Annotated in this window: 42 protein-coding genes (1 of these 42 running past the window's edge); 25 read left to right on the forward strand and 17 right to left on the reverse strand. The window is 61.0% G+C overall.

Annotated elements, in window-relative coordinates; genetic code table 11:
* Positions 1-389 precede the first annotated feature (389 nt).
* Entirely contained in the window at positions 390-2,999 is a 2,610-nt protein-coding gene (gene acnB, locus HF257_RS29385; RefSeq protein WP_185706316.1) for a bifunctional aconitate hydratase 2/2-methylisocitrate dehydratase, read from the forward strand.
* Between the two features lie 48 nt (positions 3,000-3,047).
* Here the strand turns inward: acnB and HF257_RS29390 are convergent, their stop codons facing one another.
* The 10 genes from HF257_RS29390 to HF257_RS29435 all read right to left on the reverse strand — a co-directional run bounded on the left by HF257_RS29390 (position 3,048) and on the right by HF257_RS29435 (position 15,679).
* Entirely contained in the window at positions 3,048-4,691 is a 1,644-nt protein-coding gene (locus tag HF257_RS29390) for a SulP family inorganic anion transporter (protein ID WP_198913520.1), read from the reverse strand.
* Positions 4,681-5,298, reverse strand: a complete 618-nt coding sequence (locus HF257_RS29395) for a ParB-like protein (protein WP_185705600.1) — start codon at positions 5,296-5,298, stop codon at positions 4,681-4,683. The genes HF257_RS29390 and HF257_RS29395 overlap by 11 nt, the downstream gene beginning before the upstream one ends.
* Before the next feature lie 596 nt (positions 5,299-5,894).
* Positions 5,895-7,172 (reverse strand): serine/threonine transporter, encoded by a 1,278-nt coding sequence (locus tag HF257_RS29400; RefSeq protein ID WP_185705598.1) that lies wholly within the window; start codon positions 7,170-7,172, stop codon positions 5,895-5,897.
* Between the two features lie 208 nt (positions 7,173-7,380).
* Positions 7,381-8,028 carry a transcriptional regulator BetI gene (gene betI / locus HF257_RS29405; RefSeq protein WP_185705596.1) on the reverse strand — a complete coding sequence of 216 codons (648 nt, stop codon included), beginning with the start codon at positions 8,026-8,028 and terminating at the stop codon, positions 7,381-7,383.
* A 34-nt stretch (positions 8,029-8,062) separates the two neighbouring features.
* Positions 8,063-9,037, reverse strand: coding sequence for a helix-turn-helix domain-containing protein (locus tag HF257_RS29410; RefSeq protein WP_185705594.1), 975 nt, complete (start codon positions 9,035-9,037; stop codon positions 8,063-8,065).
* Positions 9,038-9,217: 180 nt separating this feature from the next.
* Positions 9,218-10,663 (reverse strand): purine-cytosine permease family protein, encoded by a 1,446-nt coding sequence (locus HF257_RS29415; protein ID WP_185705592.1) that lies wholly within the window; start codon positions 10,661-10,663, stop codon positions 9,218-9,220.
* 58 nt (positions 10,664-10,721) lie between these two features.
* A complete protein-coding gene (locus HF257_RS29420) occupies positions 10,722-11,906 on the reverse strand; it encodes an iron-containing alcohol dehydrogenase (RefSeq protein ID WP_185705590.1) in 1,185 nt (394 codons plus the stop codon).
* Between the two features lie 10 nt (positions 11,907-11,916).
* The gene (locus tag HF257_RS29425; protein WP_408635754.1) at positions 11,917-13,413 is read right to left on the reverse strand and encodes an aldehyde dehydrogenase family protein; all 1,497 of its coding nucleotides are present in this window, start codon (positions 13,411-13,413) and stop codon (positions 11,917-11,919) included.
* Between the two features lie 139 nt (positions 13,414-13,552).
* Positions 13,553-14,527, reverse strand: a complete 975-nt coding sequence (locus HF257_RS29430; RefSeq protein ID WP_185705588.1) for a PDR/VanB family oxidoreductase — start codon at positions 14,525-14,527, stop codon at positions 13,553-13,555.
* 30 nt (positions 14,528-14,557) lie between these two features.
* A complete protein-coding gene (locus HF257_RS29435) occupies positions 14,558-15,679 on the reverse strand; it encodes an aromatic ring-hydroxylating oxygenase subunit alpha (RefSeq protein WP_185705586.1) in 1,122 nt (373 codons plus the stop codon).
* 285 nt (positions 15,680-15,964) lie between these two features.
* On the opposite strand from HF257_RS29435, the gene choX reads away from it, so the two are divergent.
* Both choX and HF257_RS29445 read left to right on the forward strand, forming a co-directional pair.
* A complete protein-coding gene (gene choX, locus HF257_RS29440; RefSeq protein ID WP_185705584.1) occupies positions 15,965-16,882 on the forward strand; it encodes a choline ABC transporter substrate-binding protein in 918 nt (305 codons plus the stop codon).
* 53 nt (positions 16,883-16,935) lie between these two features.
* Positions 16,936-18,102, forward strand: coding sequence for a gamma-butyrobetaine dioxygenase (locus tag HF257_RS29445; RefSeq protein WP_185705581.1), 1,167 nt, complete (start codon positions 16,936-16,938; stop codon positions 18,100-18,102).
* 157 nt (positions 18,103-18,259) lie between these two features.
* Here HF257_RS29445 and HF257_RS29450 read toward each other — a convergent pair whose 3' ends face one another.
* The 3 genes from HF257_RS29450 to HF257_RS29460 all read right to left on the reverse strand — a co-directional run bounded on the left by HF257_RS29450 (position 18,260) and on the right by HF257_RS29460 (position 21,079).
* The gene (locus tag HF257_RS29450) at positions 18,260-19,861 is read right to left on the reverse strand and encodes an ABC transporter substrate-binding protein (RefSeq protein ID WP_233100302.1); all 1,602 of its coding nucleotides are present in this window, start codon (positions 19,859-19,861) and stop codon (positions 18,260-18,262) included.
* 268 nt (positions 19,862-20,129) lie between these two features.
* The gene (locus HF257_RS29455; protein WP_185705577.1) at positions 20,130-20,435 is read right to left on the reverse strand and encodes a DUF6482 family protein; all 306 of its coding nucleotides are present in this window, start codon (positions 20,433-20,435) and stop codon (positions 20,130-20,132) included.
* 101 nt (positions 20,436-20,536) lie between these two features.
* On the reverse strand, positions 20,537-21,079 hold the full coding sequence (locus HF257_RS29460; protein ID WP_185705575.1) for a DUF3833 domain-containing protein: 543 nt from the start codon (positions 21,077-21,079) through the stop codon (positions 20,537-20,539).
* A gap of 151 nt (positions 21,080-21,230) precedes the next feature.
* On the opposite strand from HF257_RS29460, the gene HF257_RS29465 reads away from it, so the two are divergent.
* The 5 genes from HF257_RS29465 (at position 21,231) to HF257_RS29485 (ending at position 25,569) form a co-directional block, all read left to right on the forward strand.
* Positions 21,231-21,824, forward strand: a complete 594-nt coding sequence (locus HF257_RS29465) for a TetR/AcrR family transcriptional regulator (RefSeq protein ID WP_185705573.1) — start codon at positions 21,231-21,233, stop codon at positions 21,822-21,824.
* A 184-nt stretch (positions 21,825-22,008) separates the two neighbouring features.
* The gene (locus tag HF257_RS29470) at positions 22,009-22,536 is read left to right on the forward strand and encodes a cysteine hydrolase family protein (RefSeq protein ID WP_185705571.1); all 528 of its coding nucleotides are present in this window, start codon (positions 22,009-22,011) and stop codon (positions 22,534-22,536) included.
* A 92-nt stretch (positions 22,537-22,628) separates the two neighbouring features.
* Complete coding sequence (locus tag HF257_RS29475; protein ID WP_185705569.1) at positions 22,629-23,582, forward strand: 2-hydroxyacid dehydrogenase; 954 nt, start codon at positions 22,629-22,631, stop codon at positions 23,580-23,582.
* A gap of 129 nt (positions 23,583-23,711) precedes the next feature.
* Complete coding sequence (locus HF257_RS29480; protein WP_185705567.1) at positions 23,712-24,779, forward strand: phosphotransferase family protein; 1,068 nt, start codon at positions 23,712-23,714, stop codon at positions 24,777-24,779.
* A 22-nt stretch (positions 24,780-24,801) separates the two neighbouring features.
* On the forward strand, positions 24,802-25,569 hold the full coding sequence (locus HF257_RS29485) for an SDR family oxidoreductase (protein WP_185705565.1): 768 nt from the start codon (positions 24,802-24,804) through the stop codon (positions 25,567-25,569).
* A gap of 36 nt (positions 25,570-25,605) precedes the next feature.
* Here HF257_RS29485 and HF257_RS29490 read toward each other — a convergent pair whose 3' ends face one another.
* Complete coding sequence (locus HF257_RS29490) at positions 25,606-27,342, reverse strand: hypothetical protein (protein ID WP_185705563.1); 1,737 nt, start codon at positions 27,340-27,342, stop codon at positions 25,606-25,608.
* Entirely contained in the window at positions 27,339-30,650 is a 3,312-nt protein-coding gene (locus HF257_RS29495) for a calcium-binding protein (protein ID WP_233081300.1), read from the reverse strand. Before HF257_RS29495 ends, HF257_RS29490 begins: the two co-directional genes overlap by 4 nt.
* Positions 30,651-30,804: 154 nt before the next feature.
* On the opposite strand from HF257_RS29495, the gene pdxR reads away from it, so the two are divergent.
* Entirely contained in the window at positions 30,805-32,238 is a 1,434-nt protein-coding gene (gene pdxR / locus HF257_RS29500) for a MocR-like pyridoxine biosynthesis transcription factor PdxR (RefSeq protein ID WP_185705559.1), read from the forward strand.
* 84 nt (positions 32,239-32,322) lie between these two features.
* Positions 32,323-32,724: a cupin domain-containing protein gene (locus tag HF257_RS29505; protein ID WP_185705557.1), complete on the forward strand. Its 402-nt coding sequence runs from the start codon at positions 32,323-32,325 to the stop codon at positions 32,722-32,724.
* Positions 32,725-32,859: 135 nt separating this feature from the next.
* Here the strand turns inward: HF257_RS29505 and HF257_RS29510 are convergent, their stop codons facing one another.
* On the reverse strand, positions 32,860-33,489 hold the full coding sequence (locus HF257_RS29510; protein WP_185705555.1) for a DNA-3-methyladenine glycosylase I: 630 nt from the start codon (positions 33,487-33,489) through the stop codon (positions 32,860-32,862).
* Between the two features lie 216 nt (positions 33,490-33,705).
* Here HF257_RS29510 and HF257_RS29515 point away from each other — a divergent pair, with 216 nt between their 5' ends.
* The 6 genes from HF257_RS29515 (at position 33,706) to HF257_RS29540 (ending at position 40,646) form a co-directional block, all read left to right on the forward strand.
* Positions 33,706-35,031 carry a C4-dicarboxylate transporter DctA gene (locus HF257_RS29515; RefSeq protein ID WP_185706310.1) on the forward strand — a complete coding sequence of 442 codons (1,326 nt, stop codon included), beginning with the start codon at positions 33,706-33,708 and terminating at the stop codon, positions 35,029-35,031.
* 171 nt (positions 35,032-35,202) lie between these two features.
* On the forward strand, positions 35,203-35,904 hold the full coding sequence (locus HF257_RS29520) for a FadR/GntR family transcriptional regulator (RefSeq protein ID WP_185705553.1): 702 nt from the start codon (positions 35,203-35,205) through the stop codon (positions 35,902-35,904).
* 17 nt (positions 35,905-35,921) lie between these two features.
* On the forward strand, positions 35,922-36,608 hold the full coding sequence (locus HF257_RS29525) for a GntR family transcriptional regulator (RefSeq protein WP_185705551.1): 687 nt from the start codon (positions 35,922-35,924) through the stop codon (positions 36,606-36,608).
* A gap of 72 nt (positions 36,609-36,680) precedes the next feature.
* Positions 36,681-37,217: a sigma-70 family RNA polymerase sigma factor gene (locus HF257_RS29530; protein ID WP_185705549.1), complete on the forward strand. Its 537-nt coding sequence runs from the start codon at positions 36,681-36,683 to the stop codon at positions 37,215-37,217.
* The gene (locus tag HF257_RS29535; RefSeq protein WP_185705547.1) at positions 37,214-38,143 is read left to right on the forward strand and encodes a FecR domain-containing protein; all 930 of its coding nucleotides are present in this window, start codon (positions 37,214-37,216) and stop codon (positions 38,141-38,143) included. Before HF257_RS29530 ends, HF257_RS29535 begins: the two co-directional genes overlap by 4 nt.
* 94 nt (positions 38,144-38,237) lie before the next feature.
* Positions 38,238-40,646 (forward strand): TonB-dependent siderophore receptor, encoded by a 2,409-nt coding sequence (locus tag HF257_RS29540; RefSeq protein WP_185705545.1) that lies wholly within the window; start codon positions 38,238-38,240, stop codon positions 40,644-40,646.
* A gap of 213 nt (positions 40,647-40,859) precedes the next feature.
* Here the strand turns inward: HF257_RS29540 and HF257_RS29545 are convergent, their stop codons facing one another.
* Complete coding sequence (locus HF257_RS29545; RefSeq protein ID WP_185705543.1) at positions 40,860-45,719, reverse strand: NAD-glutamate dehydrogenase; 4,860 nt, start codon at positions 45,717-45,719, stop codon at positions 40,860-40,862.
* Positions 45,720-46,199: 480 nt separating this feature from the next.
* Here HF257_RS29545 and HF257_RS29550 point away from each other — a divergent pair, with 480 nt between their 5' ends.
* The 9 genes from HF257_RS29550 to HF257_RS29590 form a co-directional block, all read left to right on the forward strand.
* Positions 46,200-46,553 carry a hypothetical protein gene (locus tag HF257_RS29550; RefSeq protein ID WP_185705541.1) on the forward strand — a complete coding sequence of 118 codons (354 nt, stop codon included), beginning with the start codon at positions 46,200-46,202 and terminating at the stop codon, positions 46,551-46,553.
* Positions 46,554-46,887: 334 nt separating this feature from the next.
* Positions 46,888-47,847, forward strand: coding sequence for an AAA family ATPase (locus tag HF257_RS29555; RefSeq protein ID WP_017739127.1), 960 nt, complete (start codon positions 46,888-46,890; stop codon positions 47,845-47,847).
* A 5-nt stretch (positions 47,848-47,852) separates the two neighbouring features.
* Positions 47,853-48,785, forward strand: coding sequence for a DUF58 domain-containing protein (locus HF257_RS29560; RefSeq protein ID WP_185705539.1), 933 nt, complete (start codon positions 47,853-47,855; stop codon positions 48,783-48,785).
* Positions 48,782-49,276 carry a DUF4381 domain-containing protein gene (locus HF257_RS29565; RefSeq protein WP_058424110.1) on the forward strand — a complete coding sequence of 165 codons (495 nt, stop codon included), beginning with the start codon at positions 48,782-48,784 and terminating at the stop codon, positions 49,274-49,276. Before HF257_RS29560 ends, HF257_RS29565 begins: the two co-directional genes overlap by 4 nt.
* Complete coding sequence (locus HF257_RS29570; protein ID WP_185705537.1) at positions 49,269-50,357, forward strand: vWA domain-containing protein; 1,089 nt, start codon at positions 49,269-49,271, stop codon at positions 50,355-50,357. Before HF257_RS29565 ends, HF257_RS29570 begins: the two co-directional genes overlap by 8 nt.
* The gene (locus HF257_RS29575; RefSeq protein WP_185705535.1) at positions 50,354-52,099 is read left to right on the forward strand and encodes a tetratricopeptide repeat protein; all 1,746 of its coding nucleotides are present in this window, start codon (positions 50,354-50,356) and stop codon (positions 52,097-52,099) included. The genes HF257_RS29570 and HF257_RS29575 overlap by 4 nt, the downstream gene beginning before the upstream one ends.
* Positions 52,096-53,736, forward strand: a complete 1,641-nt coding sequence (locus HF257_RS29580; RefSeq protein WP_185705533.1) for a BatD family protein — start codon at positions 52,096-52,098, stop codon at positions 53,734-53,736. The genes HF257_RS29575 and HF257_RS29580 overlap by 4 nt, the downstream gene beginning before the upstream one ends.
* A 337-nt stretch (positions 53,737-54,073) precedes the next feature.
* Positions 54,074-55,315 carry an exonuclease SbcCD subunit D C-terminal domain-containing protein gene (locus tag HF257_RS29585; RefSeq protein ID WP_185705531.1) on the forward strand — a complete coding sequence of 414 codons (1,242 nt, stop codon included), beginning with the start codon at positions 54,074-54,076 and terminating at the stop codon, positions 55,313-55,315.
* Positions 55,312-57,671 carry the 5' portion of an AAA family ATPase gene (locus tag HF257_RS29590; RefSeq protein ID WP_185705529.1) on the forward strand. It continues 1,279 nt past the right edge of the window, so only the first 2,360 of its 3,639 coding nucleotides appear in the window; it begins with the start codon at positions 55,312-55,314; the stop codon falls past the right edge of the window. Before HF257_RS29585 ends, HF257_RS29590 begins: the two co-directional genes overlap by 4 nt.

Raw genomic sequence — 57,671 nt, forward strand, 5'->3', positions numbered from 1 at the left:
GACACGCAAATCAGCGAAACAATGCGCCATGTTAGCCCTTTGTCTAACCTTCATCACCCTGCAAACTTGGTTAGGCAACTTACCTTTAGAAATTTTTTGCCGTAGAATCATCCGGCCTTGTAAGGCGCCAATAATCCGCTGGAAGCTGTTTTCAAAGCGTCACGAGCACAGTCGTTCCTTCAGAACGGTGTTGGCGAAGGTGTTGACCCGGTAGGTCAAAACCCTCGCCAACCCTCATCAGCTCCGTTCTGCAGGCGTAAAACTTTGAAAGCAGCTTCTGTGAGGAATGCCGGCAGCGCTGGCTTTGCGGCCCAAAAAGCCCCCGAGCGCATGCGTGCCGTTCATTTCTGGATGAGCGTCCCGTGGGACCACTGATGAGGGTAATAACTGTGCTTGAAGCCTACCGCAAACATATCGAAGAGCGTGCAGCCCTGGGTATCGTTCCCCAGCCGCTTAACGCCGAACAAACCGCAGGCCTGGTCGAGCTGCTGAAAAATCCTCCGGCTGGCGAAGAAGAATTCCTCGTTGACCTGATCACCAACCGCATTCCACCAGGCGTTGACGAAGCTGCCTACGTCAAGGCCGGTTTCCTGTCTGCCCTGGCCAAGGGCGAAGCCACTTCCCCCCTGATCGACAAAAAACGCGCTGTTGAACTGCTCGGCACCATGCAAGGCGGCTACAACATCGTGACCCTGGTCGAGTTGCTGGACGACGCCGAGCTGGCACCGGTTGCCGCTGCTCAGCTCAAGCACACCCTGCTGATGTTCGATGCGTTCCACGACGTGGCTGAAAAAGCCAAGAACGGCAACGAACACGCCAAAGCCGTGATCCAGTCCTGGGCTGACGGCGAGTGGTTCAAGAACCGCCCTACCCTGGCCGACAAGATCAGCCTGCGCGTATTCAAGGTCACCGGCGAAACCAACACCGACGACCTCTCCCCTGCACCGGATGCCTGGTCCCGTCCTGACATCCCGCTGCACGCCCTGGCCATGCTGAAAATGGCTCGCGAAGGCATCGTGCCGGACGAGCAAGGCAAGACCGGCCCGATGAAGCAGATCGAAGAGATGCGCGGCCAAGGCTTCCCGATCGCCTACGTCGGTGACGTGGTCGGTACCGGTTCGTCCCGTAAGTCGGCGACCAACTCCGTACTGTGGTTCTTCGGCGACGACGTTCCGTACGTGCCGAACAAGCGCGCTGGCGGCTTCTGCTTCGGCAGCAAGATCGCTCCAATCTTCTACAACACCATGGAAGATGCTGGCGCACTGCCAATCGAATTCGACGTCACCAACATGAACATGGGCGACGTGATCGACCTGTACCCGCATGCTGGCAAAGTCTGCAAACACGGCACCGACGAAGTCCTGACCACCTTCGAAATGAAGACCCCGGTCCTGTTGGACGAAGTTCGTGCTGGCGGCCGTATCCCGCTGATCATCGGTCGCGGCCTGACCGACAAGGCCCGTGCCGAACTGGGCCTGGGCCCTACCGACCTGTTCAAGCTGCCAGAAGCACCTGTCGACACCGGCAAGGGCTACACCCTGGCGCAGAAAATGGTTGGCAAGGCGTGCGGCCTGCCAGAAGGCAAAGGCGTTCGTCCAGGCACCTACTGCGAGCCTAAGATGACCACCGTGGGCTCCCAGGACACCACCGGTCCTATGACCCGTGATGAACTGAAAGACCTGGCGTGCCTGGGCTTCTCGACCGACCTGGTAATGCAGTCCTTCTGCCACACCGCGGCGTATCCAAAGCCGATCGACGTGACCACCCACCACACCCTGCCTGACTTCATCATGACCCGTGGCGGTGTATCGCTGCGTCCAGGCGACGGCATCATCCACAGCTGGCTGAACCGCATGCTGCTGCCGGACACCGTCGGTACCGGTGGTGACTCCCACACCCGTTTCCCGATGGGCATCTCGTTCCCGGCCGGTTCTGGCCTGGTCGCGTTCGCCGCAGCCACTGGCGTAATGCCACTGGACATGCCGGAATCGATCCTGGTGCGCTTCAAAGGCAAGATGAAACCTGGCATCACCCTGCGTGACCTGGTTCATGCCATTCCTTACTACGCGATCCAGTCGGGTCTGCTGACCGTAGAGAAGAAAGGCAAGAAGAACGCCTTCTCCGGCCGCATCCTGGAAATCGAAGGCCTGAACGACCTGACGCTGGAGCAAGCTTTCGAGCTGTCCGACGCCTCGGCTGAACGTTCGGCTGCCGGTTGCACCATCAAGCTGTCGGAAGCGTCCGTTACCGAGTACCTGAACTCCAATATCACCCTGCTGCGCTGGATGATCGGTGAAGGCTACGGCGACGCGCGCACCCTGGAACGTCGCGCCCAAGCGATGGAAGCCTGGGTTGCCAACCCTGAACTGATGGTTGCCGATGCCGACGCGGAATACGCCGAAATCATCGAGATCGACCTGTCGGAAATCAACGAGCCAATCCTCTGCGCACCGAACGACCCAGACGACGCTCGTCTGCTGTCGAGCGTTGCTGGCGAGAAGATCGACGAAGTGTTCATCGGTTCGTGCATGACCAACATTGGTCACTTCCGCGCTGCCGGTAAGCTGCTGGAACAGGTCAAGGGTCAGCTGCCAACCCGTCTGTGGCTGTCGCCGCCGACCAAAATGGACGCTCACCAACTGACCGAAGAAGGCTACTACGGCATCTACGGCAAGGCTGGCGCGCGCATGGAAATGCCGGGCTGCTCGCTGTGCATGGGTAACCAGGCACGTGTAGAGCCGAACTCGACTGTTGTGTCGACTTCGACCCGTAACTTCCCGAACCGTCTGGGTGACGGCGCGAACGTCTACCTGGCCTCGGCCGAGTTGGCGGCAGTCGCTTCCACTCTGGGTCGCCTGCCGACTGTCGAAGAGTACATGGGTTATGCAGCGAAACTGGACACCATGGCCAGTGACGTCTACCGCTACCTGAACTTCGACCAGATCGCCGAGTTCCGCAAAATCGCAGCAAGCGCCAACATCCCGGTGATTCAAGCCTAAGGTGTTGATGTAACGAACGCCGCGTATCGCAAGGTACGCGGCGTTTTTTTATGCCTGGGATTTGGCCAACTGCACCGCGCCGTCCACGCTCAAGGCACTGAGCAGCACCTGCGGGGCCTGCGCCTCGGGCAACGCCTGCAATACCTCAAGGGCCGCATGCCGCACACGGGCCAGCACCAGGCGCTTGCCCTCCCCGCGCACTTGGGCAAAAAACGCGGCCAGCGCTTCGATGCTGGTGCCATCCAGGTCGGGTGACTCTTCCAGACTTAACACCACCGCATCCACCGGCGACTGGCGCATCAGCCGCAAGGCCGCACCGAGGATGCGTTCGGCATTCGCAAAAAACAGTGCCTCGCTGGGCCGCACGATCAGCACACCGGGCACGTCGACCGTATCGGCATGATGCTGGCGATCAACAAAGTCATGGCTGTCGCCCAAACGGCCAAGCACCTGGATATCCGCAGAAGACATCTGGCGCAGCATCAACAGCACGCTGATGGCCACCGCCAACAACAAACCGTCCAACACACCCAACACCAACACTGCCGCTACCGCGCAGATCACCAGCAAGCGGTCACGCCGCCACAGGAAGTAGCGACCCAGGGGCTGCAGGCTCAGGCCGCGCCCCAGCGCGTAGATGACAATGGCGGCGAGTACCGGCTCCGGGGTCAGTGCGACATACGGCAATACCGTCAATACGATCACCAGCACCACCAGTGCTGCCACGATACCGGCCAACCGCGAGCCCGCACCGGCCGCCTCATTGGCCGACGTCGCCGAATACCCGGCACCGGCCGGCATGCCGTGGAACAGCCCAGAGACAAGGTTGGCCGCACCCAATGCCAGCAGGTCACGATTAGACGACACACGGTCGCCGTGCTTGAGCGCGAACGAGCTGATCGAGCCGTAGGACTCCGCATACAGGATCATCACCAGAGCAAACGCCAACTCACCCAGGCGCAACCAGTCGGCGAACGGCAACACGGGGAAATGCCCAAGCTCCAGGCGCAGGTCGATTATGCCGATCAAAACCACGCCATGGGCCTCCAGGTTCAGGTACTGCCCGCCGACAATCCCCAGCAATACCACTAGCAGCCCGCCCGGCAAACGCGGTATGCGCGCGCACAGCCACAACACCGCCAACGCAGCAGCGGCCACCAGCGCGGCGGGCCAGTTCCAGTGCGGTAACTGTTCGAGCAATTGCGGCAGGAAGCGGATCAGGTTGTTGTCGGCCAGGTGCACGCCCACCACACTGGCCAGTTGCTTGAGAATGATCGTCAGCGCCAGGCCAAAGGCAAACCCACGCAACACCGGCTTGGCGATGAACGAGGTGACGCCACCCAACTTGAAGAGTCCGGCCAACAGGAAAAACACGCCGGTGACCAACACCAACCCGAAGGCCAGCGACAGCCTCAGCGACGGGTCGTCCCCTGCCAGGCTGGCGGTTGCAGCGGCCAACACCGCCGCCGAGGACGACGTGGCCGAGACAATTGCAAACCGGCTGGTGCCGAACAGGCCGTAACACACGAGCCCCGCAAACAAGGCAATCACCCCGGCCTGGGGCGGCAGTGCGGCAATGCTGGAATACGCCACCGCCTCCGGCAGCAGCAGACCGGCAATCGAAAGCCCGGCGAGTAGGTCCTGGGTGCGGTTGGGTGGCGGAATGACCGAGGGAATGGATTCAGTTTTCAATCGGCCCAACCCATCCCGGTAAATAACGCGCTTCCTGGCTGCGTGCCATTGTCATGGCCTTGCCCAGCAGCCTTGCGTTTGGCTGGCTGACAACGTCGCTGCCGATACGGCTGCGGAAAAAATCCGCCCAGAGAAACTCACTGAACGGCGTCGCATCCTTGGCGTAACCGCCGGCAGTACGCAAAAGGCCCGCCAAGCTACGGTAAGGATCGTCCTGCAGGTCGGTGATTTTACGGGGAATCGCCTCGTAGGTACGCCGCAACCCACGCGCGTCATAGGGATGCACCCACTGATTGAACGCCATGACATTCCAGAACGTGCTGCGCTCGACAAACGACAAATCCTTGAGCATCAACAGCGACACGCTCTTGACCTCTTCCTGCAGCAACGCCAGGCCAAAGTGATGGTGATCGGTAATGTAATAGCGCTCGTCAGGCCCCAATACGCAAGGAAACCAGTGCTTATCCAGCGCAGCGGCGCGCTCCTTGCGCTTGAGCTTGGTCCAGGCCTCACGCTTGATGGCCACTTCAGCCATGCCGACCGTCAGTTGAGTGGGGTGCAGTTTTTCCAGCTTGCCAGTCACCAGCTGCGGACGGGGCCGAGCCATAGATACCTCCAAAAAGAGCAGCAGTCAGCCGACAAGCTTAGCCCTCATTACAGCGCAGGTATCGACATAACTTCTGGCCTCGGCAGAGCCTACCGAAAACGGAGGCTTCTGCTCTGCTCTGCTCTGGCTCTGCTCTGGCTCTGGCTCTGCTCTGGCTCTGGCTCTGGCTTTTGATCTTGATCTGAGGCGCCCCGTTAAACACGCTGGCCGGAATTCGACATGGATTTGGGGGGTAAACCGGCAGGGATGCCGGTTTAGCCGCCCCGCGCCATGGATGGCGCGTGGCGGCGGCCCCCCAAATCCATGTCGGATTACGCGCACACCGAGCCTAGGCGAGGTGCCGAGTGTTGGGGCAAGAGCCCTTTTGCTTACTTTTGGGGCTCTTTTCCAAAAGTGAGCCGCTGTAAGAGCGGAACCCTAAGTAGTCGTAACCGCAGCAATGGATATGTACTCCGACCAAAAAGCTCCAGCGCCATACAGATAGCTATCGCAGGCAAGCCAGCTCCCACAGTTTGAATTGATTTACACCCATGCTGCGCGCACAAAAAAGGCCGACTCGCTGTACGCGAATCGGCCTCCATCGTTACCGCCCGTTATCAGGACAACAGCGAATAAATCAACGCAGTAATCGCCACCAGCCCCACCGCCGTGACAAACACATTGGACGCCTGCCCCCGGTACTTGGCCATCGCCGGAACCTTACGGATCGCATACATCGGCATCAGGAACAGAATCGACGCGATCACCGGGCCACCCAGGGTCTCAATCATGCCGAGGATGCTCGGGTTCAGCGTGGCAATGATCCAGCACACCACCAGCATGAACGCAGCAGTCATACGGTCCAGGGTCTTCGGCGCCGGGCGGCGCCCCGTCTTGACCACCAGGCCCTTGAGGCCTTCGCTGGCGCCGATGTAATGGCCGAGGAACGACTTGGCAATCGCCACAAACGCAATCAACGGCGCGGCAAACGCGATGGTCGGGTTGTCGAAGTGGTTGGCCAGGTACGACAGGATCGACAGGTTCTGCGCCTTCGCTTCCGCCAGTTGTGCCGGCGACAGGGTCAGCACGCAGCTGAACACGAAGAACAGCACCATCACCACCATCAGCAGGTGCGCACGCGACAGGATCTGCGAGCTGCGCTCATCGGCGTGGGCGCCGTACTGGCGCTTCTGGTCAACGGCAAAGGCCGAGATGATCGGCGAATGGTTGAACGAGAACACCATCACCGGAATCGCCAGCCACAGGGTGCTGAGCAATGCGGACGGCTCAGGGACCACGCTGGCGGTGCTGAGGATACCGCCGTTCCAATGCGGGATCAGGTACACGGCCAGGAACAGCAAGGCGACGATGAACGGGTACACCATCAGGCTCATGGCCTTGACGATCACCTGCTCACCGCAACGCACCACGGCCAGCAGGCCAAGGATCAGCACAAACGCCAGGATCGCGCGTGGCGGCGGCATGATGTGCAGTTGGTGTTCCATGAAGCTGCTGACCGTGTTGGTCAGGGCCACGCTGTAGATCAGCAGGATCGGGAAGATCGCGAAGAAGTACAGCAAGGTGATCAGCGCGCCAGCCTTGATGCCGAAGTGCTCTTCGACCACGTCGGTGATGTCGGAGCCTTCACGACCGGAAAGGACGAAGCGGGTCAGGCCGCGGTGAGCGAAGAACGTCATCGGGAAGGCCAGTACCGCCAGGATCAGCAGCGGCCAGAAGCCACCCAAGCCTGCGTTGATCGGCAGGAACAAAGTACCGGCGCCGATAGCGGTGCCAAACAGGCCAAGCATCCAGGTGGTGTCCTGGCGGCTCCAGCTTGTGAGAGTTGCAGGTGTCGTTGCATAGCGTTCGTCGACGCTATTGGCCTGATCATTCATCCGGTCGGATCTCCGCATTTACACGGCCGGGACGAGTCAGAAAAACCTGACAGGCAGCGCCCCAGCCATAGAAGGGGCGCGATTGTCCGGGATTCTTGTGAATAAGCAAAGACTTAGCTGAGGAACGGTTTATCGGAACAGTTGTCCTGGCAGGCCCCGAGGCGGCGAAATCCTATTGATTTCGCGCGATTGCAGGCCGTGCCGGCCGTCAGGATTGAAGCGGCTCTGCACTCTTCACGAACATCTGGGCGGTCGTGATACAGCACTTCTCGGCCTTTTTTGGACTGAAGGCTTTATGGTCCAGGGCCCACTCCAACCAGAAACCATCGATTAGCGCGGTAATGGTCAGGGCGGCGCCCTTGGCGTCGATTTGCGTGCGGTTTTGCTGGGCGATGGCCTTGAACACCGACTCCAACTCCTTGCGGTAATCGGCGTAGAGCTTTTTGTTCAGTGCGCGAAGCTGCTCGGAGGACACCGCTGCGCCCCAGAAGCCCAACCAGGTGGTGAGGATGAACTCGTTGAAAATCTGCCCGCGAAACGACGAACGAATAATCGCCAGCAAGCGGTCTTCTGGGGTGCCACCCTGGGCTTCCAGGTATTTGCGGGTTTCTTCGCGCAGTTGGTCGGTCAACTCCTGGTAGGTCGACAGCATCAACTCTTCCTTGCTGGAAAAGTGATGCCCGATCAGGCCGATCGACACTCCAGCCTGCGCGCAGATCCGCTCCAGGGTGCTACCACTGTGGCCGTAGCGGGTGATGCATTGCATCGTCGCCTCGATAATCGCCTTGCGGCGCATTTCGGGCTCGATACGGGTGCGGCGTTTCTTGACGGCAATCCCTTCTGACTCAGTGCTCATACATCAACCTGTGTTTACGCAACATTAATCGCCATCAAACGGCGGCAAGGACCATGACAATCTGCTCAAGGTGCAGCCGGGCCTTGAGGCGGACCGGCACGGGCGCAGCGGTTTTGTGTCGCAACTGGGCCACTTGCTCGTGCACCTTCAACGGCGACGCCACGATAGACGCCAATAGCGGCGCGCCAGGTTGCAGCAGTGTGCTCACGTTGGACCCGATCAGGTCGTCAATCGCGTACCCGCTCAACTGCGTGAACGCCGGGTTCACCGTCAGCCAACGTCCATCAACATCGATAAACGCCATGGCTTCGTCCGCCAGCTCAAACACCATGCGCAACCGGTCTTCACTGTGGCGCACAGCGTCTTCGGCGACCTTGCGAGCCGTGGTGTCCATGCTGATGCCGATCATTTTAAGGGCGCGACCGGCGTCGTCCAGCAACGGCGTGGCCCGCGATGAGATCCAGCGCACCTCGCCTTCTGGGGTCAGCATGCGAAAGTCGGTGTCACAGGGTTGCCCGCTGCCGATGGACCGCTCGAACACCGCCTGCAAGGCCGGCACTTCGTCGGGCGGAATATGGCTCCAGAAGTCTTCGTTGTGCTTGACGGGCCAGCCGTAGACGGCCTGCACGTTGCTTGAATAGGTGACCTCGTCGGTCAGCAGGTTCCACTCCCAGGTCACGATGCGTGCGTTTTCCTGGGCGAGCTTCATGCGCGCCTCGCTCTCCATGATCTGGGCGGTGTGCTTGCGGCGCATCTCGGTCATGGGCAGCGCTTGCGGCGGGCTGTGTTGCACGTCTTGCTGGGCCTGTGCGCCATAGCGCAGCCAGATCCAGTTGACGTCCAACAGCCCGGACAATTTGCGCAGGTTGTCGTAGTCGATTTCCCCCCCACGGGTCCACTTATGGACAGCCGTGCGCGACACGCCGAGCGCTCCCGCGACGGCTTGCAGCGTCAACTTCTTGTGTTCCAGAAGCTCCTTGAGGCGAAACGCGAAACTGTCTTCACTCATCGAGCCATCCTAAAAATCCATTCCTTGGCGTCCATCAACGACGAGGATCAAGGCCAGGGCTTTAAACGAGGCGTCAATTTAGCAACTTTTTGCGCGATGAGTGGCAGGAAATCAGCGGGAGACGGGTTTACAAGGGCGCACTCACCGCCCATTGCAGGCGGTGAGGCGTGAGCCTGTGCTTCAGCCGGCTTGCAGGCCGCTTTCCAGGTCCTTGTCCAGCACCTCGATGCGCGACAGCTCCTGCGCGATGTTCTGCGAGCGGCACAACCGACCGTAGACCAGCGCCGACACCACCAGCCCTACCAACATGCTGATGTCCGCACCGCCCAGCAGCGTGGTGACATAGCCGGTGTACAAGCCGGTGCTGGAGAACGGCAGCATCGCCACGAACCCCGCCACATAGGCGCCAATCCCGCGCCAGTTCCAGCGGCCATAGATGCCGTTGGGCTTGAAGATCTCGGTAATCGAGAATTTGCCGTGGCGCACCTTGTAGAAATCCACCAGGTTAATCGCGGTCCAGGGTGTAAACAGGTACAGCAGGATCGCGAGGAAGTCGCCGAAGTCCTTCACGAAGTTATCCGATGCCGTCATCGCGATGGCAATCGCAGTACCGCCCACCAGTAGCATCGAAACGATGCGTTTGAACAGGGTTGAGGTCTGGCTTTTGATCGTGTCGGCAATGCTCAACAGGGTGATGGATGCGCCGTAGAAGTTCTGTGCGGCACTGGTGACCAGGCTGAGCACGGCGAGGATCAACAGAAACTCGCCAAAGCCGCTGAACAGCAGGTTGCCGAGCATCACCAGGCCTTTGGCCAGGTTCTGGCCTGGGCTCAACGCTGCGGCCAGGGCGCCGATCAACATCATCCACACGCCGCCAATCATGGCGCCCAGGTAGGTCCACCAGAACGAAGATTTCACGCTGACATTCGCCGGCAGGTATCGCGAATAGTCAGAGACATAAATCGCCCAGCTCAGTTGATAGGCAGCAGCCACAAAAAACTGCGCCAGGAACGGCGTGGCCTTGAACCCGGAAACGCTCAACTGCTCAGCCGGCAATTTGACCAGGAACACCAGGCCGACGGTGAACACCAGCATCACGCCAATCAATACAAACGCGAGCACCCGCTGCACCTTGTGGAAGGTGTTGTAGCCGGCAATTGCCATGACAATCGCCAGCAACGAAAAGGCGATGGCCGAGCCATGTTCCGGCGCGTCGAACAGTTCGTGCAGGGTTTGTCCCACCAGCAATTGGTTGAACGCGTTGTAGCCCACATACGTGGCGATCGCCACCGCATACACCAGCAGCGCACCGAAATAACCGAATTGCGGGCGCGACTGGATCAGTTGCGGCAGGCCCATCTGCGGGCCTTGAGTGGAGTGCCCAGCCATGAACAGCGTGCCGAACGCACACCCGAGGAAAATCGCTACCGCCGACCAGAACAGGTTGGCACCCATGCCAACGCCGATGATGCCGACAGCCAGCGTGGTGAGGTGAGCTTCGCCGCAAAACCAGATCGGCCACAAGTGCCAGGCCTTGCCATGGCGCTCGGCGAGCGGCACGTAATCGATGGAGCGGGTTTCCAGGTTCAGGCGTCCCTTGGACGCGACTTGGGGAGAGGCAGACATGTGAGTTGCACCTTTTTTTATTGGTTTGGTTGCACGGCAAAGCGGTACAGCGGGTCAATCAGTCGCGGGCCTTGTCGATCGCCTGGGCCAGCAGTTGCTCAAGTTGCTCAACGGAGCTGTCGCGGGGGTTGGTCAAGCGTGCGGGATCGCCCATGGACTTGCGCGCGATCACGCCGATGTCGGCGTGCTGCACACCCAGGGCCGAGAGGGATTTGGGGATATTGAGGTGGTCGAGCTTGGCGCAGATGGCGGTGTAGAACGTTTCGAAACCGGCGTCTGGCAGACCGAGAGCCTGGGCCACGGGGGTCAGGCGTGGGCTGATGTCGGTCTGGTTGAACCGCAGCACCACCGGCAGGATGATCGCGTTGGTCAAGCCATGATGGGTGTTATAGGTCGCGCCGACCATGTGGCTGAGGGCATGCACCAACCCCAGCCCCTTGAGAAAGCCCACGCCGGCCAGGCATGAACCGATCAGCATCTTGCCGCGAGCTTCAAGGTTCTGCCCCTGGGCGACGGCGGTGTCGATCGAAGTCCAGAGCAGGCTCAGGGCTTGAAGCGCCGCGCCGTCGCTGAGGGGGTTGAAGCTGGGCACAAAGTAGGCTTCCAGGGCATGGATAATTGCATCGCAGCCGGTCCACGCAGTCAGGTTGGCGGGCAGGCTTTGGGTCAGTTCCGGGTCGAGGATCACCGCCGAAGGCCGCGCCCGAGGATGCCAGACACAGCCCTTGATGCCGCGAGCGGTGTCGGTGAGCATCGCGGTGCTTTCGGTTTCGGCGCCAGTGCCGGCGGTGGTCGGAATGGTGATCACCGGCGGGAAATCGGCGCTGCCAAAACCGATGGGCACGGGCTGGTCGAAATCGAATGCCCACAGGTCGCAACGCTGCTGCTGGGCAATCAACGCCACGGCTTTGCCACCGTCCAGGCCGCTGCCGCCACCCAACGCAATAACGCCGTCGGCGCGCCACTCGCGGAACGCGGCGGCACCGGCGATAACCGAGGTGTCCGTGGGGTTGGGCTCGATGCCACCGTACAGGCCGCATGCCAGGCCAGCGTCGGTCAGGCTGCGCTGCATCTCACCGACAAAGGGCAGGTTCAACGAGCCTTGGTCGGTGATGATAATCGGCCGGGAAATGTTGAATTCGCGGCAAAGCTCGACCAGTTGCCGACGGGCGCCAGGGCCATATTCCATTGGCAGGGGAACGGTCCACTTCTGTGGGTTCAACGCTGAAAGAGTGTTTTGCACGGGACTCACCTTAACCGCAACGCGTGATGGTTGATTTCAACTCGGTGTACTTGCCGAGCGCGTGGGCGGAGTTATCCCGGCCATTGCCGGACTCCTTGAACCCGCCAAACGGGAAGTTCATGTCCACCAGTTCGTCATAACAGTTGACCCACACCGTGCCGGCCTTGAGTTGGCGGGTGGCGGTATGAATAGTCTTCAGGTCGGACGACCAAATGGCCGCCGCCAGCCCGTATTCGGTGCTGTTGGCGATCGCGATCGATTCTTCGAGGGTGTCGAACAGCATCACCACCAGCACCGGGCCGAAGATCTCTTCAGTGGCGATGCGTGCCGATGCGTCTTCGGCGAGAAAGATCGTCGGTTCCAGGTAAGCGCCCTCCCCGACCACCGACAACGGGTTGCCGCCCTTGAGCAGCTGCGCTTCCTGCCGGCCCAACGCGATGTACTGGCAGACCCGCTCGAACTGCGCGCGATCAATGATGGCGCCGGTCACGCTGTCGGGGTCCAACGGATGGCCAGGCTGATAAGCATCGGTGGCATCGAGTAGCAGCGGGATCAACCGGTCGGCTATCGAGCGTTGCACCAGCAGCCGTGAACCGGCGCTGCACACCTGGCCCATGTTGGCGAAAATCGCGGCGGCGGCGGAGCGTGCGGCCTGGCCGATGTCCGCACAGTCGGCCATGACGATATTCGCCGACTTGCCTCCCAGCTCCAGCCAGACACGCTTGAGGTTGGAGGTAGCGGCATTCCTGGCGATATCCCGACCGACCGCCCCGGAACCGGTGAACGCGATGCAGTCGACATCGCCATGCAGGCTCAGCGCCCGGCCTGTCGCGCCGTCGCCACCCAACACATTGAATACGCCTGCAGGCACCCCGGCCTCCAGGGCCAACCCGGCGATACGCAGCGCGCTGAGCGGGGTCTTTTCCGACGGTTTTAGCACCACGCTGTTACCCGCGGCCAACGCGGGGGCGAACTTCCAGGCGGCCATCAACAGGGGGTAATTCCACGGCACCACCGCCGCCACCACACCGAGAGGTTGACAGGTCACGGTGCCAAAAAAGCCAGGCTCAGTGGCGGGCACTTCGCCGTGGACCTTGTCGATCAGTTCAGCAAACCAGCGCAGGCAATAAATCGTCCCTGGGAGGTCACCGCCGGTGGTGTCGGCGATAGGCTTGCCGCTGTCCAGAGACTCAAGCAAGGCCAGCTCGTCGCTATGGGTTTCCAGCAAGCTCGCCCATTTCAGCAGCACGGCTTTGCGATCACGCGCCGCCAGGCCCGACCAGACGCCGGCCTCAAAACTGCGCCTTGCCGCCGCTACGGCTTTGTCGACATCGGCGCTGGCACACAGCGCAACCTGCGCCAGCGGCTCACCGTCAATCGGGCTGTAGGAACCGAAGGTCGCCCCGTCATCGGCGTGCGCGTAGGCCCCATCAATAAACGCCCGGCCCTCAAGGCGCAGGTCTTTGGCTTTCTGGAGCCAATAGGTTGTGTCTTTCAAAACTGGCACTGCAACACCTCATCTTGTTCTTGTCAGGCTGTGGCAATCCTAGGCCATACTGAAATTTCATTCAATAACAAACAGATCACTATTGAAATTAAATTCAATAAAAAGCCCGCTTTCGCGGGCTCGATCAACACCGATGCAGCTACAGGTCCAACACCAACGATGCGCCTCGCGCACGGGACACACAGATCATCAGGGTTTTTTGCGCGGCTTTTTCCTCGTCACTCAGGTATTGGTCCAGATGCTCCGCCTCACCCTGCAGAATCTGCGTTTCACAGGTGCCGCACACGCCCTCCCGACACAGACATTCCACGGTCGCGGCCTTGGCGCTTTCGATGGCCTGCAAGATGCTCATGCCCTCCTCCACCCACAACTCGCGACCGGAGCGCGCCAGGGTGACGCTGAACGCACCGCTGTTTGCAGGCGTCGTCGCAGCAAACTGCTCCCAATGCACGCGGCTGTCCGCTACACCCAACTGCCGGGCGGTGTCGATGACCGCATCGATCAACGGCCGGGGGCCGCACACATACAAGTGCGCAGCGTCGTCCAGCCCGGCGATCAACGCGTGGATGTCGAGCGTTTGGCCTTGGCTGTCGATGTACAGCCGCGTGCGTTCGGCGTGGGGACCGGCCATCAACTCAGGGTGAAATGCACCGTGTTCGGGGCTGCGGAACGCGTAGTGCAGTTGGTAATCCGCCCCGCTCGCACGCAATTCGGGGAGCTGCGCCAGGAACGGCGTGATGCCAATCCCGCCGGCGATCAGCACATGCCGCGCCGCGCTTGGGTCAATGGCAAACAGGTTGTTGGGGCTGGAAAGGGTCAGCACCGTGCCGACCTCGACCTGGCGATGCATGAACGCCGAACCGCCTTTGGACGGGTCTTCAAGGCGCACGGCAATCTGGTAATGGCGCGTGTCCGCCGGGTCGCTCAGCAGCGAATAGGCATTGCTGTGCTGACGCCCGTCAGCCTCCTGCATTTGCACAATCACGTGGCTGCCGCCGGTAAACGCCGGCAGCGCCTGGCCGTCTTCACGGGCCAGGGTAAAACGCTTGATCAGCGGCGTCTGTTGCTCAACCCCGAGCACCTTCACCTTGAACCATTGGTATTTGTCAGCCATCACTCACCTCACTTGCAGGGTTACCGTTGCTCAGTCGCTGTGCTGGGTACGGGCGATGATGTTGTGGAAGTGCGCGATGCCATGCTCGCTCAGGCCGCTACGGGCCTTGTCGGTCATGATCCGGCCCTGGCCGCGATAACCACGGGACTTCAGGCCGCGCTGCACGCTCTCCACCAGCCGCAGGTCTTCGGGGCGAAACACGTCGCGGTACCACTCGATCAGCGCTTGCTGCTCGGGGGTGATGTCTTTGTTCAGGAAGTACACGTCGTAATGCTGCAGGGTGGTGTTGGCGTCCACCGGGAACTCGTAGATCACCGTCATGAAGTTGCCGCCCGGTGGCATGTTGAACATGCTGCAGGGCCAGATCCAATAGCCGGAATACTTCGCCGCATCGCCCGTGTCGTCGAACTGGAACGAGCGCTCGGAGGATTTCGCCCGCCCAAACTGCAATGACCAATTCTGGAACAACGTATGGGTGTATTGGCTGACATCCACCGAATCGGAGAACCCCGGATGCGCCGGCGCGCAGTGGTAGCACTCCTGGTAGTTGTCAACGATGGACTTCCAGTTTGCCGCCGTTTCACTCACAAACCGCGCCGCCAGGTGCAGGTCGTCAATCACCGGGCAGGCCTCGCGCATACTGGTTTCCAGTCCCGGCAGTTGCGCTTCGACGGTACCGGCGGCGTTGTCCATATTGATGAAGATGAACCCCGCGTACTCCTCGACCCGCAGTTGCACCAGGCTGGAGTTGTCTTTGTCGAAGTCGGCGACGCTTTCGCAATTGCGCGCGTGGGCCAGTTCGCCGTCGAGCTTGAACGCCCAGGCATGGTACGGGCAGGTGATGACATTTTTCGCCTTGCCGCTGCCGGTCAGCAATTGGTGGCCACGGTGTGGGCACACGTTATAGAAGGCCCGCAGCACTGCGTCGCGGCCGCGCACGACAATGATGCTTTCGCCGACAATTTCCCGGGTGATGTAGGCGTTGCTCTCGGCCACCTCGCTGCGATGACCGATACAGATCCAGCTCTTGGCGAAGATCGCCTCTTTCTCCTGCTCAAACACCTGTGGTTGCGTGTAATACGCAGCCGGCAGCGTGTGAGCGCGTTCGACATCGGCACAAAAATCGGCAGGCAATTTCAGGAAGGTGTTCACGATCGGCGGTCTCTTGGGTTATTGTTGTTAACCATTGGTTTACGAAAAACCTCTGGTTAACAAAATAATCTCGGAAACCTGCGAGAAAAGCAATGGCTGGGATCCACGCAACTACTGAAAATTATTTCACTAGTGTTATTGAAATCTATTTCAGTAGGGATTATGTTCGCCTCAACTCGCAGCTATGCGCAGTGTCTTGCCCTATTACGTGTTGCTGACAATAAAAACAAAGCTCCGGATAACCGTTAACAAGCATCTGCCCAATCAAGCCTGGAGGAATGAACAATGCGCACCGTGCCCCGCTACCTGAGTGTGTTTACCCTGATGTTGTGTTCCGGCTCACTGCTAGCAGCCCCGGACAGCGCCTGCAAGCAGATCAGAATGGGCGTCGCCAACTGGACGGATGTGATGGCCACCAGTGCCATCGCCAAGCAATTGCTGAGTGAAATGGGCTACGACGTGAAGCAAACCTTCGCCTCGGAAAGCATCATCCTCACCGGTCTCAAGGACAAGAAACTCGACGTGTTCCTCGGCTACTGGGACCCGTTGATGAACGCCGAAATCCAATCCCTGAAAGACAACCAGCAGATCACCGTCTCCGCCGCGCCCAACCTGACCCATGCAAACGCCACCCTGGCCGTGCCGAAATACTTGTTTGACCAGGGCCTGAAAACGTTCGCCGACATCGCCCGCTTCAAGGATGCCCTGGGCGGCAAGATCTACGGTATCGAGGCCGGCTCGGCGACCAACCAGCAATTGCAGGCCTTGATCGACACCGATCAATTCGGTTTGAAGGGCTTTCGCATCGTTGAATCCAGCGAGGCCGGCATGCTTGCCGAGTTGCAACGCGCGGTGAACCGCAAGACCCCAATCGTGTTCTTCGGCTGGGCGCCGCACCCGATGAATGTGAACTTCGACATTCAATACCTCACCGGCAGCAACGACACCCTCGGCCCACAGGAAGGCGCGGCCCAGGTGTGGACCGTCACCACGCCGGCGTTCGGCCCGCGCTGCCCCAACGTCCAGCGCTTGCTGGATCAACTGACCTTCACCACCGCCAGCGAAAGCGCAATGATGGTGTCGATCCTGGCGGGGCAAAAACCCCAGGACATGGCCCGCGAGTGGCTGAAAAACCACCCCGACGATCACCAGCGCTGGACGGCCGGTGTCACCACCTACAACGGCGAACCCTACACGCCCTGAGACCTCAATCGAACGCCCCCGCTGCACCACACTTCATTGTTGAGGAGATAGCCATGAGTTCGATTGCCGATTATCGCGTGTACCCCCTGATCAGCTCGCTGGAGACGGTCGAGTGCCTGGAAGACCAGGTGCACGTCAAATGGGCGGACCAGCGCCTGAGCCCCTTTCACTACCTGTGGCTGCGGGACAACTGCCCGTGCTCGGAGTGCGTGTATGGCGTCACTCGAGAGCAAGTCTTCGAAATTGCCGACGTACCGGAAAACCTGCGCCCCCACAGCGCCGAAATCGACCCCGAGGGCCTGCTGCTGATCAACTGGGAAGACGGCCACCGCAGCCGTTTTGAACCCGGCTGGCTGCGCGCCCATGCCTATGACGATGCCTCGCGCCAGGAACAGCTCGAGCGCCGCGGGCAAAAACACTATTGGCACCATGACCTCGACCTGCCGGTGTTCGACTACCAAGGCGTGATGGAGGAACCCGAGATATTGCTGCAATGGTTGCTGGCGCTGCGCGATATCGGCCTGACCCAAGTGCGTAACGTGCCCACCGACCCCGAGTCGCTGATTGCGCTGGCCAAACGTATTTCGTTTATCCGCGAAAGCAATTTTGGTGTGCTATTCAACGTCAAGCCCAAGGCGGATGCCGACAGCAACGCCTACACCCCGTTTAACCTGCCCTTGCACACCGACCTGCCAACCCGTGAGTTGCAGCCTGGGTTGCAATTTCTGCACTGCCTGATCAACCAGGCCAGCGGCGGCGACAGCTTGTTTGTCGATGGTTTCAGCGTGGCCAGGGCACTGCAGGAAGAGGACCCGGCAGCGTTCCGCCACCTGTGCGAAATCCCGGTGGAATTTCGCAACAAGGACCGCAACAGCGACTACCGCTGCCTGGCACCGATCATTGCGCTGGACGCACGCGGGGAAATAGCCGAAGTCCGTATGGCGAACTTTCTGCGCGGCCCGTTCACCACCGCACCACAGTTGATGCCCGCGCTCTACCATGCCTATCGACGCTTTATCGAACTGAGCCGCGAACCGCGCTTTCAGTTTCGCCGGCGCTTGAATGAGGGTGAACTGTGGTGTTTCGACAACCGCCGCAGCCTGCACGCCCGCGATGCTTTCGACCCGACTTCGGGCGTGCGGCATTTGCAGGGGTGCTATGTGGACAGGGATGAGCTGTTGTCGCGTATTTTGGTGTTGGAGCGTCAGCGTATGCTTTAACAGAATGGAGTTGTGGCCTTATGACTGCTCGCACCCAGGGGTGATTCTCGCTGTAGGTCGTGAAAGCGTCATGCGAAGGACGACGCACACGCAAACCGCAGTGGTGCAATGGTTTATAACTACCAAGTCTTTTCGCAGGGGCACCACACAAGCAGCCTCAAGCCTGGGCAGCGATACTTGCTTTGCTTTGGAACATGGCGGTGTCGGCTTTGAAAATCAGATCATCCAGACCTTCGCCATCTTTCGGATACCACGCCACCCCTAGGCTGGCGCTGACCTTGATCTGGCTGTTTTTCCATGGAATGGGCAGGTCAACGGCCTTGCAGATATCCTGGGTGATGCGCTGGATATCGCTTCTATGATGCGCGCCGTCGAGCAGCACTACGAATTCGTCACCGCCCATGCGCGCGGCTATTTCGAACTCGCGAATATTGGATTTGATGGCCGTGGCCACATGGATCAGGATGGCATCGCCTGCCTGGTGGCCAAAACGATCATTGATCTGCTTGAAGTGATTTAAGTCGATATAGCACAGGGCCAGATGTTCTCCACGGCTCTTTGCGGCCAGCAGCTTCTGACTCGCAAAGGGAATAAAACTATTTCGATTGGGTAAGCCAGTCAGGCTGTCATAGAAGGCCAGCTTGTGTACTTCCTCTTCAGCCAGTTTGCGTAACTTGATCTCGTTGCGCAGATGGCGCTGGGCATTTAACAGAACCAGAGCGAACATAAGGACAAGCGCACAGCCAATACTGATCAGCACAATGGTCTTGCGCAGCCGCTCGACGAGCTGTGGCGGGTTTGGATCGTAAATGAAGTTTTCCAGACCGGCGATATTGTCAACCATACCCAGCTCGAGAAAAGTTTCAGCCATTCGTTGCCAACGCCCTGGGTTCATATGACCGATCTCTATCAGGTCAGATACCACCAGCGGACGCATGGCTTGAGCTTCGAATTGCAAGTGCGCGCGACTTTTCTCCACCGAATACTGATTGAGCAGCAGGTCTATGATTTGCTCGGGGTTATCCATCGCGTAACGCCAGCCGCGCAAGGTAGCGCGGCGGAAGGCCTCTACCCGCTGTGGATTTTCGTCAATCTCGGCCTGGCTGGTGAACAGGATGTCACTGTAGAAGTCGATCCCATAAGTGACGGGCGAGATGATGTTGTAATCCACGCCCCGCTCTTGCAGGTAGAAGGGTTCGTTGGTCAGGTACGAGTTGAACGCCGCCACCTTACCGCTGGCCAGATCCCCAATTTGAAAATTGCTGGGTAGCAGTTGTAGTTTTTCGAGGGGTATACCCTCGCTACGGAACATCGCCAGAAAATCAGCATCGGTCTGTGCATCCATCAGCATCAACGGCTTGCTGATCAGGTCGTGCACAGTGCGAATACCTTGGTCTGTGCGAGCCACGAGCACGGAAGGTGAATGCTGAAAAATCACCGCCAGCGCTACCAAGGGCTTTCCATGCAGACGTGCGTAGAGCAATTCACTGTTGGCTTCGCCGTATTGGGCACGCCCAGAGAGCACTTCTTCGACCGGTGTGACGTTGGGACCACCTTCGTGCAAGCGCACGTCCAGTCCTTCTTCGCGGTAATAGCCCTTTGCGATGGCGGCATAGTAGCCCGCGAACTGGAACTGATGTTTCCAACGTAGCTGTACATCAATCACCTGCTCGGCGCCATTCTGTTGAGCGCCAGGAACCGCCCACGCAGCCTGACCCCAGACCAGCAAAAAACACAGCAGTCGGCGCAGCCAAACCAAGAGAAGTTTCTCCGACGGTCCTGGCGTGTTAGAACAGCAACAGAGGCTAGGCATGGTGATAGTCCGTGAATCGCGCTTATCGTTGAGCGTGCAAGGCACGGCGGTTCATTCTGACATCACTCATGCGGGGCCAGCAATCGCGCGCCACGATAACCAAAGCGGCCGTTGTCCTCGCTTGCGGCGTAGATGGTGTTTGGTTCCCTACTACAGGCAGCTACCGGCCAGAACCGGTCGAAAGGCAATTCGATGAGGCTCGGCGTTGTCCGATTCATAATGGCGGGGTAAGCGAAAACGGAGTGCGCAGCTCTTCGACAGGCCCTGAGTCCCGGCCGCACATTTCGTCGTGCGCGCATTGCTGTACCAGCACGCAAGGAAATGCCGGGACGGTCTGCAGCAAGTCACGCAGGTGCGTGATCGAACGCAGGTGCATCGGTTTAGCCGCATGATCAAGCAATGTGAATTGGCCGTGATCCAGGCGGATTCGTGCCAGGTAGAAACCACCTTCGAGTGACAGCAGCTCCAGCTCGCGGACTTCACTGTTGGCCGCATGTTCGGTGAGGGTCTGAAGGTTCATGCTCACTCCTTGCCTACCAGGGTAGGCGTTCTCCATCGTAGGCAAAGAAATGGCCGCTGTCGGCCGACGTCTACGGGTCAATCAAGGTCAGTAACCGCGGCTCATTGGCTCGCTCCGACGCCCTGGCGACGGAAGAACAATGTCACCTGACCGACCTCTACCCCCAATTTGGACATGCTGGTGCGGTTGATCAACGTGTCCTCGTCCATCAAATACATCCAGTCGTCCATGCTCATTTCGTAGGTCGAGCCGTCGACCGGCAGGTTCAGGCGATAACGCCAGCGCAAGGTGTTTCCCGCGACTTGGCCCTTGGCGACACCCACCACATCACCCGCGCGACCGCTCCAGCGCCCATCGCCCTCTGGCGTGAGGACCCAGACGCGGCGTTGGCGGGTGCCGTCGCTGTACAGGAACTGCTCGTCGAGAATCAGGTTGTTGCCCTCGCGCCGGCTGACAATGTTGACCTCGAAACGCTTGGCAACCTCACCGCTGCGTTTCTGAAACATGCCCCACGCTTTGACGGGCTGGCTGAAAAAACGCTCCAGGTTCAATGCCGGTTGCTGATCCGCATAACGGTTCACATCCACACTGCCGCAGCTTGAGACGCTGAGTACCAGTGTCAATAACAGTAGAAATCTGGTCATTGCCTTACTCCCTGAAGCACAGTGGTGGAGTGAGTTAAGTGTCGAAATAAAGCGCTCAGTCACAATACATTCCCCTAAAAATCTATTTCAGGATCGTGACTGATCCTGTAGTTTTCAAACCGTGCCCGCCGTTCATCCAGAGTACCCTGTCATGCCCCGCGTCTCCCGCAAACAAGCCGAACTCAACCGCGAAATCATCGTCGACGCCGCCACCCATTTGTTTCGTGAGCGCGGCCTGCACGGCATCAGCCTATCCGACGTCATGGCCGCTGCCGGCCTGACTCACGGTGGGTTCTACGGCCACTTCGCGTCCAAGGAAGCGCTGGCGACCGAGGCTTGCCAGCAAGCATTCGAACACGCGAACCAGGGCTGGCAGGAGAAAATCAGCCGCAGCGACGATCAACCCGCCGCCCGCCAGGCCGTGTTGGGCCCCTATTTGTCCGCCGCGCATCGTGACAACCCCGGTGATGGTTGCCCGGTGTCGGCCTTTGCCCCGGACATGTGCCACGAACCCGCCGATACCGCGTTGCAACAGGCCTTTATTGACGGCGTCGAAGCGTCGCTGGCAGTGTTTGCCCAGCTTCAGGATGACGACCGCCAGGCCATGCTGGCCAAGTACGCGATGATGGTCGGCGCCGTTACCCTTGCACGTGCGACAAGAGGCAGTGCCTTGTCAGACGAATTCCTAGAGGCTGTACGAAACACCCTAGTCCCCGTTGACAGCCCCGTGCCTGTCCCAGCATGATCGGGCCATGAACCTTATTCAGATGCACCTCACCCGTACCACCACCACGACCGCTTCCGGCGGGTCGCGCGGTGGCTGTGGGTGCTTGAGCTAAACACCTGACAGATTCAACCCAAGGCCCCGCCAGCAATGGACGGGGCCTTTTTTATTGCTCCGCCACCTGGCAATCACAAGGAGCAACACCATGGCTGACGCCCTGCTGATCATTGACATGCAAGCTGGCCTGTTCGATGGCCCGGAAAAGCCCTACGCGCGCGAGCGTTTGTTGGACACTATCAATCAGCTGATTCAGCGTGCTCGCAGCGCCAACGCCCCAATCTTCGTCGCCCGCCATACCGGCCCGGCGGGCTCGCCAATTGCGCCAGGCAGCCCTTTATGGCAGCTGTGGCCTGCGTTGGATGTGGACGAATCCCACGATCACCTGTTCAACAAGACCCGCCCGAGTTGCTTCCTGGGCACCGACCTTGAGCAGCAATTGAACGCCGCACAGATCAATGAATTGGTCATCGTGGGGATGAAAACCCAATTCTGCATCGACACCACTTGCCGGGTAGCTGTGGAACGGGGGTTTTCAGTGGTGCTGCCAGAAGACGGCCATACCTGCATGGATACCCCGGCATTGCCGGCCCAGGCGATCATTGAGCACCATAACGCGACGTTGGCGGGAGCATTTGTGAAGCGGGTTCGCGCCGAACAGGTCGATTTCCTGTGATCTCGACGCACAAATTTCATGCTTGAAGCAGACGATCCGTATGACAAATCACGCATACTGATCGTCTCAAACCCCTCAGGAAGAGCCTTCCGATGTCCACCACTGTTCTGGTCCTGGTTGAAACCATCAACGAATACCTGCAAATCATCGAAAGCAATGACTTTCACGTGATTCTGGCGCCGACGCCTGCCGAACGTGCCCAGGCCATCAAGGCCCACGGCGGGCAGATCAAGGCGGTGCTGACCCGTGGCCCGCTGGGTTTGTACGCTGAGGAAATCGCTGCGCTGCCGTTACTGGAGATCATCTGTGTGATCGGCGCGGGCTATGAACATGTGGACCTGCAAGCCGCCAGCAACCGTGGGATCGTGGTCACCAATGGTGCGGGGGTCAACGCGCCGTCGGTGGCCGATCACGCCATGGCCTTGTTGCTGTCGTTGGTGCGCGGCATTCCACAAACCGACGCCGCCGTGCGCCGCAGCGAATGGCCGAAAGTCATGCGCCCGTCCCTGGGCGGCAAGCAATTGGGCATCCTTGGCCTTGGCGCCGTGGGCCTGGAGATTGCCAAGCGCGCCGCCCTGGGGTTTGGCATGGAGGTGAGTTATCACAACCGCCAGCCGCGCGATGATGTGGATTACACCTACTGCGCCACGGCTGTGGAGTTGGCACGCAACTCGGATTTCCTGATCCTGGCTACGCCCGGCGGCGCCAGCACCCGCCACCTGATCGACCGCCACGCCCTCGATGCACTGGGGCCCAATGGCTTCTTGGTCAACATCGGTCGTGGCAGCGTGGTGGTTACCGACGACCTGGTAGCCGCCCTTGAACAGCGCCGTATCGGCGGCGCGGCACTGGACGTATTCGACGATGAACCCAAGGTGCCCGACGCGCTCAAGCGCTTGAGCAACACGGTGCTGACCTCCCACGTGGCAGGCCTGTCACCGGAAGCCGCCCACGACACCGTGCAACGTGTGGCCGACAACCTGGTGGAGTATTTTGCCGGTCGCCCGGTACTCACACCGGTTGCCCTGCCCCCGCCCGCAAAATGACCGATCAGGCACGCTGATCATCATCCAACACGCTAACCTATTAAGCCGCCCCGACCTTGTCGCTGGGCGGTTGTGCGCATTAGATTAGGAAATAGTCCAAGGCCTTTAAAATAAGCAGAAGGGATAAGCATGGCGCTGAATGACCAATCGACCCAGATTCGCCCAGGTGAAGAACTTGATGCCAGCCTGATCGATCCCTACCTCAAGGCCCATATCCCGGGCCTGAGCGGCACGCCCACCATCAGCCAGTTCCCCGGCGGCGCGTCGAACCTGACCTACCTGCTGGAATACCCCGGCCAAGAGTTCGTACTGCGCCGTCCACCGTTTGGCCACAAGGCCAAGTCCGCCCATGACATGGGCCGCGAATACCGCATTCTCAACAAGCTTAAAGACGGCTTTCCGTACTGCCCCAAGGCGTACGTGCATTGCACCGACGAGTCGGTGATCGGTGCCGAGTTCTATGTGATGGAGCGCGTCAACGGCATCATCCTGCGCTCTGACCTGCCAGCCGAACTGGGGCTGGACGCTGCCAAGACCGAAGCGCTGTGCAAGAGTTTTATCGACAAGTTCGTCGAGCTGCACCAAGTGGACTACACCGCGTGCGGCCTGGCGGATCTGGGCAAGCCTGAAGGTTATGTGGAGCGCCAGATCCGTGGCTGGAGCGACCGCTACGAAAAAGCCCTGACCCCCGATGCCCCAAGCTGGGAAACGGTACGCACCTGGCTCCACGACAAGATGCCCGCCGACCACCCGACGTCGAGCATCGTGCACAACGACTACCGCTTCGATAACGTGATCCTCGACCCGCACAACCCGATGCAGATCATCGGCGTGCTGGACTGGGAGCTGACCACCCTCGGCGACCCGTTGATGGACCTGGGCAACACCCTCGCCTATTGGATCGAAGCAGCGGACCCAGCACCGGTGCAACTGATGCGTCGCCAGCCGAGCAACGCCCCTGGCATGCTCACTCGCCGTCAGTTCGTCGACTACTACGCCGAGCGCTCAGGCATCCAGATCGACAACTTCGACTTCTACTACACCTATGGCCTGTTCCGCCTGGCCGGCATCGTGCAGCAGATCTACTACCGCTTCTTCCATGGCCAGACCCAGGACAAACGCTTTGCGCAGTTCATCCACATGAACAAGCTGCTGGAGCAGATGAGCCTGCAAGTCATCGGCAAGTCCGCGCTCTGATCGACAACAACAAGGAACCCTCATGTCCAAGACCAACCTGTTCGACCTCGACGGCAAGATTGCCTTTGTTTCAGGCGCCAGCCGTGGCATCGGCGAAGCCATCGCCAAGTTGCTGGCTCAGCAAGGCGCCCACGTGATCGTCTCCAGCCGCAAGCTTGAGGGTTGCCAGCACGTGGCCGATGCGATCATCGCCGACGGCGGCAAGGCCACGGCCGTTGCCTGCCACATCGGTGAAATGGAGCAGATCACCCAAGTGTTCGCCGGGATTCGCGAACAGTTCGGTCGCCTGGATATCCTGGTCAACAATGCCGCCACCAACCCGCAGTTCTGCAACGTGCTGGACACCGACCTCGGGGCGTTCCAGAAGACCGTTGACGTGAACATCCGCGGCTACTTCTTCATGTCAGTGGAAGCCGGCAAGCTGATGCGCGAAAACGGTGGTGGCAGCATCATCAACGTGGCGTCGATCAACGGTATTTCCCCTGGCGTGTTCCAGGGCATCTACTCGGTGACCAAGGCCGCCGTGATCAACATGACCAAGGTGTTCGCCAAGGAATGCGCTGCCTTTGGTATTCGTTGCAACGCCCTGCTGCCAGGCCTGACCGACACCAAATTCGCCTCGGCGCTGGTGAAAAACGATTCGATCCTGAAAATGGCCCTGGCGCAAATCCCGCTCAAGCGCGTCGCCGAGCCGAGCGAGATGGCTGGCGCGGTGCTGTTTCTGGCCAGTGATGCGTCGAGCTACACCACGGGTGTGTCGCTGAATGTGGATGGGGGTTTCCTCTCCTGACTTGAAACTGCCGCCCCTCACAAGGGGCGGCACGCTCTACATACGCACCGGCCTCATATCGATCAAAAACAACAACAGCCGTCCCTCGGGCGTGGTCGCGCCGATCACCTTGAACAGTCGATTATCCCGCATGGCCTGCCGCACCAAACTACCCGCATCGCTGCGTCCAGCTTCAGTGCCCAACGTGTAGTTGATCCAACCATCTTCCATCTGGAAGTCCGGGTTCACCCGCGCCATGTTCACATTGGAAAAACGGCCACCGCTGGCTGTTGAGACGTGCTTGACCTCCAGCAGATACACCGCATTGGTCGGCCCCTGGAACACCAGATCAAAACCGTTCTGGCCCTGGTTGTAGGTGCCGCCCGGGATGATCCGATAACCTTCACTGGCGAGGAAATCCCGATACATCTGCTCATTCTTTGCCCCTCGCGCCAAGTTGGCATTTCTGTCCAGCGCACGCCATTCATTGAGCAGCACATCCTGCTCAGGTGTCCGCAAACGTGCCGGATAATGAAGCTGATCATTGGCTACCACCGCATTGATGTTGAACCCACCTTCCCGGGTGGAACTCACCAGCCCCATACCCTGTAATGCATCGAACCGGGGGAGCCCAACGGGCAGCGCCTGGGCGTTGGCCTCGGCGGTAACAGCGGCACGCAAAGCGTCGTAGGGGTAGCCATGCTCCCAGATGTGCGTATCGATCAGTCGCCCCTGCTCCAACGCCGGCGCGCTCCTGATGGATGAGGTATTGAAGGCAATAAGCTGGCGCGCGTACTGCCGCAGGTAGCAGTAGGTCTTTCGATTGCTTTGCGACATGACCCCGACGGCCATAGAGCCACCGTCTGGGGTATAGCCGTGCAGGCGCCGCGCATCACGAATGATGTCGGTGATAGCGTCGAGCCGCAGTTCCGGGACCCATGCGCCTGTTCGGCTACCGGTCTCGATAGGGATATCCGGCAATCCGGCACTCGTGTCAGCGCACACCGTTCGCATTCTCCTCGCCGGGTCGATACCAATTCGACACACCGAACCTTGAAGCAGTAGGTAGGTCCCCAAGATTTCGCCATGGATCTGGATCATTGCGTCTTCTTCGATTTTCCCGCAGATCTTCCGATCACCCTGCGCATCGATTCTCTCAACGACGGATTTAGGCAACCCCGCCTGTTCAAAACAGTAATCACCCGACGGGGTCGAAAAACAGCGCTTGCCGGCGATCGAGGGTGTCGTGTGCCCTGCCGGTCCTTGCACTTGGTAGTCCGGCAGGGTCCACCAGGGGTCCAGCCGCCCGGTCAGGCCCATGGAAGGCAAAGGTACGGACGCCGTGCCGGCATGAGTGCCAGGCGCCAATCGTGTCCACATCAACGAACCCGGTACTGGGTTTAACACGGGACCGCTGGCGTGCAGCGCATGGGGCAGGCGCTCACGGTAAGTGCCGCTCGCAGCATCGTAGACCACGAGGACCGTCTCGTTGCTGTCCAGGTTCAGGTAAGTACGTTGATTGACCGTACGTACGCCGGTTGTCGAAGGCTCGCCCAGCGCGGCACTCTGTGGAACCAGTACCGCAACCGGAGCCGTCGGGGCAAAGTCAGGCAGCTCAAGCAGGCTTGGAACCTGCGCCTGCACCAGCGCCGAGCTGCCTTGAAGCAGAGGCGTGGAAGGAATACCAACCGCTCGCGAACGCGGTGCGGCAAAATCCCGGTCGGTATCCCCTGTGGGCGTACGCCGGGCAGGGTTGGATGTGTCGGCAGAAGACGACTTGGGTGGTTTGTTCATAGCGTGGCAGGCCTCATCACCAGTTGTGCAGGGGTCAATACGCGCGCAGGGTCAGACTCCAGCCCCCAGCGATCGCCCAACACGTCGTAAAAAATCACCGATTGCTCGTCACCGGCCAACCCCAGGCCGATCACCCGCAGCGTGCGTATCACCAGCGAGAGGAACTGGCGCAAGCGTTGCAAATGCGCCCAAGCGGCGGCAACGGTGGTGCAAAAATGCAGGTTCAGTTGCGACGGAAATACACTCGCCAGGTCTTGGCGCACCTCGTAGACATCCCCGTCGCTGGTATGGATACTCACGTGCTCCAGGGGGACATCCGGGTCGGTGCTGTCGGGCAGGTGCAGCGTCACGTTTCCCAAGGTCAATGTCGCCCCATCGAGGCTGATCTGCCCGTGTTCGAGGGGCTCTGTACGTACCCGCCAGGAAGAGGCATCAGTGGTCTTGGACAAGGCCCCGGGTGTCGACAGGTAAAGGGTTGCGCCGGGGCTTGTGATGACGTCATACGTCGAGGAACGCCCCAGCAGTACGTAGTCCTGCCGGTGCGGTGGCGCAGGAATCACGACCTTTTGCGGCAGCGACTGCAAGTGCACGCCTTTACCAACAGGTGGCCGTACGAACGGATACACCCCAGGTCGAAGCAATAATGCGACGCGTCCATCCAGCGTCTTCAAACCGGGTTCGGCGCGATCATGCAAATAGTGTTGCGGCACCGGGTCAAGCCGATAAGACACGCCATCGCGCAGAATCAACACAAACCGACAATCGAGTTTCAAGCGGTTGGCCATGATGCTGGAGGCGACATTGGTGCGCGTCCCCCCCCTATCACTGGCGTAGTCCCGCACGACCAGGCGGCTGCCGTCGCAGAAGCCCAGAGTCAGGGCTACCTGCCCATACGTCAGCTCATCGAAATATCCGAGCCGTCGGCAAGTCACGTGATAACCCGCCTGCACATGGACCAACTCCGACGCGTCATAGTCCAGGTACAAGGTGCACGCCGTGACGTCGCCCTTGAGCGGTACCCGCACGGTTTTCTCTGCCGGCCCGCGTGTGATGAAGCAGCGACTGGCCTGGCCCGAAGGCACCACAAACTCACCCTCGCCCAACAGACTTCGCAACTCGGGCCCATCACGTGGGCCGTGCAAGGCGACCGTTACCGCACCGGCATCCTCTTCAGTCAACTCAGCCGCCAACACCGGTACCAAGGTGTAACCGTCCGCCGTGATGAAACGCAGGCTGTTGTTCCTCAACACCCGTTTGCCCGAATCGCGCGTGTACAAGCCGTCGATCTTGATTTCACGCTCGGTCAACTCGCCATCCTCACCCCGTCGCGACAGGATGATCAGCGCGCAATCACGAATAAACCATGCCGTAATCGCCGCCGCCTCCCAGCGCATCTCGACCAGGCTGCCTTCGTGCCAATCCTGTTCGTGCAAGGTGACCGTGCCGCGATTGCTGGCAATCACATAGCGGTCCTTGCCCGCACCGCCATCCACCCAGGCGTAAGTGCCCTGGACCCACAGCGTATCGTCACCAGGGCCGCCCTCGATCCGGTCGTTTTCGCCTTGGGCGATCAGGATATTGGCAGCGGACGAGCCCTTGACCTGGCTGGCCACGCCTGCCGGTGTCGAGACGTTTTCGATGGACTCCAGAACCATCACCTGCGCCGCATCAGCCAATCGCGTTACGCTGCCTTTTTCCAGGTCGATCCCATAACCCTGGGTGTCCTCCGGATACTGGCGGGTGTTCAACAGGTGCAGCGTATTGTTGCCTTCCCCACCGTGCAGCGCACTGGCCGGCATTGCACTCGCCTGGTTGCCAAAGGTGCCCGCTGGAATATCAAACAAGAACTGGTCGTCGCGGCTGCCGCCGGTCAATTGCTTATGCCCATCGCCGTACGCAAAGAAATTCGGCAGGTTGCCCACGCCTTTTACATCATCGTTTCCGCCCCCCAGCCGCCAGAGAACGCCCGCATCCGCAGAAGCCTGGCCCTTCACTACACCGGGTAACTCATCAACCGTCAGCGAAGACGCATCGATAACGTCGTCCGCATCACTGACCCGCGGCTGCGTGGTATCAACGTAGGGCAACTCCCCCAGCGCCTCGTGCCATTGATGCTTCCACCCCAGACCCGGGCTCATGCGAACCACATAGGCACCATTGACCACCGCCTGCACCGTGCCCTTGAGCGCGCCCCTAAGCCAGGCCTCGGCCTGGGACGTCAGTTGCATGGCGTGGGCCTTGTCCATTTTGGCGATGACGTAGCGGTCGATCAGGTCCTTATCCAGCGTCTTGCCGAGAAACGTGAACCACCCCGCCCGCAGCCGCTCATGCGTACTCAGTTCGATGTAATCATCGATCTCGTCCACCTGGCGCGCCGCGCCATAAATCTGCGCCCCCACAATCAGCACCACGGCGGCAGCGATACCCAGCGGGCCGGTATAACTGAACCCCGCCAGGGCAGCGATACCCAACACCACGCCCAAGGTTGCGCTGGCGATACTGAAACCGGCGCTGACGTAATAGTCCATGGCTTCTTTGCCGCTGGTTTTTATCGCTTGCTTGAGTGAAGTGACGGCACTGCTGATGTCGAACGGCAACGTCAGGGCCAAGGCAAACAACCCTGCACCCCGACGCAACAATTGGCCCGCCGAACTGACGGTAAAGCCTCTGAACAGGCGGGCACCGTTCCCCAACATCCGCGTGCCCAGTGACTCCAGCGCGATTTCCAGTGCGCCAGCGGTCAGTTCCGCGAGCAGTTCGGAACCGGCCTCCAGCATCTGCTCGATATCACCCTTCTGGATCGCCTCGACCAACGCATTGATCGCGCTGTAGTACCCATAGAGTTGCAGCCCATACGCCACGGTTGACAGGCCCCGACTTTTCGCGACGTCCGCCCAGGGTGGCGCGCCCTCAATGGACGCCGTCTGGTGCAGGTTGATGCGCTGGACCGCGTTCAGCAGACTGTCGAGCTTTCGCCAGGAGCCTTTGAGCGCCTCATTCGGGATCGACTGCATCAACGGCGGCGCTTGCATCGAACGCAGGCTGGCAAATTCAAACAGCAGGTTGGCGCTGCTGTCGCTGAGTGCAGGGTGAAGGCCGAGAAATTGCTTGAGCGCCGCCTCGGGGAAGCGGATCAAATCGATCAGCGTTTGATCGGCTTCGCGCCCTTTGAGGTGATCGGGACTGACAGGCATGCCCAGCACTCGTGCGCCCATCTCGACCAATGTGGTGCGTTCAACCCTAAGCTCACCTACCACCAACGGCCCCAGGCGGGTATCCAGGCTGGCGTGTGTCTGTGTTGTGGTCATGCGTGCGGTTCCCTGTGCCATAACATTTAAGGGCGCAGGGTGGCTGGAAATAAAACGCATGCGGCGGTAGATAAGCCTACTGCGCTGCCAAGTCGATTTTGAAGCGCACGCCTGAGCGCGTAACCTTGGCGCAGACCCCGCCCCGGAAAAACCCATGGAACTGCACATCGTCATCACCGGCCGCAAGGACCTGGCCGTCCAGCTTTACCAGCAGCTGCGTGAAGCTATCGCCTCCGGGCGCCTGGCTGCCGGTGCGCAATTACCTCCCAGCCGCCTGCTCGCCGAGCAATTGGGCGTATCGCGCAAAACGGTATCCGACACCTACGCCACCCTGACCTATGAAGGCTTGCTGGTGGGCAAGACCGGCAGTGGCACCTTTGTGAACGCCTGGGCGCCGCAGCCCGGTCGCGTGCAAACCGCCACCGACCTGGCCTGCGCCGCCAACCTGGCAAAGTGGGCGTCGCTGCCCTCGCCCATGCGCCACCCCACCCGCGACAGCACATTGCGTTATGAATTTATCGGCGGCGCGACGTCGCGTAACCAATTCCCACAGGATGAATGGCGTCGCTGTACCCAGGACGCCTTACGGCGCATCGCCCAGCACAGCGGTTTTTACAGCCAGCCGGAGGGCCTGCCGGCACTGCGCAGTGCCATCGCCGGGCATATCGCGTTTTCTCGCGGGGTGAAATGCCGTGACAGCGACATCGTGGTCACCAGCGGCGCCCAGCAAGCCCTGGACCTGATCGCCCGTGTGGTTTTGGAGCCGGGCACCATCGTGGCCATGGAAGACCCCGGCTACAGCCCCGCACGCCAATTATTCATGGCCATGGGCGCCCGTGTCGCCAGCGTGCCAGTGGATGAAGACGGTATCCAGGTCGAGGGTATTCCCGAGGGCACGCGGCTGATTTATGTAACGCCCTCCCACCAATTCCCCCTCGGCATGCCCATGAGCCTGGCGCGCCGCGAAGCCTTGCTGGCCCGCGCGTTCAAGTTGGGGGCGATCATCATCGAGGACGACTACGACAGCGAATTCCGCTATTCAGGGCGCCCTACCGACTCCCTGCAAAGCATGGACACGCGTGGCGTGGTGACCTATGTCGGTACGTTCTCCAAGACCCTGTTGCCCGAACTGCGCCTGGGCTATGCGGTATTGCCGCCAGCCATTCATGGCGCGGTACTCAAGGCCAAACAACTCACCGACCAACACAGCTCCACCCTGGCGCAATGGGCGCTGGCCAAGTTCATCAGCGAAGGTTACCTGCTCAAGCACATCCGCCGCTGCCACACGGTGTACGCCGGGCGGCGCGAGCGCATCCTGCAACGGCTGGCGGGGGACTTGTCGCCGTGGTTCGAAGTGGTGCCCAGCGTGGCCGGGTTCCACATGGCCGCACTGTGCAAGGTGCCGCTGAGTATCACGTTGTTGATTGAAATGGCGCGCGAGGCCGGTGTGGGCCTATATCCGCTGCATGTGTTCTTCCACGACGCACCGGTCAGACCGGGCCTGATCATTGGTTTCGGCGCCATCGAAACCCTCGACATCGACCCGGCGCTGGACAAGGTGCGCGACATTCTCCAGCAGATTGGCTAGGGCATTTTCCGCAGGATTGGACATTGGTCACCTGCGCCCATGGGCGTAGGGTGACCTGGTCTCGAACTACTCGGAAACCTCACCATGAAAACCCTGCTCGCTGCCGCGCTGATGCTCGCCTCCCTCAGTGCCTTTGCCCATGAACCGGTCTACAACCAGGAATCGATCAAGGTGTTGCAGGAACACGCGCTGACCAATGTGCCTGGCAAGAAAACCATCATGCTTACCGTGGACTACGCGCCTGGGCAAGCGACCGTACCCCATAGTCATACCGGGACCGCCGTGGCTTATGTGCTGGAGGGTTCGATCACTTCGAGGGTCAATGATGAGAAGGCGGTCACCTACAAGGTCGGCGAGTCGTTCTACGAACCGGCCGGTTCCCGGCACTTTGAATCGAGCAATGCCAGCCAGACCAAACCAGCCAAACTGCTGGTGGTGATGGTGCTGGATGACAAGGCTGAGGTGCTGACACCCCTGCCACAATAATCAGCCACGCAACAGGCTAAATGTGGGAGCGGGCTTGCTCGCGAAAGCGGTGGCTCAGTCACAGATGTATTGACTGAATGACCGCATTCGCGAGCAAGCCCGCGCCCACAGTTTGATCTGTGTTCAAACCGAGGTTCAGGGGCGCTTGAACTGGCGCCGCAGTACTTCAATCTGCTGCCGGCACGCACAGCCTTCGAGGTGATCATTGACCATCCCCATCGCCTGCATCAGCGCGTACATCGTGGTCGGCCCCACATAGGTCCAGCCACGTTTCTTCAGGGCTTTGGATAGCCGTACCGAGGCGGGCGAGGTTGGATTACCGGTCCAGTAAGCCATATCCACCACGTCGGGCCGCTCGTCCTCGGCAGGCTCAAAGCTCCACACCCAACGCGCCAACGAGCCGGTCTCGTCCACCAATTCACACGCCCGGCGCGCATTGTTGATCGCCGATACGATCTTCGCCCGATTGCGCACAATGCCCGCGTCCTGCATCAACCGCTCGATATCCGCTTCGCCATACTGCGCCACCCGGCGAAAATCAAAGCCCTCGAACGCCCTCCGGAACTGCTCACGCTTGCGCAGGATGGTGATCCACGCCATGCCCGCCTGGAAACCTTCGAGGCAAATCTTCTCGTACAGCGCACTATCATCCGCCACCGGCACGCCCCATTCATGGTCGTGGTAGCGCGGGTATTCCGGCGCGGCCGTGCGCCAGGTGCAGTGCGTGAGCCCTGTTGCGTCAGTGGTCAGCCCTGGTTTGTCCATCCATCACCTCATTTGCCGAGCGGCGGATGATAAGCGAAAAAATTTTAAGCCCCCAACCGCTCAAGCACCGCCCTCGCCGACCAACTGGTCATACCGGGTCTGGTCAACCACCTAATTTTTACTTGTGATTTCAAAAAAGCACGGCGTAGACTGGCTCCGCGCTGGACTTACCGGTATGACCACAACAATTAAGCCCTGGAACCACCAGGGCACCGAATAGAGATCCCTCCCATGCTCAGATGGTGCTCGCGTTCGATTTTCCTGCAAGTCGTGATTGGTCTGATGCTCGGCATCATCTGCGGCCTGGCCCTTCCCGAATTCTCCTCGCAACTCAAACCCCTGGGTGACGGCTTCATCAAGCTGATCAAAATGCTGATTGGCCTGATCGTATTCTGCGTGGTGGTCAGCGGTATCTCCGGCGCTGGCGACCTGAAAAAGGTCGGGCGCATCGGGCTCAAGTCGGTGATCTACTTTGAAGTGCTCACCACCGTCGCCCTGGTAATCGGCCTGATCATGGCCTTCAGCACGGGTATCGGCCAAGGCGCCAACATCCACCTGGAACAACTGTCGTCTGCCGGCCTCAATGAATTGGCCGACAAGGGCCAGCACATCCGCGGCACCAGTCAGTTCCTGATGGACCTGATCCCCAACTCGGTGATCGGCGCGTTTGCCGACAACAACGTGCTGCAAGTGCTGCTGTTTTCGGTACTGTTCGGCAGCGCGCTGAACCTGGTCGGCGAAGCAGCGTCCGGGATCTCGCGGCTGATCAACGAGCTGAGCCATGTGATCTTCCGCATCATGGGCATGATCGTGCGCCTGGCGCCCATCGGTGTGTTTGGTGCGATAGCCTTCACCACCAGTACCTACGGCCTGGACTCGCTGCAACACCTGGGTAGCCTCGTGGGGTTGTTCTACCTGACCTGCTTTGCGTTTGTCGGGATCATCCTTGGCCTGGTGATGCGCCTGTCCGGCCTGCGCATGTTGCCGCTGCTCAAGTATTTGCGTGAAGAACTGCTGATCGTGATGGGCACTGCCTCCTCCGACGCCGTGCTGCCACAGATCATGCGTAAACTCGAACACCTGGGCATCGGCAGCTCCACCGTAGGCCTGGTGATTCCGACGGGGTATTCGTTCAACCTCGACGGGTTTTCCATCTACCTGACCCTCGCCATTGTGTTTATTGCCAACGCCACCGGCACGCCACTGTCGATGACCGACTTGCTGACCATCCTGCTGGTATCGCTGATTACCTCCAAGGGCGCCCACGGGATTCCGGGGTCGGCCCTGGTGATCCTGGCGGCGACACTCACTGCGATCCCGGCGATTCCGGTGGTAGGCCTGGTGCTGGTGCTGGCGGTGGATTGGTTCATGGGCATCGGTCGTGCGCTGACTAACCTGATCGGCAACTGCGTGGCCACCGTGGCAATTGCCCGTTGGGAAAAAGACATCGACATCCAGCGCGCCAACAAGGTGCTCGACGGCCAGCAAGGCTATGCCTTCCAGGCCAAGAAGCCGGTGTTGCCGGCGCATCAGGAGTTCTGACGCTTTTTATGAGCGACACAGGCTAAATGTGGGAGCGGGCTTGCTCGCGAATGCGGTGGTTCAGCCTGTAAATGTGGTGACTGACACACTGCATTCGCGAGCAAGCCCGCTCCCACATTTGGACCTTTGCCAATTTCACTATTGTGTTTGCAACATGAAGGAGAGGTAGACGTGATCAGCACCTCAACCGTCGTCAATTCAGTGGTAGAAAAACTACGCGCCGCCCTCAAGCGCGGCCAGTGGCGCCAGGGCGAAATGCTCCCCGGCCAACGTGAACTGGCCGAACAGATGGGCATCAGCCGCCCGAGCCTGCGCGAAGCGGTCATCGTGCTGGAAACCCTCGGCCTGGTGCGTTCCATGCCCGGCAAAGGCGTGGTTGTGCTGGAAACCAGCATCAGCGAGCCACAATCGGCCGACGCCGTGGCCGACGCCAGCCTGGAAGACATCCTGCAACTGCGCTACACCCTCGAACCGTTCATTGTCGGCCTGGTCGCACAGTCCATCAGCAGCAAGGAAGTCGGCCAACTGCGCCTGACCCTGATGGACATGCGCGAAGCCCTCGACGCCGAAGACGCCGAGGCGGGCATGAATGCCTATATCGACTTCCACGAAGAACTGTTTGCGCTGACGTCCAACCCGATCTTCCAGAACGTGGTGCAACAAACCAGCAACGCCCTCAAGCAGAGCGCCCAGGTGCTGCGCAATTCGCCGGAACACCTGGCCGAACGTCTGCGGGAAAACGAGGCCGTGGTGCGCGCCATCCGCAACAAAAACAGCGCCCTGGCCAGTGCCGAAATGCGTCGGCACATCCTCCAGGAAGGCCTGCGCATGGGCATTCGCTTGAACATCCCGGACGACCATCTGGGCAGCTGATTTATTGGAGACCGGCCATGACTGCTTACGCGTTGCAACGCGACCCTATCTTCCCTGCCCTGCGCTTGATCGCCGGTAAAAAGCCCTCGGTGGATGACATCTACCCGCGCCTGTTCGACGCCATCCTCGAACAACGCATCGCCCCCGCCAGTCGTTTTACCGAAGAGAGCCTGGGCGATACCTTTGGTGTGAGCCGCAGCGTGATCCGCCGGGTTCTGGCCAAACTGTCCCACCAACAAGTGGTCATCCTGCGCCCCAACCAACGCGCCCAGGTCGCAGCGCCGGATGCACAGCAAACCCGGCAGATCCTCGAAGCCCGACGCCTGACGGAAATCACCGTGGTGCAGCTGGCGTGCGTGCATGCCACGCCGACTCAGGTGCGCCAGCTACGCGATTTGATTGCCCGCGAGCGTGAATGCATTGAAAAGGATCAACGTGGACCCGCGATTCGCCTTTCCGGGGAGTTCCATTTGCAATTGGCAGCCATGGCGCGGAACGCACCGTTGGCGCAATTTCTCAACAGCCTGGTGCCGCTGACCTCGCTGGCCATCGCCCAATTCGAGGCAAAAGCCTGCACCTACTGCGCGTGGCAGGAGCACGGGGCGATTATCGATGCGGTGGAGCAGCGGGATGCCACGATGGCCGTCGCGCTAATGACCCAACACCTGGATCACTTGGAATCCAAGCTGCTGAAACTCAACTGATCGCGGCACCCGGTTGTCACCTGCGAGGGAATAATTGATAATCGCTCTCATTCCCGCCCAGACAGTTGCACTATGCCGCCAGCCACCGCCCTCGCCCGCCCCGACGCCTCAGCCCTGCGCGAACAGATTCTGAGGCAGTTGTTCGGCGATCATCACGGCTGGTTGCTCGACCGTCTGCGCGCTCGCCTCGGTTGCCGTCACGATGCTGCCGACATGGCCGCCGAAACCTTCGTGCAGGTCGTTGCACTGCCCGCACCGCAGACCATCCGCGAACCCCGCGCACTGCTGACCACAATCGCCAAACGGCTTATCTACGACACCTGGCGTCGCCGCGACCTGGAGCGGGCCTACCTGCAAGTGCTGGCCGCCCAGCCCGAGGCGGTCGAACCCTCCCCCGAAGAACGCGCACTGACCATGGAAAGCCTGATGGCCGTGGACGCCCTGCTCGACGGGCTTTCGCCACGGGCCCGTACTGCGTTCCTGTGCAGCCAGCTGGATGGCATGAAGTACGCCGACATCGCCGCCATGCTCGGTGTATCCACCATTCGCGTGCGCCAATACGTCGCCAAGGGGCTGCGCCTGTGCTGCCGTGAGTTGCTTGAACCATGAGTTCGCGTGCCGCTATCGAAGAAGCCATTGAGTGGAGCGCCTGCCTGCGGGATGAGTCGTTGCTGCCCAGCGAGCGCCATGCGTTCGAGCGCTGGCTCGACGCCGACCCATTGAATGCCCAGGCCTGGAATGCCGTGCAAGGCCAAGTGCAACGCGTATTGATGCCGGCTGGCGAAACCCATGCCCGACGCGTACTTCAAGCCCCGCGCCCGAGCCGTCGCCATCTGCTGCGTGGCGCCTTGGCCATTGCCGGGATGGGCGTAGTCACTCAGGTATTGCGCCAGCCGGGCATGCCATTGGCAGAGTTCAGCGCCGACCTGCGCACCGGCACTGGGGAGCGCCTGAACACCCAATTGGCCGATGGCAGCCGCCTGGTACTGGATGCCCAAAGCGCCGTGGATATCGAAATGGGCACGGATGTGCGCCGACTGTCACTGCGCACCGGCAAGATTATCCTCGACGTCAGCCACGACCCACGCCCCTTCAATATCCTCACCACTTTTGGCAGCGTCCAGGCCAATGGCACTCGGCTGATGGTGGCGGCCTATGAATCATTCACCCACGTGTGGGCCTTGGGTCCAGGCGTGCGCATCAGCACCCGCAGCAACGCGCAGCTGGCATTGCAACCGGACCAGGGCGCACGCTTCAACGACCTCATCGAACGGCTGGCCGCCAACCGCAGCGGCGAAAGCACTTGGCAGGACGGCTGGCTCAACGTGCAGGACTGGTCGCTGGGCGACGTGATCAGCGCTTTGCAGCCATACCGCCGAGGCATCTTGCGCGTCAGCCCAAACGCCGCCCGCCTGCGGGTCTCCGGCGTGTTCTCCCTCGACCACAGCGACCGCGCCCTGGCAGCACTGGCGCAAACCATGCCGCTGCGCATCCAGCGCTACAGCGATTGGTGGGTCAGCGTCGACCTCGCCTGAATTATTTTTGCGCGCGCCTATATCGCTTTTTCACTCTCGTTGGACATACCCCATGAACCGCCCACGAATGCGGACCGCCAATGGAGCCCTCGTTATGTCCCGCTGCACCCGTACCCTTTTCCCGCTAGCATTGCTGATGGCGCCCATGGCCCACGCTGCTACGTTCGACCTGCCGCCCGCCGGCCTCGCGACCACCTTGGGCCGCATTGCTCAGCAAAGCGCGCGGGAAATCGTCTATGAGCCGAGCCTGGTCTCTGGCCTTCAAGCCCCCGCCGTGCGCGGTGACATGAGCACCGAACAGGCATTGAGCCGTGCGCTGACGGGCTCCGGCCTGGGCCTGGACACCACCGAAGGCGGCGTGTTGACCCTCAAGCCACTGCCCTCCGGCACAGTCAACCTGGACGAAACCAGCATCAACGCCCGCGCGGGCGACGCAGAGGAAATCGGCGACACCAGCTACGTGGTCAAGCGCAGCCGTGGCGGGACCAAGACGGACACCCCGTTGGTTGAGGTCCCACAGTCGATCTCCGTCGTCTCGCGCAAGCAGATGGATGACCAGGCGGTACAGGATGTGAGCCAGGCGGTGCGCTACACCCCAGGCATCTACGGCGAATACACCGGCAGCAACAACAGCCGCGAACAGTTCCGCGTACGGGGCTTCTCACCGTATGTGTTCCAGGACGGCCTGATGCTGCCCTACGGTGAAAGTGGCCAGGGCAGCATGTCCGAGCCCTACGGCCTGCAAAGTGTCGAAGTGCTGCGCGGCCCGAGCTCCATGCTGTACGGCCAGAGCCGCCCGGGTGGCCTGATCAACCTCACCAGCAAATTGCCCACGGCCACGCCGATCCACCAGATCCAGGTACAAGGCGGCAGTCACGACCTCAAGCAACTGGGCTTCGACTTCGGCGGCCCGCTGGACGACCAGGGCGAATGGAGTTACCGCCTGACCGGCCTGATCAAGGACAGCGGCACCCAGGTTGATCACGTCGACAACAACCGCAACTTCATCGCCCCGGCGCTGACCTGGCGCCCCAACGATGACACCACCCTGACCCTGCTGGCCCAATACCAGCGCGACTGGGGTGGTACCACCGAGCAGTACTACCCGCAAAAAGGTTCGCAACAAGGCTCGCCCTGGGGCCACATCGGCAGTGATACATTGCTCGGCGATCCGAACTACGACCAGTTGCGCCGCGAAAGCTACCAACTCGGCTACCTGTTCGAGCATCACCTGAACGACACCTGGACCCTGCGTCAGAACCTGCGCTGGAGCAAGGTCAACATCCAGAACCGCTCGGCGTTCAACAACGGCTATGCCAGCGCCACCAGCCCAACGTTGCTGCGCCTGGCGTCGGACATCAAACGCAACATCCAGATCTTCAACGTCGACAACCAGGCCCAGGCCCGTTTCAACAACGGCGCGCTGGAACACACCTTATTGATGGGCGTGGATTTTCGCCGCAACGCGCTGGACAACGATGTGGTCAACGGCACGTTCACCTCGATCAACCCCTACAGCCCGACCTACAACGGCAGCGTAAGCAACCAGTACGTCGGCCGCGACATGTACCAGACCCAGAAGCAAACCGGCATCTACTTGCAGGACCAGATCAAGCTCGACCGCTGGCTCCTGACCTTGGGCGGCCGTTACGACTGGGCCAAAGCCACCAGTGACTTCCGCCCGGACCGCGCTACGCCACGTGATCGAGTGATCAAGCAAAACGACGAAAAAGGCACCTGGCGGGCTGGCCTCGGTTACCTGTTCGACAACGGCGTGATGCCGTACTTCAGCTACTCGCAATCCTTCGACCCGACGCTCAACACCAGCGTCAGCGCGACCACACCGATTTTCAAACCCACCGAAGGCGAGCAATACGAAGCCGGCGTTAAATACCAGCCGCCAGGCCAGGACAGCTTTATCACCGCCTCGGTCTACACCCTGACCCAGAAGAACCTCACCACCGTCGACCCCGTGGACATCCGCAACACCGTGCAAATCGGCGAAGCGCGCAGCCGTGGGTTTGAGCTGGAAGGCAAGGCCGTGTTGAGCCACAACCTCTCGTTGCTCGCGTCGTACACCTACACCGACAGCGAAATCACCCAGAGCGGCTATGTAACCTCGGCGTATACCGATAAAGGTTACGAGTTGCCGTTTACACCGCGTCACCAAGCTTCGGCGTGGTTGGATTACACCCTGGACGATGGCCCACTCGCGGGCCTCGGCCTGGGCACGGGCGCACGGTACACCGGTGTGTTGTGGGGCAGCTCTGCGGTATCGACCACGGCGGCGCGCAGCCGTATCGAAAGCGGCAATGTGACAGTGTTCGATGCGGCGGTGCATTACGACTTGGGCAAGCTGTCGAGCGAGTTGCAGGGCACGCGGGTGGCCGTGAATGCCAGCAACCTGTTTGACAAGGATTACGTCACGGCCTGCACCAACAACACCGCGTGTTACTACGGCCCACGCCGCAATGTGACCGCTACCCTGACCTACGACTGGTAACCCCCCCTTGAGGGTAATGGAGACCTAATGTGGGAGCGGGCTTGCTCGCGAATGCGTTGGGTCAGCCAATGAACCTGTTGACTGACACACCGCATTCGCGAGCAAGCCCGCTCCCACATTTGCTCCTCATTGTTTGATCAATAGTGTTCCAACAAAAAGCCCCCGTATCTCGCGATACGGGGGCTTTTGGTTTTCAGCGTTTGATCAAGCCAGTTACACCACCGACTGACCACTCAACGCCAGGTCCAGCAACTCACGGTTGGCCACCGCGTACATGGCGTAGTCCGTACCGACGGCAGCACGAATTTCCACCATCATCGCCACCCAACGATCTGCCATGTCCTTGTGCTGCTCAAGCCACAGGGCCACGCGGGCTTCCATGTCTTGTGGCGCGTCGGCCATTTGCAGAACGGAGATGGTGATCGCTCGCTGCTGCCAGTCCACGTCGTCGCGGAACGCTTCGCGGGCCTGGGCTTGCCAGTTGTTGGCCACTGGCAGATCGCTGATCTGCTGCAGGTACCATGGCAGGTCCAGGGCGCTACCGACGGCGAAGTAGGCCTTGGCCACTTCGGCGGCGTCGTGCCCGGTGACGTCGGCGGCTTCGATGATCGGCAGCAAGGTGTACAGGTGAGTGGTACCTGCAACCATACGGGCCAACAGCTCAGGCACACCGGCTTCGGTGTATTTGCCGTAGCGGTTCTGCCAGCCTTCGCGGGTCGGGCCTTCCAGCAGTTCGTCGAGCTTGAGGCCCAGCGCTGCCAGGTGCGGACCGAAGTGCGCGGTGTCGCGACCAGCGTCCTGCTCGTTGCGACGGCTGCGCAGGAACCAGCGTGTAGCACGGCGGCCCAGGCGCATCAGCTCGTCCATCAGCTCCAGTTGCACGTCAGCGGAAACCTGGTGGTCCAGGGCTTCGATCTGGCGGAACCAGTGCGGGAGATGGAAGATGTCACGCACGATCACATAAGCGCCCGCCACGTTCGCCGGGCTCATGCCGGTCGACTCTTTGAGTCGTTGAACGAAGGTGATACCCATGTGGTTAACCAGGTCGTTGGCGATCTGGGTGCTGACGATCTCGCGCTTCAGGCGGTGACGGCGCATGGCCTCGCCGAACTTGGCGACCAGGCTCGGTGGGAACGCGGTCTCCATGTCACGGGTCAAGTAGTCGTCATCCGGCACCAGCGACTTGAGCAACGCTTCCTTGAGGTCGATCTTGCTGTACGAGATCAGCACCGACAGCTCTGGACGGGTCAGGCCCTTGCCCGTCGCGGCGCGCTCGACGAGCTGCTCCTCGGTCGGCAGGTACTCGATGGCGCGGTCCAGCTTGCCACGGCCTTCCAGGTCGCTCATCAGGCGCTTGTACTCGGCAGCACGCTCGTAGGCACGGCGCGCCGCCAGGGACAGGGCCTGGGTCTGCTTGTAGTTGTTGCCCAACACCAGGTTGCCGACTTCGTCGGTCATGCTCGCCAGCAACTGGTTGCGTTGCTTGTCGGTCATGTCACCGGCCTGCACCACTTCGTTGAGCAGGATCTTGATGTTCACTTCGTGGTCGGAGCAGTCCACGCCACCAGCGTTATCAATGAAGTCGGTGTTGGAGCCGCCGCCATTGAGGCCGAATTCCACACGACCCAGTTGGGTCATGCCGAGGTTACCGCCCTCGCCCACCACCTTGCAGCGCAGCTCGTTGCCGTTGACGCGCAATGCGTCGTTGGCCTTGTCGCCCACGTCGGCGTGGCTTTCAGTGCTGGCCTTGACGTACGTACCGATACCGCCGTTCCACAGCAGGTCTACCGGCGCCTTGAGCAAGGCATTCAGCAGTTCGGTCGGGGTCAGCTTGTCGGCCGCGATGTCGAAACGTTCTTTCATCTGTGGCGAGATGGCAATGCTCTTCGCGCTGCGCGAGAAGATACCGCCGCCTTCGGACATGATGCTGGTGTCGTAGTCGGTCCAGGCCGAACGCGGCAGCTCGAACATGCGCTGGCGCTCGACGAAGCTGGTAGCCGGGTTCGGGTTCGGGTCGATGAAGATATGCAGGTGGTTGAACGCTGCGACCAGTTGCAACTTGTCGGACATCAACAGGCCGTTACCGAACACGTCACCGGCCATGTCGCCGACGCCCACCACGGTGATGCTGTCTTCCTGCACATTGATGCCGCGCTCACGGAAGTGACGCTGCACGCCGACCCACGCGCCTTTGGCGGTGATGCCCATTTTCTTGTGGTCGTAACCGGCAGAACCACCGGAGGCGAACGCATCGCCCAGCCAGAAGCCGTAGTCGATGGCGATACCGTTGGCGATGTCGGAGAAGGTCGCAGTGCCCTTGTCCGCTGCTACCACCAGGTAGGGGTCATCGTCGTCATGACGCACGACGTTGGCCGGCGGCACCAGGGCGCCGTCTTTCAGGTTGTCAGTGATGTCCAACAGACCGGAAATGAAGATGCGGTAGCAGGCGATACCTTCGGCCGCGATCTCGTCACGGCTGCCACCCAGCGGCAGGCGACGCGGCAAGAAGCCGCCCTTTGCACCCACCGGCACGATGACCGAGTTCTTCACTTGCTGGGCTTTTACCAGGCCGAGCACTTCGGTACGGAAGTCTTCTTCACGGTCGGACCAGCGCAAGCCACCACGGGCCACGTTGCCAAAGCGCAGGTGCACACCTTCAACCCGCGGCGAGTACACGAAGATTTCAAACTTCGGCACCGGTTTAGGCAGTTCAGGAATGGCGCGCGGGTCGAACTTGAAGCTGAAGTAGGACTTGTTCTGGCCGTTGGCGTCGGTCTGGTAGAAGTTGGTACGCAGGGTGGCCTTGATCAGGTCCAGGTAGCGACGCAGGATGCGGTCTTCGTTGAGCACCTGAACGTCGTCCAGGGCGGTGAGGATCGCTTGTTCCAGGCGCTGCTGCTTGTCTTCCAGGTCGTCGGCGGTGAGCTTGCGCGCCAGGTAGAAGCGGGTCTTGAACAACCGGGTCAACTCGCGAGCGATGTCGGTGTGGTTGTTCAGGGTGCTGGCGATGTAACCCAGGTCAAAGCCCAGGCGGATCTGCTTGAGGTAGCGGGCGTAGGCACGCAGCAAAGCCACGTCGCGCCATGGCAGGCCAGCGGTCAGCACCAGGCGGTTGAACGCATCGTTCTCGGCGTCGCCATGCACGATGTGTACGAACGCGTCCTGCAGGGTGTCGTTGAGCTGCTGGATATCCAGGTTCACGCCTTCGGCGGCGATGAACGCAAAATCATGGATCCAGAACTCACGGCCATTGGCGTGACGCAGGCGATACGGGAACTCACCCAGCACGCGCAGGCCGAGGTTTTCCAGGATCGGCAGCACGTCGGACAGCGCCAGCGGGGTGTCGGCGTGGTAGAGCTTGCAATGCAGCTCACGCTGACCGGAGACCTGGCCCAGCGGCTGGTAGAAGCTCATTACCAGCGGGTTGGCTTCGGTCAGGCTGTTGAGGTGCTGCATGTCGACCACGGCCGAATGCGCAGCAAAACGCTCGCGGTAACCGGCCGGGAAGCCTTTCGGGAAATCCGCCAGCACGTTGGTGCCTTGGGCTTCGCCGAAGCTTTCCACGACCAGGCTGGAGTAGTCGTCCTGCCAGCTGCGGCAGGCCTGCACCACTTCTTTTTCCAGTTGCAGCGGGTCGATGTCGAGGCGGTTCTTCGGGTCAACCCGCAGAATCAGCTGCACACGAGCCAGCACGGATTCGGAGAAGAAGGTCCAGAACTCGCAATCCGAGGCTTTCAGGCGATCCATCAGCACTTGCTGGATCTTCTGGCGCACTTCGGTGGAATAGATGTCACGCGGCACGTAGGCCAGGCAGTAGCAGAAACGACCGTACGGGTCTTTGCGCAGGAACACGCGAATCTTGTTGCGCTCCTGGATCTGCACGATCGACATCACGGTGCTGAACAGTTCGTCTACCGGGGTTTGGAACAGGTCGTCACGCGGCAGCACTTCAACGACTTGCGCCAGTTCCTTACCCAGGTGAGCCTTGGCCTGGAAGCCCGAACGGCGTTCGATTTCCGCGACTTTGCGACGGATATAAGGGATGACCCGCACGCTTTCGCCGTACACCGACGAGGTGTACAGGCCCATGAAGCGGTGTTCCTTGATGACCTTGCCGTCGGCGCTGATCTCACGGATCGACACATAGTCCGGGTAAGCCGGACGGTGTACGCGGCTTGGGTGCGCCGCCTTGGCAAACGACAGCACGGTGGGTTCACGCAGGTAAGCAACGGCGTAGTCTTCGATGCGCGTGTCTTCGGCAGTCAGGCCGGCACGCAGCAACTTGGTCAGACCGAGGAAGGAGTTGGTGTCATATTCGATATGACCGCCGTCCGCCTCGTCACGTACCACGAATTCTTCATAGCCGAGGAAGGTGAAGTGGTTGCCCACCAGCCATTCCAGGAAGCTCTTGATCTCGGCTTTTTCTTCGCCATCAATCGCGAACTGGCTAGCGTCGACACCGGCCAACAGATCCTGGACCTTGGCTTTCATCGGTTCGAAATCGGCCACGGCCACGCGCACTTCGCCCAATACCTGCTCAAGCTCTTTGCTCAGCACATTCAGTTCGGCGGCGTTGGCGCAGCGGTCGATTTCCAGGTACATCAGCGATTCTTGCTGGATGCCTTCGCCCTGGGTACCTTTTGGCAGGATTTCCAGCAGCTCGCCCTTGGCACCACGGCGCAAGCTGAGCACGGTGGTTTGCAGGGTGTGGATGCTGTAGCCACGGCGGTTCAGCTCGGTACGCACCGAGTCCACCAGAAATGGCAGGTCATGGTGCAGCACTTCGACCGCGGTGTGGGTCGACTGCCAGCCATGACGTTCGTAATCGGGGTTGTACACCCGTACTTGCGGTTGGGTGTGGTCAAAGCGCTCAAGCAGGCGCCACGCAGAGAGGGTGCAACCGGCCAGGTCGGAAAGGCGACGCTGGGTCAGTTCGTCCAGGGAAATGATGCCGAAGAATTGTTCAGCGAACAGCGCCACTTGTGGCAGTGCCTGTTCACTGATGTGCTGCGCCAGTGCCGCTTGCAGTTGATGCTGGAAGTCGGCCTTGCTGGCTGCGGTGAAGAACGCCATCTGTGGTACTCCGCTTGGGCTTGTTATTGATGAAAGCGTCGCGTGTTATCCCCTTGCGGGGAGACCGTCAGCTCTGTTCGCAGGTTAACCATAGCGAATCGGAGTGACAGGTGGGTGAAGCTGGACAAGACACTCAGGTCACATACAACGCCCACAAGATGCACACCCTGCCGGGTGACGGTACGACGGGCAGGTCAGGCGCCCGGCTCATGCACATCCGTTGCGCAGCTTAACGAGTGTAGGAAGACAGCTGCTTGCGACGCTGCGACATATTCGGTCATCGGTACGCAGGCTTGGAGTTGCGACTCTTGCAACCCTCTACTTTCGGGAGAAAAACCCGCTGTTTTAGCCGTCGCTAGTACCGGAAATGACTGATACAGCCTGTCAAGTCATGCCCTGTGTCTGACACAGGATGCAGCACAAAATTCGCCGCAGTGGCACAATTGCCGGCATTACGCCCTACCCCAGACAGGATTCCCCATGCTGCAACTGAAAACCGACGCCCTGATGGTCACCCCGTGCGACGACGAAGAAGACAACATGGCCATGCTCTGCTGCCACGGTAAAAACGGCGAAATGTTCATGCTCACCCGTTACCCGGATGAAGAGGAAGTAGAACTGACCTGGGACTACGAGCCATCGACCCTGGACGGGCTGAAAGTCACCCTGAGTGACACGACCCTGCTGGTGGAACTGGCTGCCGGGGACGCGGACGCGTTAGGCGGCAAGGATCAGCTTGAGATCACCCACACCACCGCTGCCTCGGACCTGCCTGAAGTCGAAGAAACCCTGCAAAACATCCTCAAAGGCACCGGCACCTTAACCCGAATCTGATTTCCTGCGCCTAACGGGCTGTTGTAGTGAGCGGGCTTGTCGAATCGTAGCACCGCCCGCGCTGGGTGGCGAAGCCGCCCCAACCCAACCACCGCGCCCGCTCAGATAAGTCTCGGTCGCCTGGATTAGGGGCGGCTTCGCCACCCAGCGCGGGGCAAGCCCGCTCACTACACAATCCGTCCAATTCGCAGTGGCCACACAAAAATCCTACAAGTTTTGCCAAAAATACCCGTTACGCCGTTAGTCGCCGCCCCCCTCGATGCATTAAAGTAAGCCTCCCTAGCCCGGCGTTTTTACTCGACACCAGGGCGTACCTCTCCAGGAACCGTCATCGATGGAACATCGTGAAGCGCTGCTTGCGCTGCGAACCTTTCTTTCTACGCAGATTCTCGGCCAGGAAAAACTCATCGATCGCCTGCTGATCGCCCTGCTCGCCGACGGGCATATGCTCGTCGAAGGCGCGCCAGGACTGGCCAAGACCAAGGCCATCAAGGAGTTGGCCGAAGGCATCGAAGCGCAGTTCCATCGAATCCAGTTCACCCCCGACCTGTTGCCCGCCGATATCACCGGCACCGAGATCTATCGTCCGGAAACCGGCAGTTTTGTGTTCCAACAAGGGCCGATCTTCCACAACCTGGTGTTGGCGGACGAAATCAACCGCGCGCCGGCCAAGGTGCAATCGGCCTTGCTCGAAGCCATGGCCGAGCGCCAGGTCAGCGTCGGGCGCAGCACTTACGAGCTGTCGCCGCTGTTTTTGGTGATGGCCACGCAAAACCCCATCGAGCAGGAAGGCACCTACCCGCTGCCCGAAGCCCAACTCGACCGCTTCCTGATGCACGTGAAAATCGGCTTCCCCGACGCCGCCGTCGAACGCCGCATCCTGCAACAGGCGCGTGGCGAAGCCCTCAACGGAGAAACCAAGCCCGAGCGCCGCGTCAGCCAGCAGGCGATCTTCGCCGCCCGCAAGGAAATCCTCGGCCTGTACATGGCCGACGCGGTGGAGGAATACCTGGTGCAACTGGTGATGGCCACGCGCACCCCGGCCAAGTTCGACCCGGAGATGGCCGAATGGATCGCCTACGGCGCCAGCCCACGCGGCTCCATCGCCCTCGACCGCTGCGCCCGTGCACACGCCTGGCTGGCCGGGCGCGACTTCGTGAGCCCGGAAGACATCCAGGCGGTGCTGTTTGACGTGTTGCGCCACCGCATCATCCTGTCGTTCGAGGCCGAAGCTGCTGGCATTGACCAGGACCGCGTGGTGCAGCGCATTCTCGATGTCGTTGCCGTCGCTTGAACCCCATGAACGCCAGCGATGGAATCCGCGTCACCCTCAGCGAATTGATCGAGATGCGCCATCGCGTGCGCGAAGTTCACTTGTTTTCCACGCCGAGCCAGCGCAGCCCGCTGATCGGCTTGCACCACTCCAAGCTGCGTGGACGGGGCGTCGACTTCGACCAGGTCCGCGTGTATCAGGCCGGCGACGATGTGCGCACCATCGACTGGCGCGTGACCGCGCGCACCCAAGAGCCGCACACCAAGCTGTTCCATGAAGAACGTGAGCGGCCGATTTTCATCATGGTGGAGCAAAGCTGCCGGCTGTTTTTTGGCTCGGGTCAGATGTTCAAGTCGGTGCTCGCCGCGCAAGCTGCCAGCCTGATCGGTTGGGCGGCGCTGGGGCATAACGACCGCGTCGGCGGCCTGGTATTCGGCGATAACGAGCACTACGAAATCAAACCCCGGCGCAGCAAGCAAAGCCTGCTGCAACTGCTCAACCGGCTGGTACGGGTCAACCAGAGCCTGAACACCGAGAGCCGCCCCGAAGCCGACGCATTGGGCATGGCCTTGCGCCGTGGCCGTGAAGTGCTGCGCCCCGGTAGCTTGGTGATCGTAATCTGCGACGAACGTGCGCTGACCGAAGGCGCCGAACAACAGCTGAGCCTGCTGTCGCGTCATTGCGACCTGCTGCTGTTGCCGATATCCGACCCACTGGACCATGCCCTGCCCGCCGCCGGCCTGCTGCGTTTCGCGGAACGCGGCGCGCAGTTGGAACTGGACACACTGAACTACGACCTGCGCCAGGCCTACAAGGCGCAGGCTGAAGCGCGTATTGCCCGCTGGGAATTGCTCGCGCAAAAACTACGCATTCTGTTGATGCCCTTGAGCACCCAAAGCGAAATGGTCGAGCAACTGCGCGAATACCTCAACCCGCAACGCCCGGTTAAAAAGCAATGAGCAGCCTCGACCAATTGCAACCGCTGATCGCCCCGCCAGCTATCGGCTTCTGGCCACCTGCGCCCGGTTGGTGGTTGTTGCTGCTGGTGATTCCGCTGCTGGGTTGGGGGTTATGGTCGTTGCGCCGCTTCTTGCCCGCACGACGCCCAGTGGCGCGCGCCGAACAACCGCTCGACCCGTTGCGCATCGCCGCCCTGGCAGAACTGGCCCTGATGCCCAAACCCTACGACGGTGCACCCGCCGGCGCCTGGCTGCAGCAGCTCAACGGTCTGCTCAAGCGCCTGTGCCGTAACGACTACCCCTACAGCCAAAGCCACACCCTCAACGGTCGCAAATGGCTGGCGTTTCTCGACAACCGCTGCCCCGCCGCCGGCCTCACGCGCTGGATGGTGTTGGTTGAAGGCGCCTACAAACCCGAATGCAAACTCGACGACAAGGCCATCGCCGGCCTGACCCAAGCTGTCGACACCTGGATTCGCAAACATGTTTGAGTTCGCCTGGCCGTGGATCTTCGCCCTGGTACCCTTGCCGTGGTTGATGCGGTGGGTGCTGCCGGCGGCCGACAGCGGTGAGCCCGCGCTTAAAGTCAGTTACCTCAGTGACCTCGAAGGCCTGGCCCGCCGCCGCGCCCGCGTCAATTTGCCGGGCTGGCGCCAGCAAGCGCCCTTCGTGGTGCTGTGGCTATTGTTGTTGACCGCCGCCGCACGCCCGGAATGGCTGGGCGAACCGCTGCCAATCGCCGCCAGTGGCCGCGACTTGCTGGTGGCGGTGGACGTGTCCGGCTCCATGGACTTTCCCGACATGCATTGGCAGGACGATGATGTCAGCCGCCTGAGCCTGGTGCAGCACCTGCTCGGCGACTTCCTCGAAAACCGTGAAGGTGACCGCGTCGGCCTGATCCTGTTTGGCAGCCAGGCTTATCTGCAAGCCCCGCTGACCTTCGACCGCCGCACCGTGCGCACTTGGCTGGACGAGGCACGCATCGGCATCGCCGGCAAGAACACCGCCATCGGCGACGCCATCGGCCTGGCGCTCAAGCGCCTGCGCCTGCGCCCGGCGCAAAGCCGCGTACTTATCCTGGTCACCGACGGCGCCAACAACGCCGGGCAGATCGACCCGTTGACCGCTGCGCGCCTGGCCGCCGAAGAAGGCGTGAAGATCTACCCCATCGGCATCGGTGCCGACCCGGAACAAACCGGTTCTTTAGGCATTCTGGGTGTCAATCCGAGCCTGGACCTGGATGAGCCGGCGCTCAAGGCGATTGCCGAGGCCACCGGCGGCCAGTACTTCCGCGCCCGCGACGGCGAAGAACTGCAAACCATCAAGGAAACCCTCGACAAACTTGAGCCGGTCGAGCAACAACCGACCCGCGCACGCCCGGCCCAGGCGCTGTACAGCGCGCCGCTGGCCCTGGCGTTGGTGCTCAGCATGCTGCTGGTGATCCAGGAACGCTGGCCGAACAACGCGTTGCAGCGCTTTTTTAACAAACTGTCGAGCAAGGGGATTTTCCTGCAACAACACCCGGAATGGCGCCAACGCCTTAAACGCCTGCGATTGCGGAGGCGTCGATGATCGACCTGTGGCCGCACTGGTTCCGTCCCTGGTGGTTATTGCTGCTGCCGCTGCTCTGCTGGCTGCTGTGGCACTTGTGGCATCGGCAAAAGCGCGCCGGGCGTTGGCAGATGATCCTGCCGCCGGCCTTCCACGCCGTGTTGCTCAGTGGTGGCAATGGCCGCGAAAGCAAATCGCCCTGGGTGGTACTCGGGATCGCCTGGTTGCTGGCCGTGCTGGCATTGCTCGGCCCGAGCTGGCAGCGGGTAGAACAAACTAGCCAGAAACCCTCCGACCCTTTGGTGGTGTTGCTGGAACTGACCCCGGAAATGCTCGCCACCGACAGCCCGCCCAACCGCCTGGAACAAGCGCGGCGCAAGCTGTATGACTTGCTGCAAGCACGCAGCGACGCGCAAACCGCCATCGTCGTGTATGCCGGCAGCGCCCACACCTTGGTGCCGCTGTCGGATGACCTGTCGACCAGCCGCAACCTGCTGGAAGCGCTGCGCCCATCAATCATGCCTGAGCCCGGGCATCGTGCCGATTTGGCAGTGGAGAAAGCCCTGGGCTTGCTCAAGCAAGGTGGCCTGGGCCAAGGCCGCCTGCTGCTGGTTGGCTCGTCGCTGTCCAAGCAGGAGCGCCAGGGTATCCGCCTGCTGCTGCAAGGGGCACAGTCGCCGGCCTTGTCGATCCTGGGTATTGGCAGCCGTGAAGGCACGCCGGTGACCCAGGAAAGCGGCGAGTTCCTCAAGGACGAGCAAGGCGCGATTCTGGTACCACGCCTGGACAGCCCGACCCTCAAGGCCTTCGCCAGCGAAATGGGCGGGCGTTACCGCGCGGCACGCCTGGATGACAAGGACCTGCGCCAACTCGGCGTGCTGGACCCGCCTCAATCCATGCGCAATGACGGTCAACTGCTGCATTTGGACACCTGGGCCGACCAAGGCTACTGGCTGCTGTTGCCGCTGCTGTTGCTCGCCGCCTGCGCCGGGCGCCGTGGCTGGCTGTTCTGCTTGCCGTTATTGCTACTGGGCGCACCGCAGCCCAGCTACGCCTTCGATTTCCAGGACTTGTGGCTGCGTCCCGACCAACAAGGTCAGTACCTGTTGAAGAAAAAACGCCCTGCTGAAGCCGCCGAACACTTTCAGGACCCGCAATGGCAGGGTGTGGCGCTATACGAAGCGGGCAACTATGCCGAGGCCATCAAGCGTTTTGCCGAGGGCGATGACGCCTACGCCCACTACAATCGAGGGAATGCCCTGGCCAAGTCAGGCGAGTTGGAGGCCGCGATCGATGCGTACGAACAGGCTTTGGAAGCCCAGCCTGACTTACAGCCAGCCTTGAAAAACAAAGCCCTGCTGGAAACCCTGATTCAGGAGCAAGAGCAGGCGAAGACCGAGCCGGACAAGCCTGCAAAAAACGAGGATGACGAAACCACCCAACCCGGCCAAACTGCGCAACCGGGCACCAGCGGGCAAAACGCCAGCGGTGGTGATCAGTCCTCCCAAGGCCAGGGTCAGGCCGGCACCGGCGATACGCAGACCGGCGCCACCTCGCCAGCCGGCAACAATGACGTACCGGGCAGCGAGCTGGGGGATGAGCAAACCACCACCCCGCCGCTGCGCCCAAACGATGCCAGCCTCGACGGCGAACACCGCCAGGCCTTGGAACAATGGCTGCAAGAAATCCCGGACAACCCCGGTGAATTGCTGCGCCGCAAATTCTGGTACGAACAGCAACAACATCAGGACAAGACTCGATGAGCCGCCGCACCACCCTACTGCTTCTGCTCGCGTTATCGGCAGGCCACGCCCAGGCGGCGAACCTGGTCGCCAGCGTTGATCGCAGCCGCGTCAACTCCGGGGAAACGGTAGAGCTGACGGTGGAATCCAACGACGTGACGCTGTTCGGCAAACCGGACCTGTCACCGCTGGATGCGCAATTCGAAGTCAGCGGCACGCGCCAGCTCAATCAGCTCACCACCCTGGGCGGCGACAATCACGCCACCACGCGCTGGATCATCACCCTGCTGCCCAAGGAAAACGGCACCGTGGTGATCCCGCCGTTGCAGGTCGGGGAATACAAGACCCAGCCCATCAGCCTGCAAGTGGTTGAAACCGCCAGCCAGAACACCAGCGCCGAGCTGGCGCCGGTGTTTGTCGAGGCCAACATCGACCAGCCCACTGTGTATGTGCAGGCCCAGGCGCTGTTGACGGTGCGGGTGTATCACTCGGTGTCGCTGTATGACGACAGCAGCCTGACGCCGTTGCAGATTCCCGATGCGCGGGTCGAGCAGTTGGGTGAGTCGCGCACCTACGAGAAAGTCATCAACAGCATTCGCCACGGCGTGATCGAAACCCGCTACGCGATCTATCCGCAGCACAGCGGCAGCCTGGTCATTCCCGCGCAGACGTTCAGTGCGACCTTGGTGGAAGCGCGGCCGCCCCAGGAAAATACCCTGCAAGGCACCAAGCCCGGCAAGCTGATCCACGTGAGCTCGGCGGAGCTTGCACTGACGGTCAAGCCCAAACCCGAACTGTATCCCGCCGACACCCCGTGGTTGCCGGCACGCAGCCTCACCCTGAGCGAAACCTGGAACCCGGAACCTGATCACGTGCAGGTCGGCGACTCCCTGACCCGCAGCCTGACGGTCAAGGCCGAAGGCCTGTCCAGCGCCCAATTACCTGCCCTGCCCAGCACCGACATTCCTGGCCTGCGCCGCTATCCCGACCAACCGGTGCTGGGCAACCAGACCAACGACCGCGGCCTGATCGGCAGCCGCGAGGACCGCGAAGCCCTGGTGCCCAACCGCGCCGGCACACTTGAAATGCCCGCCGTGGAAGTGGTGTGGTGGAACACCCATGAGGACCACCTGGAACGCACCAGCCTGCCGGCCCGCACCCTGCAAGTGGCAACCAACCCGAGCCTGGTGGTGGACACCCCCGCCACCCCCACCGTGATCACCGCGCCCGACGACAGCCACCTGTGGTTGTGGCAACTGAGCACCCTGATTCTTGCCTGCACCACGCTGCTGGGCTTTGGCCTATGGTGGCGTGCGCGTTGGCAACCGGCCGTGCTGCGCGCTGCGCAAACCGGCCCCAGCCCACGCACGCTACTCGACGACCTCAAGCGCGCCACCCAAGCCAACGACCCCCAAGCCACCCGCCAGGCCCTCGACGCCTGGGCGCGGCAACAGCCGGAAACCCTGGCGGACATGGCGGCGCGGTATATCCCCTTGTCCGATGCGCTGGATGGGCTGAACGGCGCGCTCTACAGCGAAAGCGGCCAATACTGGCTGGGCGAAGACCTGTGGCGTGCGGTCAAGTCCATCCCGATGGCGGAACGTGAGCTGGACCCGGCCACTGACACCACCAGCTTGCCGCCGCTGTATCCCAAGTAACCCCGACCCTATAGGAGCAGGCTTGCCCTAATGCCAGTCAGTTAAGGAAACGAAGGGCGGCCTCATTCTTGTAGTGAGCGGGCTTGTCCCGCGCTGGGCTGCGAAGCGGCCCTAATTAGGCCGACGCGCTCTTCCAGACAGAGCCCAGTCGTCCGGTTTTGGGGCCGCTTCGCGGCCCAGCGCGGGACAAGCCCGCTCACTACAGAGCCATGTTGCGCTTAACTGACGGGCATTAGGGCAAGCCTGCCCCCACATTTGTTCTGTGCCCCGCAACAGGCACCGCGTGTGCTTTTACAGGTAAACTCCCCTCCTTTTCCTATTCTCCACGGAGTTCGCCTTGCGTCTGTTTCACACCTCCGACTGGCACCTTGGGCAAAACCTGCATGGCCAGGAACGCGATTACGAACACGCCTGTTTTCTCGACTGGCTGCTGGGCCAATTAAAGGCGCACGCCCCGGATGTGTTGCTGATCGCCGGCGATATCTTCGACACGGTCAACCCGCCACTCAAGGCCCAGGAGCGGCTGTATGACTTCATCATCAGCGCCCACGAGCAAAACCCGACGCTGACCATCGTGATGATCGCCGGCAACCACGATTCCGGCTCGCGCATCGAGTTGCCGGCACCGTTGATGCGCCGTTTGCGCACCCATGCCCTCGGTCGGGTGTTGTGGCTGGACGACGGCCAGTTGGATGCCGAGCGCCTGCTCATCCCACTGCCGGATGCCAAAGGCAAGGTTGCCGGCTGGTGCCTGGCGCTGCCGTTCCTGCGCCCGGCGGAAGTCACCGGCACGCAATTGGGCGACGATTACCTGCGCGGCATCGGCCAGGTGCATGAACAGCTGATCGCTGCCGCCAACGCCAAGCGCAAGAAAGGCCAGGCGCTGATTGCCATTAGCCATGCGCATATGGCCGGGGGTTCGGTGTCGGAAGACTCCGAGCGCAGCCTGATCATTGGCAATGCCGAGGCGCTTCCCGCCAGCTTGTTCGACCGAAGCGTCGCCTATGTCGCCCTCGGCCATTTGCACAAGCCGCAAAAGGTGAACGCAGAAGAACGCATTCGCTACAGCGGCTCGCCGATTCCACTGTCATTTTCCGAAATCAACTACAAGCACCAGGTGCTCGACGTGACATTCCAGGGCCAATGCCTGGTGAGTGTCGAACCGCTACTGATTCCGCGCTCGGTCGATCTTCAACGCCTGGAAGCCGCGCCCTTGGCCGATATCCTCAGCACCTTGGCCGAGCTGCCGGACATCGACCTGCTCGCCGAAACCCAGCGCCACCCGTGGCTGGAAGTCCGCGTGCGCCTCGACGAGCCCCAGCCCGACCTGCGCCAGCAAATCGAAACCGCCCTGCAAGGCAAGGCCGTTCGCCTGGTGCGCATCGCCGCTGAATACGCGGGTACCGGCAACCGTGAAGACGAAGGCGACGAGCGCCTGATCGAACTCGACCAACTCACCCCCCAGGAACTGTTCAGCCGCGCCTGGCAGGACAGCTATGGCAGTGAAGTGGATGAACAGACCTTGAAGGACTTCGCCGTGCTGCTCCAGGAAGTGCAACAGGGGGATGAACAACCATGAAGATCCTCGCCATCCGCCTGAAAAACCTCGCCTCCCTCGCGGGCCCGTTCGAAATCGACTTCACCGCCGAGCCCCTGGCCAGCGCCGGTTTGTTCGCCATCACCGGGCCAACCGGCGCCGGCAAAAGTACCCTGCTCGACGCCTTGTGCCTGGCGCTGTTTGGTGCGGTGCCGCGCCTGGGCGATACCGGCCAGGCCAAGATGCCGGATGCCGACAGTGACATTTCCATTGGTGACCCACGTACATTGCTGAGGCGTGGCACCGGCGGCGGTTATGCCGAAGTGGATTTTGTCGGCGTCAGCGGCCGTCGTTATCGCGCACGCTGGGAAGCCAATCGCGCCCGTGACAAGGCCAGTGGCAAGTTGCAAAACAGCCGCCAGAGTCTGATCGACCTGGACAGCGATCAACTGCTGGCCAGCCAGAAAACCGAATACAAAACCCAGCTGGAACTGGCCCTGGGCCTGAACTTCGAGCAATTCACCCGTGCGGTGTTGCTGGCGCAGAGCGAGTTCAGCGCATTCCTCAAGGCCAATGACAACGAACGCAGCGAACTGCTGGAAAAACTCACCGACACCGCGCTCTATACCCAGCTCGGCCGTCGCGCGTTCGACAAGGCCAAAGAGGCCAAGGACGCCCACAAACAGCTGCAAGACCAGGCCACCGGCGTAGTCCCCCTGGCACCTGAGGCCCGCGCCGAACTGGATCAGCAGTTCACTGAGGCCCAACAGCAACTCAAGACCCAACAGGCCCAGCTCAAGCAGCTGGAGTTGCAGCACACCTGGCTCAAGGAACTGCGCGAATGGCAGGAGCGCCAGCTCAGCGCCACCGAGCAGCTACAGCGCGCGCAGGCCGATTGGGACAGCCAGGGCCCGCTGCGTCAGGACCTGAGCCGCCTGGATCAACTGGCGCCGCAGCGTCATCACTTCGCCCGTCAGGCTGACCTGGCCAATCTGCTCGCGCCTTTGGCCGCCCAGATTCAGCAGCACATCGAACAACAGGCCGAACTGAACATCCGCCAGGAGCAGGCGCACCAACAGCAGGCAACGGCACACACGGCCCTCGTCGACGCCTTGAAAAACCAGAGTGACGCGCTGCCCTTGCTGCGCCAGGCGTTCGAAGAGCAAAGCACCCTCGCCCACTTGACCAAGGACCTGGCCAAGCGCGTCGAAGACCAGCTGCAACACGAAAGCGCCTGCACCGAAGGCCAAGCCCTGCTCAATGGTTTGCTGGACAAACAAACCCAAGTTGCCGAACGCCTGCAACGCCTGGCCACAGGCCTGGAGCGCAGCGCCGCCCTCGCCCCGCTGAGCGATGCCTGGACCGTTTACCGCGAGCGCCTGCAACAACTGATGCTGATCGGCAACCGCCTGAACAAGGGCCAAGCCGAATTGCCGCAGCTGGAACAACGCGCCACCACTGCCGCAGAACGCTTCACCCAACAGCGCGAAGCTTTGGACCTGCTGTACCAGGAAGCCGGTGCCGAACCCCACGCCGTGGCCGAGCAGATCCAGCTGCTTGCCAGCCTGCTGCAAGACAATCGCAAGCAGCAGCGCGCCTTCGAAGACCTGACGCGCCTGTGGGACAACCAGCAGCAACTCGATCAGCGCGCGACAGCACTGGCGCAAAAGCTCGCCGATGCCCGACAGCAGCGTGAACAACTGAACCAGACCGGCTTGCAAACCAAGGCTGAACTGACCGTTGCCGAACAGACGCTGACGGTAACCAAGCAACTGCTGGAACGCCAACGCCTGGCCCGCAGTGCCAGCGTCGAAGAGCTGCGCGAACAGTTGCAGGACGACCAGCCGTGCCCCGTGTGCGGTAGCCATGAGCATCCGTATCACCAGCCCGAAGCCCTGCTGCAAAGCCTGGGTCGCCATGACGACAACGAAGAGGCTGCGGCGCAGAAAGCGGTCGACACCCTCAAGGAAAAACTTAACGAACTGCGTGGCGAAGTCGGCGGTTTGATCGCCCAGCAAAAGGAGTTCCTGCAACAGCAGGAGCAATTGGCAACGCAGCAGCAAGCGCTGGCCCCGAGCCTGGACGCGCACCCGTTGTCAGCCTCGTTGTTCAACCAGGAAGCAGCCAAACGCAGCGACTGGCTGACCCAACAACTCGGCCAACTCACGCAAAGCATCACCCAGGATGAACAACGCCAAGGCGCCCTGCTCAACCTGCAACAAAACGCCGGACGCCTGCAGCAACAACTGCAAGCCGCGCAGGATGCCAGCCAGCAGGCCCGGCAATTGCTGGTGGACCAGCAACGCGAGTTGTCCAACGACCGCGAACGCCTGGACGAAGAACTCAACGCTTCCGCCAACCTGTTACCCGCCGAAACCTTGGACGGCCTGCGCAACGA

This window comes from Pseudomonas cremoris (assembly GCF_014230465.1).

What these genes read in the sequence shown, in the direction of transcription:
- HF257_RS29395 (WP_185705600.1), bottom strand. Translation starts at nt 5,298, where the DNA reads ATGGCTCGGCCCCGTCCGCAGCTGGTGACTGGCAAGCTGGAAAAACTG.
- HF257_RS29400 (WP_185705598.1), bottom strand. Translation starts at nt 7,172, where the DNA reads ATGAATGATCAGGCCAATAGCGTCGACGAACGCTATGCAACGACACCT.
- betI (WP_185705596.1), bottom strand. Translation starts at nt 8,028, where the DNA reads ATGAGCACTGAGTCAGAAGGGATTGCCGTCAAGAAACGCCGCACCCGT.
- HF257_RS29410 (WP_185705594.1), bottom strand. Translation starts at nt 9,037, where the DNA reads ATGAGTGAAGACAGTTTCGCGTTTCGCCTCAAGGAGCTTCTGGAACAC.
- HF257_RS29415 (WP_185705592.1), bottom strand. Translation starts at nt 10,663, where the DNA reads ATGTCTGCCTCTCCCCAAGTCGCGTCCAAGGGACGCCTGAACCTGGAA.
- HF257_RS29430 (WP_185705588.1), bottom strand. Translation starts at nt 14,527, where the DNA reads ATGGCTGACAAATACCAATGGTTCAAGGTGAAGGTGCTCGGGGTTGAG.
- choX (WP_185705584.1), top strand. Translation starts at nt 15,965, where the DNA reads ATGCGCACCGTGCCCCGCTACCTGAGTGTGTTTACCCTGATGTTGTGT.
- HF257_RS29445 (WP_185705581.1), top strand. Translation starts at nt 16,936, where the DNA reads ATGAGTTCGATTGCCGATTATCGCGTGTACCCCCTGATCAGCTCGCTG.
- HF257_RS29455 (WP_185705577.1), bottom strand. Translation starts at nt 20,435, where the DNA reads ATGAACCTTCAGACCCTCACCGAACATGCGGCCAACAGTGAAGTCCGC.
- HF257_RS29460 (WP_185705575.1), bottom strand. Translation starts at nt 21,079, where the DNA reads ATGACCAGATTTCTACTGTTATTGACACTGGTACTCAGCGTCTCAAGC.
- HF257_RS29465 (WP_185705573.1), top strand. Translation starts at nt 21,231, where the DNA reads ATGCCCCGCGTCTCCCGCAAACAAGCCGAACTCAACCGCGAAATCATC.
- HF257_RS29470 (WP_185705571.1), top strand. Translation starts at nt 22,009, where the DNA reads ATGGCTGACGCCCTGCTGATCATTGACATGCAAGCTGGCCTGTTCGAT.
- HF257_RS29475 (WP_185705569.1), top strand. Translation starts at nt 22,629, where the DNA reads ATGTCCACCACTGTTCTGGTCCTGGTTGAAACCATCAACGAATACCTG.
- HF257_RS29480 (WP_185705567.1), top strand. Translation starts at nt 23,712, where the DNA reads ATGGCGCTGAATGACCAATCGACCCAGATTCGCCCAGGTGAAGAACTT.
- HF257_RS29485 (WP_185705565.1), top strand. Translation starts at nt 24,802, where the DNA reads ATGTCCAAGACCAACCTGTTCGACCTCGACGGCAAGATTGCCTTTGTT.
- HF257_RS29490 (WP_185705563.1), bottom strand. Translation starts at nt 27,342, where the DNA reads ATGAACAAACCACCCAAGTCGTCTTCTGCCGACACATCCAACCCTGCC.
- HF257_RS29495 (WP_233081300.1), bottom strand. Translation starts at nt 30,650, where the DNA reads ATGACCACAACACAGACACACGCCAGCCTGGATACCCGCCTGGGGCCG.
- pdxR (WP_185705559.1), top strand. Translation starts at nt 30,805, where the DNA reads ATGGAACTGCACATCGTCATCACCGGCCGCAAGGACCTGGCCGTCCAG.
- HF257_RS29505 (WP_185705557.1), top strand. Translation starts at nt 32,323, where the DNA reads ATGAAAACCCTGCTCGCTGCCGCGCTGATGCTCGCCTCCCTCAGTGCC.
- HF257_RS29510 (WP_185705555.1), bottom strand. Translation starts at nt 33,489, where the DNA reads ATGGACAAACCAGGGCTGACCACTGACGCAACAGGGCTCACGCACTGC.
- HF257_RS29525 (WP_185705551.1), top strand. Translation starts at nt 35,922, where the DNA reads ATGACTGCTTACGCGTTGCAACGCGACCCTATCTTCCCTGCCCTGCGC.
- HF257_RS29530 (WP_185705549.1), top strand. Translation starts at nt 36,681, where the DNA reads ATGCCGCCAGCCACCGCCCTCGCCCGCCCCGACGCCTCAGCCCTGCGC.
- HF257_RS29535 (WP_185705547.1), top strand. Translation starts at nt 37,214, where the DNA reads ATGAGTTCGCGTGCCGCTATCGAAGAAGCCATTGAGTGGAGCGCCTGC.
- HF257_RS29540 (WP_185705545.1), top strand. Translation starts at nt 38,238, where the DNA reads ATGTCCCGCTGCACCCGTACCCTTTTCCCGCTAGCATTGCTGATGGCG.
- HF257_RS29545 (WP_185705543.1), bottom strand. Translation starts at nt 45,719, where the DNA reads ATGGCGTTCTTCACCGCAGCCAGCAAGGCCGACTTCCAGCATCAACTG.
- HF257_RS29550 (WP_185705541.1), top strand. Translation starts at nt 46,200, where the DNA reads ATGCTGCAACTGAAAACCGACGCCCTGATGGTCACCCCGTGCGACGAC.
- HF257_RS29555 (WP_017739127.1), top strand. Translation starts at nt 46,888, where the DNA reads ATGGAACATCGTGAAGCGCTGCTTGCGCTGCGAACCTTTCTTTCTACG.
- HF257_RS29560 (WP_185705539.1), top strand. Translation starts at nt 47,853, where the DNA reads ATGAACGCCAGCGATGGAATCCGCGTCACCCTCAGCGAATTGATCGAG.
- HF257_RS29565 (WP_058424110.1), top strand. Translation starts at nt 48,782, where the DNA reads ATGAGCAGCCTCGACCAATTGCAACCGCTGATCGCCCCGCCAGCTATC.
- HF257_RS29570 (WP_185705537.1), top strand. Translation starts at nt 49,269, where the DNA reads ATGTTTGAGTTCGCCTGGCCGTGGATCTTCGCCCTGGTACCCTTGCCG.
- HF257_RS29575 (WP_185705535.1), top strand. Translation starts at nt 50,354, where the DNA reads ATGATCGACCTGTGGCCGCACTGGTTCCGTCCCTGGTGGTTATTGCTG.
- HF257_RS29580 (WP_185705533.1), top strand. Translation starts at nt 52,096, where the DNA reads ATGAGCCGCCGCACCACCCTACTGCTTCTGCTCGCGTTATCGGCAGGC.